Here is a 41862-nt window from a genome sequence, read left to right as displayed (position 1 = left end):
GCTTCCCGACAGCGTGCGCGAGACCGCGAGCGTCATCTACCGCCGCGCGCTCGACGAGGACCTTCTGCCTGGGCGCTCCATCGAGGGTGTCTCGACCAGTGCGCTGTATGCGGCGGCACGGCAGGCCGGTACCCCTCGCTCGCTTGACGAAATCGCTACCGTCTCTCGGGTCGAAAAGAGCGAGGTCGCCCGGACGTACCGGTACGTGGCACGCGAGCTCGGCCTGGAGATCCGGCCCGCCGACCCCGCGAGCTACGTCCCCCGCTTCGCCTCCGATCTCGACCTCTCCGAGGAGTCCGAGCGCCGCGCCCGACAGCTCCTCGACACTGCCAAAGAAGAGGGCGTCCACAGCGGGAAGAGCCCCGTCGGGCTGGCGGCTGCTGCGGTCTACGCCGCTGCGCTCCTCACCAACGAGAAAGTCACCCAGGGCGCTGTTTNGGGAAGAGCCCCGTCGGGCTGGCGGCTGCTGCGGTCTACGCCGCTGCGCTCCTCACCAACGAGAAAGTCACCCAGGGCGCTGTTTCGGAAGTCGCCGACATCTCCGAAGTCACCATCCGCAACCGATATCACGAACTCCTCGAAGCCGAAGAGCAGGTTCAGGCTCCGTAGATCGCGTTCTCCTCAGCCGCTCGTTCGCGTGTCGCAAAGCCGAAACCGGACCGTCGTGTTCGTCGATCATGGAAACGACCCGCCATCTCACGGCGACGGTGTACGTCGTCAACGACGGAGCGACGGCGCTCCACGAACATCCTCGACTCGGTATCACGATCCCACCGGGCGGCCACGTCGACCGTGACGAACTACCGTACGAGGCGGGACTCCGTGAGGTCCACGAGGAGACGGGGCTCGACGCCGATCTCGTCGCCAGCGTGCCGGACATCGACGCGCCTGCCGGACGGGCGCTCCCACAGCCGCGGTACCGGATGCTCTACGACGTCGACGTGCATCCCGATGGTCGAGTGAGCCACCAGCATATCGATCTCGTCTACTTCGCCCGTGTGGATCGTCGCGAGATCGAACCCGCGGGCGACGACGAGCCCGGATCGGACGCGTGGGCGTGGTACGCGTCCGACGATCTCCACACGAGTGACCTCGACGCCGACACGGTGCAGATCGGTTGTGAAGCCATCGCTACCGTCGGGAACGACATCTGATGGGATCGAGTGGGGCTGCTGTCGCGACCGGGGGCGGGGGCAGAAAATCGATCGTGAGCGCTCAGTTCGATGAACGATCAGTTCGACTGCTGGCGTTTTGCGTGCTGGTGGAAGGGCGCGGCGGCGATCTGTGTTCGGAGCCGTTCGATCGCGGCACGGTCGACGCCGTCCGAGAAGCGATCGACGATCGCGAGTACCTCCGCTCGCGAGATCTTCACACCCCCATCACGGACGACGTCCTCGGCACGCTCGTCGAGTTCGCGGAGGGTGCCGACCGCGAGCAGGTAAGGGACGGTCCACGCCGCGAGCGTGTTGCCGCGGGTCTCGGGCGTCGCTTCGAGGTAGGTTCGCGCGCCGTCGACGTAGCCCGACGCGTGGTCGGCGACCCGCCGGATCACGCTCGCGACCGCGGAGGTGTTCTCGGGGTCACAGACCCCGTCGGGCTCGACGCCGTGCTCGCGGAGCCACGTCGCGGGGAGATAGACGTTGTTCTCCTCGCGGTAGTCGTCGGTGACGTCCTTCGCGACATTCACGAGCTGGAGCAGGAGGGCGAACGAGCGGTCGTTCTCACGGAGTTGGCGCGTCCGCTCCGGGGAGGCGTCCCGTGCGAGGAGGTTCGTGATCAGCGTCCCGATCGTACCCGCGACGTACCAGCAGTACTCCTCCAGTTCGTCGACGGTTTCGATTCGAATGCCCTCGGTATCGGCGTAGCGTTCGACGAACATCGCCATCCCGGAGACGAGTTCGCGGATGGGATCGCGGGCTGCCTCGCGCGCGCTCGGATCGAGGTCCTCGAATGCCCGGACGACGCGCGGGGCACGAGCGACCACGGTCCAGTCGGCGTCGGGATCGGCGGGGAGCCACGGCTCGACTGCTTCGGCGAACGCCTCGATCCCGGTCGTGTCGTCGGGATCGAGCGCGCGGTCGTACGTCTCTAACAGATCGACCTGGACATCGGAGGGAATGTGGCCGGCGTCCTCGACGGTGTCGGCGACGCGACAGAGGAGATAGCTGACGCAGATCTGGGTGGCCATCGGCTCGTCGAGCACGTCGACGGTGATGGCGAACGTGCGCGAGGTCCCGTCGAGCGCATCGTGACACCACTGTCGACGCTCCGCGTCCGTCGACTCGCCGGAGCCAGCAGTCATCTCGCCCCGATGTTCGGGGTTGAGCTACAAAAGCCCTGAGAAACGAACGCCCGTTTTCGACCGATCGTCGCCCGGTCCACAACCGTGTCGACGATTGGTCGTCGCGGATCGTCCGAGCGACACCACACCGAACCCCTACCCGAAGACGCTCGCGAGTCGGTTCTTGATCCGGCGTTTGACGCCGCCGCTCGCCTGGCGGAAACTGATCCGCCACGGGGTCCGCTTGCCGACCACTCTGGTGCGGCCCGCACGGATCGCGTCGAGCACACCTTCGACCGACCGCTCGTCGGCGTCGATCTCCGTGACGGCTTGACCGACGAGCTCCGCGATGTGGGCGTCGCTGCCCGCCGTCATCGGGAGATCGTTCGTCTCCGCAAAGCGCTCGGCCCGGCGGTTCGAGCGCCCGGTGAGCAGCCGGGAGTTGTACGTCTCGATCGCGTCGGCGCTCGCGAGCGTGTCGCGGGTGATGTGGGGGGCGACGCCGCTGCGCGAGCGCTGGAACGGATGGGGAACGACCGCGATCCCGTCCTGCTCGCGGATGCGCGCGAGGGTCTCCTCGAACGGCAGCCCCGCGGGAACCCGTTCGTCAATTCCGAGCGCGAGCACGTGGCCGGCGGCGCTACTCACCTCGGAGCCGGGAATCCCGATGAGACCGTAGTCCGACGCCCGCTCGGCGGCCGCGAGGCTGGCGTCGATCTCGTCGTGGTCGGTGACGGCGAGCACATCGAGACCGACGGCCTCGGCCTGGGAGAGCAGAAGGTCGACCGGATCACGGCCGTCGAAGGAGAGTTCTGAGTGACAGTGGAGCTCGGCCGACAGCACGGGTGAGATCATCGGTCGGTAGAGCAAAAGCGTCCCGGTTCCCAACGTTCCCCCGTCACCAGCCGGACTGCATGGGTACACTTGTGTTCGCAATGCCGTCACTTTTAGGGGCGGTGGCGCGCGGGCGGCGCGAACGGAGCGAGCGCCGCCGAATGCGCGAACGAGGAGCGCAGCGACCCGTGAGCGCGGGAGCGGAGCGCGGCGCGACCGAAGGGAGGGCCGCGGACGCGAACGGGGAGGGCCGACCCGTGAGCACGCCGAAGACGCGCGACTCGTGCGAGGTCTGCGCGAGCGGTGCGAGGCGCGAACGGAGTGAGCGTGGTTCGAAAGACGCTTCGCGTCTTTCGTCATCACGAGAGAGCTTCGCTCTCTCGGACGACCTCGAATGCGAACGGCGAGTAGCGAGGGACCTTCGGTCCCTCGGACCATGCGAGCGGGCTTCGCCCGCGAGCAGACGAAGCGAGCCGTGAGCAGCGAGTGCAGGCTCGTCAGAGCGTCGCTCTGACGGTGGATGACTGAGCCGAGCGAACGGAGTGAGCGAGCGAAGGAATCGGTTGGGGAGGGCGTGGCCTGCGGCCTCTCATGTGAGTCATGATCGTCGTAGACGAGTCAGCCATCGTCGCCGAACTCGTGCTGTCGTTCGACCGGTCTTGCCCGACAGTAACTCAGCCCACTGCGACGGTCCCGTGCTCTCGGGCCATCACAAGCGCTTTACTCGATGTCGCGAATGCACGGATATGCCCCTTCCCGAGGCCGACCGCGAGCGGATCGTCGCGGAGCTCGGCCGCGAGCCGACGCCGGCGGAGGCCGCACTGTTCGAGAATCTCTGGAGTGAACACTGTGCGTACCGCTCCTCGCGCCCACTACTGTCGGCGTTCGACAGCGATAGTGAGGACGTGGTGATCGGCCCAGGCGACGACGCCGCCGTGGTGGCCGTGCCGACGCCCGATGGAACCGACGGTGCGGATGGGAACGACGACATCGACAACCTCTACGTCACGCTCGGGATCGAGAGCCACAACCATCCCTCGTACGTCGATCCGTACGACGGCGCGGCGACGGGCGTCGGCGGGATCGTCCGCGACACGCTCTCGATGGGGGCGTACCCGATCGCGCTGACCGACTCGCTCTACTTCGGTGCGTTCGACGCCGAACACTCCCGCTATCTGTTCGACGGCGTCGTGGAGGGGATCGCGGACTACGGCAACGCGATCGGCGTGCCGACCGTCGGCGGCAGCGTCGCGTTTCATCCCGACTACGAGGGCAACCCCCTCGTGAACGTGGCGTGTGCAGGCCTCCTCTCTGCGGATCGGCTCGTTACCGCCGAGGCACAGCGCGCGGGGAACAAGCTAGTGCTCGTCGGGAACGCCACGGGGCGCGACGGACTGGGCGGGGCGAGTTTCGCGAGTGAGGACCTCGCGGAGGACGCCGAAACCGAGGATCGACCGGCGGTTCAGGTCGGCGATCCCTATACTGAAAAACTCCTGATCGAGGCGAACGAGGCGCTGATCGACGAGGACCTCGTGCAGGCGGCGCGGGATCTTGGAGCCGCCGGACTCGGCGGAGCATCCTCCGAACTGATCGCCAAGGGGGGTTTCGGGGCCGAGATCGATCTGGAAGCAGTCCACCGGCGCGAGCCGGGGATGAACGCGACCGAAATCCTGCTCGCCGAGTCTCAGGAACGGATGTGTTACGAGGTCCGACCGGAGGACACCGATCGAGTGCAGGAGATCGCCGAGCGGTTCGATCTGGGATGTTCGGTCATCGGTGAGATTTCCGGGGGGAACTACACCTGTTCGTTCGACAGTGAGACCGTCGTCGACGTCCCCGCGACCTACCTCGCCGACGGCGCACCGATGAACGACCTTCCCGCCGAACCACCCACGCAACCCGAGCGCGATCTCCCCGGCAGCCCGGTCGATTCGGCGTTCGAGCGGGTTCTGAGCGATCCGAACACCGCGAGTAAGGAGTGGGTCTACCGCCAGTACGATCACGAAGTCGGGCTTCGGACCGCCGTCCGACCGGGCGACGACGCGGCGGTGATGGACCTCCACGAGGCCGGCGTCGGCCTCGCGATCTCGGCGGGCGCGGAGCCGCGCTGGACGAGCGCCGCCCCCTACGAGGGTGCGTGCGCGATCGCGCTCGAAAACGCCACGAATCTCGCCGCCACAGGGGCAAAGCCGCTCGCCGCCGTCGACTGTCTCAACGGCGGCAACCCCGAGAACCCCGACGTCTACGGCGGCTTTTCGGCGATCGTCGACGGCCTCGCCGAGATGTGCAGCGACCTCTCGGTGCCGGTCGTGGGCGGCAACGTCTCGCTCTACAACGACTCGGTGGCGGGCCCGATCCCGCCGACACCGACGCTCGCGATGGTCGGCACGCGAGCATGGGACGACGACGGCCAGGACGCAAGCACCGACGAAGGACCGACGAACGCCAACGAGGGACCGACGCACGCCGACGCCGGGCCGTCGACCGCGCTCGCTGGCAAGGGGGCGCTCCTCGTGGTCGGCGATCGCGTTCTCGACGGCGAACAGGCAGGACTCGGCGGATCGGCGTATCTCGCTCCGGAGGGCTCCGACCGATTCGCCTCGCTGCCGGCGAATCCGGCCGCGCTCGTCGAAGCGCTCGCGACGGTGGCGACTCACGAGGCGACGACCGCGGTCCACGACGCGAGCCACGGGGGGTTGGCGGTGACGCTCGCGGAGATGGTCACGCCGGCTGTGGGTGCGGCTGTCGAGATCGAGGGCCCAGCAAGTCCGGCCGAGCACCTCTTTCACGAACAGCCAGGCCGGGCAGTGATCGAGACCCGGGACCCGGAGGCGGTCCGCGAGGCGTTCACGGGCGTCGCGCCGGTCCACGAACTCGGGTCGACGACCGACACCGGCCGACTCGAAGCGAGCGTCGGCGACACCGAACTCTCGATGTCGGCCGAGACGGTCGCCGAACGTCGGGCAGTGCTCGATCGCGAGATGGACTGAGCGGACGGACCGCGAGAACGACGACGGCGTACCACAACTGTTTCGTCCGCCGCGTCGGGAGATCTGCGCGTGAACGGTTCGCTCGATCGGCGTCTCGTCGTGGTCTCGGGTGCGCTCGCTCCGGTCGTCGCGCTCGGATCGATCTTTCTCGGAACCGCCCTCTCACCGACGTTCTCGTGGGCAGGAAGTGCACTCTCGGACCTCGGCGTGACGCCCGCGAGCGCGCTCGCGTTCAACGGCGGTCTCGTCGCCGGCGGCGTGCTCGCGCTCCCGCTCGCGTGGGTGCTCGCAGCCGATGGTCGATCGACTCTGGGAGCGGTGTTCGGTCTCACGGCCGTCTCGATGGCGCTTGTTGGGGTTTTCCGGTCGGGACACCCGCTTCACTTCCCGGTCGCGCTCAGTTTCTATCTCGGGGCGACCCTGACGATGCTGGTCGACGGGATCGGGGCGCTTCGAGCGGGCGCGCGGACGTGGGGTCTCGCCGCCCTCGGGCTCGCGCTCGTCCACATCGGCTCGTGGGCCGCGTGGAGCACCGGTGTCCGTCCTGGATCGGGGCTCGCGATCCCCGAAGCGATCGGCGCAGTGCTGTTCGCGATCTGGGTGTGGGGAGTCGCGTTGCAGCTCCGCTCGTCCGAAATTCGGGCGTAGCCGACGGTCAGCGGCGCTGTGTGGCGGAAAAACGGGGACGAAAGGGGAGGGGGAGGGTATGATGCCAGGCAGCGGAGTCGTCCCCGTCGATGCGGAGCCAGTCGGGCTCCATCTGAACGTTTTTCGAGGTATTGTAATAAGCTTTGTGTGGCCGACGGTCGAAGAGAGGGTCACGGCGAGCCGTTTCCGGCGAACGTTGTGGCCCGATGGCGAGGGAGCGTCGTCCGCGGCAGTCGACGCCGGCGGTGTCAGTCGGGATCGTGGAGAACGAACTCGATCCGGTCGACATCCGCTCCCTTCGAGGTTCGTTCAACGATCTCGATTCGGCCGAGCTCGCCGAGGCTGTCGACGTGGGTGCCGCCGCACGGACAGACATCGACATCACCGATCGCGACCGCCCGGAGCGGGTCGACGTGCTCGGGGATGAGATCGAGATTGGTCCGGCCATCGGGAGTTTCGGCTTCGAGAGCGTCGCGCGAGCGACGGGATTTTTCGACCGGGAGATCGCGCTCGATCAGGTCGTTCGAGAGTCGCTCGATCGTCCGGAGGTCCTCTGCGTCGAACTGTGCGGGCTCGAAGTCGATCCGGGCGCGATCGGCGTGAATCTGATTGCCCGCCGTACTCGCGTCGAACTCGTCGAGGACGACCTTCGAGACGACGTGTTGGGCGGTGTGGTAGCGCATGTGGGCGTAGCGGCGCTCCCAGTCGAGTTCGCCGTGAGCCGTGGTTCCGGATTCGGGCAGATCACCCTCCAGGGTGTGGCGGATTTCGCCGTGATCCTGGCGGACGTCGACCACGCGCGCCGAGCCGTCATCCCACGAGAGACTCCCGTGATCGGCGGGCTGGCCGCCACCCTCCTTGTAGAAGTACGTGCCGTCGAGAACCACGGTGTGGTCCGCTTCGTCGATGCTCGTCACGCGAGCTTCGAACTCGCGGGTGTACTCGTCGTCGGGGAGATAGCGCTGGTCGCTCACACCACGGGTTCGGCGCGGAAGGGTATCGGGATTGTGCCTCATTCGGCCACGTCGACCGATCGCGCGCTCGCGAGCGCTTCGAGCCGGTCCGGTGCGACTGGGAACACCGCTTCGGGGGTGCCGGCGGCGGCCCAGACCGTCTCGAACCCGGTGAGGGTCTCATCGAGATACACCGGCACGTCCGACTCGTGGCAAAAGGGTGGGACGCCGCCGATCGACCAGCCGAGCGTCTCGCGTACGTCGTCGGCGTCGGCCATTTCGACCTCGCTCTCGGCAACGTCTCGAATCCGGGCGAGGCGCGCCTCGCTCACCCGGTTGGCTCCGCTCGTGACCACGACGACGAGGTCGGGCGCATGAAAGGCGAGCGAACTCGCGATCTGGGCGACGTCACACCCGATCGCGTCGGCGGCGTCGGCCGCCGTCTTGGTTCCTTCCGGGAACTCGTGAACGTCGACGTCGAGGTCGTGTTCTGCGGCGGCGCGGTCGGCGAACGCACGTGCTCGGGGATGCATACCGATCGCTCACACCGCTCGTGAGAAAAGACTGCGGGGTCAGCGCGCTTCGTCGACGTCGACAGCGCCGCTCGACTGGATCCACGCCGTTGGCTCGCGCTCGTCGTAGATGACGATCGCGCCGTCGTCGCGCTCGAAGGCGGCGATGCGCTCTATCGGAGCGGGCGCGTCACTGGACGACTCGGAGGGGGTCTCGTGCGGGGACGTGCTCATTGTCGTGGTATAGGGGGCCTGTTTGGTACTCGCTGTACGATTGAACGAACGGGCCAGATCGTGATAAAGGTTGCCACCCCCACCACCCGGAACGAACGCCGCGGTGGTGTTCGTCGATGATCCACTCGGCCATCGACGATCGCCTGCCGTGGCATAACAAAATCGACTGCGGCAAAGACAAACTCTGTTTTGGCTAACCGAAAGTATTTTTCTCGATAGCAATACCTAAGTGGGAGGAGGGTGTAGCTGGGAGTGTAATGAGCGCACAGAAATCCGATTCGCAACTCCAGCAGGAGTTCGGGACCGTCGAGGAATCGCCGGCACTCCGGATCGAAGGCGACCGGGCCGAGCAGATCGTCGACGCGCTGAACGCCGACCTCGCGTCGTCGTACGTGCTGTACCACCAGCTCAAGAAACACCACTGGAACGTCGAAGGCGCAGAGTTCCTCGAAGTCCATCGGTTCCTCGAAGAGGCCTACGAGGCCGTCGAGCACCACTCCGATGTGATCGCCGAGCGCGCCCAGGCGCTCGGAGGCGTCCCGATCGCCGGGCCCGAAGCCCACGCCGAACACAGCTACGTCGAGTTCGAGGGCGAGGACGTCTACGACGTCCGGACGTCGCTCCGCAGCGACATGGAGATGTTCGCCGACATCATCGAGCGGATGCGTGACCACATCGAACTCACGAACAACCTCGGCGACTACACCTCCGAGGAAGTGGTCCGCGGTGCGATCGCCGACTACGAGGAGTACGCCCACCATCTCGAACACTACCTCGAAGACGACACCCTCGTGCTCGACGAGGCGACCCACTGAGACACGGCGATATCGACGACCCGATTTTTCTTTGGTGACGTGCGTCGGCGCGCGCTCGTGTGTGTGAGCAACGAGGCGCGACCAGCGGGAGCGCCTCTAACGCGAACACCAAGCACGGATCGGCGTGCGAGGTCTGCGTGAGCGAAGCGAACGCAGGCCCGTCAGAGCGAAGCTCTGACGGTGGATGAACGGAGTGAGCGACGCGAGCGGAGTGAGTCGACTGGGGAGGCTCGTGGGCAGCTGCGGTGCTGGACGGTTCTCAGATGTACCGGCATCAGTGCGGTCACGAAAGCATCGACGATAGGCCGCAAGAAGGGCCGATAGATCGCAGAAGAAGAGTGATTCCGACGACGATAGTCGAAACGAGCCGAATCGACTCGCGTGTTTACTGCCACAACTCGACGGTCAGATCGGTCGCGATCCAGCCGTCGGTGTTGTCTTTTTCGACGAACACGGTGCGTTCGGGTCGTGTCGAGTGCATCGAAACGGCCGTTTCCGGTGCGGAGGAGTCGGGTTCGGCACGGCCGTCGGAAGTGGAATCGGCGTCGGCGTCCTGTTCGTGGGCGGGGACTGCCATACGAATGCTTAGGCGGGCCTAATTCTAAAAGGGTTTTGGTCGCCCTAGCTCCATCCACGAACGAGCAGCGACCGACCGCGAGCACCCGTGCTTTTCACCGCGCGCCGCCAACGAATCGGTATGAGTGACCGACCGGACGGCGATCGGCGATCCAGCGACGATCGACGGCGCGACCGCGACCGAGGGACTGACCAGGATCTCGGGCGGTTGGCCGGCGATCTCTCGACCACGCTGGACGATCTCCGCGACGAGCTGGAGGGCGAGCGCGGTCCGCCACGGGGGCCGCTCGGGCTGCCGCGGCCGCCGACAGCCGGCGAGCTCGTCCGGTTCACCGACGAGTACACCATCCCCACCGCGATCGCGGTGCTCGAAGCCAACATCCGGCTGCTCGAAGCACTCCAGGGCGTCATCCGGCTGGCTCGCACCGGAGAGGAAGCCAGAGAGCGCGGGCGCGAAATGCGATCGCGGACGGAACGGCTCGGCCGCGACGGTCTCGATCGGCTCGACGACGTGCTCGTGGACCTTCAGGACGCGCTCGACGGCCGTCCCGAAAACCCCGAGGCCAGAACCCTGCTCGACGACGCCCGCGAACTTCGGCGCGAGATCGACGATCGCCTCGACGAGGCCGGAAACGAGGACGGCTCCCGAGCGGACACGACGCGGCCGCGCGGCTCCGCTGACGGCGAGCCTGAGGACGCGGAGTCGGGCGCGACCGACGACCCTGCCGGCGAGAGCGTCACTATCGATGTCGATTCCGAACTCGACTCGATCCGCGACGAGGTCGACGGCGACGACGACGAGGAAGACTCGTAGCGACGGGCGGTCGTCCTGGCTCGAACACTCGCTCTGACAGCCGGCCCCGCAAATTAGACCGGTTCGAACCGATACCCGTCCCAGTCCTGACTCTCGGGCTCGCGGATTCCGGCTTCGGGGTTGCGGAGTTCCGCAGCGTACACCGGCGTGACGTCGTCGCCGATTGCGATCTCGTCGGTCGTGACCTGGCCGAGCGCTCGGACCGTCTCGCCATCGATGTCGAATGCGACGATCGCAAGATGGTTGGGTGCGTCCACGCCGGGCGGCGGCGCGGTGCTCGTCGTCCACGTCACCACCGTCGCGGTATGCTCGCTCAGATCCACGGTTTCGACCGGCTCCGCCCCGCCGGGCCCGATCGTGTGGCCGGGGTACGTGATCGAACCGTCGGCGTACCGAGTCGCTTCCATCGGGGGCGTCTCGCCCGCGTCGGCGTCGCGGTCGGGCGCGCCGTCGTTTTCGTGGCTCATGCGCTCGCCTCCATGATCGTGGTGATGACGCAGTTGCCGAACCCGCCGACGTTGCACGCGAGTCCGACATCGGCGTCGACCTGACGCGGGCCGGCCTCGCCGAGCAGCTGTTTGTAGATCTCGTAGCCCTGTGCGACGCCGCTCGCGCCGAGGGGATGGCCCTTCGACTTCAACCCTCCCGAAGTGTTGATCGGGAGGTCGCCGTCGCGCTCGGTCCGGCCATCCTCGGTCGCGCGCCACGCTTCGCCAGGCTCGGCGAAGCCGAGCCCCTCCATCTGGAGGAACTCGAGGATCGTGAACATGTCGTGGAGTTCGGCAACGTCGATGTCGTCGGGGTCGTACCCGCTCATTTCGTAGGCTTCGCGACCGGATTCGACCACGCCGCCCATGGTGGTAGGATCACTGCGCTCGTGGACCACGTGGGTATCGGTCGCGCCGCCGACGCCCGCGATCACGACGTACTCGTCGGTGTACTCCTTCGCCACGGACTCCGGACAGAACAGGAGCGCCGCGCTCCCGTCGGTGATGGGACAGAAATCGTACAGTCGGAGGGGATCGGCGACGATCGGGCTCTCCAGGACGGTGTCGAGATCGACCTCCTTTCGAAACTGGGCGTGGGGGTTGTCGACGCCGTTTTTGTGGTTCTTGACCGCGACCTTCCCGAGGCTCTCGCGCGGTGCGTCGTACTGATCGAGGTACAGGCGTGCCGTGAGGCCCGCAAAGCTCGGGAGCGTGACACCGTGTTTGTACTCCACAGGATGGGTGAGCGACGCGATGACGTCGGTGGCCTCGCTCGTCGAGCGGTGGGTCATCTTCTCGCCGCCCACCAGCAAGGTCATCTCGCTCGCGCCCGAGGCGATCGACTGCCACGCGGCGTACATCCCGGCCCCACCCGACGAAGAGGTCTGATCGACTCGCTGGGTGTACGCCGGCAGGCAGTCGAGATCGTGAGCGAGCGCGTTCGGGACGCCCGTCATCCCCTCGAACTCGCCGCTCGCCATGTTCGAGACGTAGAGATGTTCGACGGTTTCGGGGCCGACGCCCGCATCGTCGAGACACGCCGCGCCCGCCTCGGCGAGCAGCTCACGCACCCACGCGTCGCGCTGGCCGAACTGGGTCATCGACGCCCCGACGATCGCGACGTTCGTGTTCATTGTTCACGCTGTGACTCCACCGGCGTCGGTATGGGTGTTTCGACGCACGGTCAGAGCTGGATGTTACCGTGCTTTTTCGGGGAACTGTCGACGCGATTGCGGGCGAGCACGTCGAGATCACTCACGAGGCGCTCGCGGGTCTCACCGGGTTCGATCACGCCGTCGACGTACCCGCGTCCGGCCGCCGAGTAGGGGTTCGCGAACTTCTCGCGGTACTCGTCCATCAGCGCCTCGCGAGTCGCTTCGGGATCGTCGGCTGCCTCGATCTCGTCGCCGTAGAGGATGTCGACCGCGCCGCGCGGCCCGAGCACGGCGGTCTCCGCGCCTGGCCACGCGTAGTTCACGTCCGCCCCCAGCAACTTCGAGCTCATCACGATGTACGCGCCGCCGTAGGCCTTCCGGAGGATAACAGTAAGGAGGGGAACGGTCGCCTCGGCGTAGGCGTAGATCAGTTTCGCGCCGTGACGGATGATCCCGTTGTGCTCCTGGTCGGTGCCGGGCATGAACCCGGGCACGTCCACCAACGTCAGGACGGGAACGTTGAACGAATCACAGCACCGAACGAACCGCGCGCCCTTCTGACTCGTCTCGATGTCGAGCGTGCCGGCGTTGACCCGCGGTTGGTTCGCGACCACACCGACCGGCCGGCCGTCGAGGCGTGCGAACCCGGTCACGAGCGAGCGCGCGAACTCGCCGTGAACCTCGAAAAAGGAGTCTGCGTCGACGATCCTCGAAACGACATCCGTCACGTCGTAGGGTTTCCGCGGCTCGTCGGGGACGACCGCGCCGACCTCGCATCGGCGTTCGGGATCGTCCCACGAGTCGACGCGTGGTGGATCCCCGACATTGTTCGCTGGGAGATAGGCGAGCAGTCGTCGGACGTCGTCGAGCGCGTCCTTCTCCGACGCACAGGTCAGGTGTGCGACCCCGCTCTCGGTCGCGTGGGTGTTCGCCCCGCCGAGTTCCGCCATCGAGATCTCCTCGCCGGTGACGGTCTCGATCACGTCCGGCCCGGTGATCATCATGTGAGACGTGTCCTCGACCATCACCGTGAAATCCGTCAGCGCGGGCGAGTAGGTCGCGCCGCCCGCACACGGCCCCATGATCGCCGATATCTGTGGTACCCGTCCGCTCGCCTGGACGTTCCGTTGGAAGATCCGTGCGAAGCCAGCGAGCGAGTCGATTCCCTCCTGAATCCGCGCGCCCGCCGAATCGTTGAGGCCGACGATCGGCGCGCCCGTCTCGATCGCCTCGTCCATCACCGCACAGATCCTGTCGGCGACCGCCTCGCCGATCGATCCGCCGAGGACGGTGAAATCGTGGGCGAACACGAACACGGTGCGGCCGTCGACATCACCATACCCAGTGACGACGCCGTCGCCTGGCACCCCGCGCTCGTCCATGTCGAAGTTCGTCGAGCGGTGTTCGACGAACGTCCCGCGCTCGCGGAACGTCCCGTCGTCGAGGAGGTACTCGATCCGCTCGCGCGCGGTCAGCTTCCCCTTCGCGTGCTGGGCCGCGACCCGCTCCTCGCCACCGCCCGCCTCCGCCGCCGCGCGCCGGCGTCGGAGTTCCTCGATCGGTGTCTCGGTCTCGAAACCGTCCGTCCCGCCGGTAGCCGCGTCGGCGCTATCGGTCGTATCGGCTGGCTCTTCCGTCGCCACGCTACCACTCCATCTCGCTGTTGACTGCGAGGATCTGGCCGGTCATATCGGAGGACTCCTCGTCCACGACGCACCGGTGACCACACACGTTTGGCTTTCAGGTGACATGAACTCTACCGGGAGGCTACATCCCGGGATACCTAAGTGTACTGTCAGCGGGGAATGTTCGAACGATCCACCGAAGCGGAAGGAGAAACTGCGAACGAATGCGAGTCAGTCGTGGTACGCCATCGTTTTGCTCAGTCCGCACCGAGGTCGACCACACTCGTCGGCAGCGTTCGGTACAAGTGTGCGGACGCCCTCGATTCGACGCAACGTATGAACCGAACACGTCTCGGAATTGCCAGTGCAGCCGCCGTCGGTGGTGCGGTGGCACTGTGGAGTGGGTATAGCGTCCTCACGTCCCGATCGGCCGAGCGCGTCGAGTACACCGTCGAACGAACCCTCGACGACCGAACGGAGATCCGACGGTATCCCGAGCTCGTTCGGGTCGAAACGACGGGGTCCTCGAACCGCGAGGCGTTCGGACGGCTCTTCGAGTATCTCCAGGGGGCGAACGAGTCGCGTTCCGCGGTGGCGATGACGGCTCCCGTTCGCACCGATGGGGACGCCGACGGCGAATCGATCGAGATGACATCACCCGTCCGTACCGACGCCGCTCGAACGGACGAGGGTGAATCGGTTTCGATGACGTCACCGGTCCGTACCGAGGACGGGGACGACGGTGTACGGATGGGGTTTTACCTCCCTGCGAAGTACACACCGAACACGGCCCCACGGCCGACCGATGCGGCCATCTCGCTCGCTACAGAGGACCCACGTTCGATCGCAGCACGGCGGTTCTCGTGGTGGGCAACCGACTGGCGAACGGAACGCCAGCGATCCGAACTCCTCGAAACACTCGCCGAATCCGCTGTCACACCTGTCGGTGAGCCGTTCGATCTCGGCTACGATGCGCCAGGGACGCCACCGTTCCTCCGGACGAACGAGGTGGCGGTCGAAGTCACGTGGGAGCGCGAGTGAGGAATTCGCGTTTGACGGGAGTGGGCAACGTGATCTCGAACCGATCCCACCATTCGGTCGACGATTCGTTCTCACCCGCCACATCGGGCGCTCGACGACTGCACACGGACTAGGGGCGCGATTTCGTTCCGGGACAGAGCGCGGCTGCAAGCACAAGATATAGGTGGGGCACGGGTGGTTAGATATAAAATGCGTACTGGTCGGACGTTGAAATATCTAACAAGTATCGCTCTCGCTGTGGCCGTGGTCGGCGCGGTCGCCGTCGGGATGGGTGTACTCGCTGGCGGCGTTGCCGGCCAGGCGAGCGGCCCGTCACAGGCACCCGACCTCCAGTTGGTTGATAACTTTAGACAGAACGAGATAGGGAACGAACCGGCGGTTCTCGTTGACTTCACGTTCGACGAAGCCGTAGAGCGTATGAGTTCGGGCGGGAACTTCGAGCTCGTCCCGATCGATGGCAGTGAAGTCGTTGATGGACAGAACATCGCCAGCAACAACGAGGCGAACACGGTCACCGTCGCGTTCCCCACGTCGGTGAGTCAGGAGGATATCGCCCGTGGTATCGTTCAGCCGAGCACGGTGAAAGTGGCGGGCGAAGGCGGTGAAACCAGCAACCCGCTCCAGACGGCGGACGTTTCCAACGACGGCAACTCCGCTGACCCGGATCTGGTGAACGTCACCGTCAACGAGACCACCAACAGTCTCGTCTACGCGTTCGACGAGCCTGTTAGCGTCAACAGCGACGGCGGGTTCCAGGTTTACGCCGAGAACACCAGCCAGTACGACGGCAGCGTCGCGACCGACTCGCTGGCGACGCCGCGCCTCGTGAACGTGACGGTCGACGGTATCGACGTCTCCGCAGCAGTCGGTGCGTCAGTCACGCAGGGAACGGTCTCGAACCAGACGGATAGCGAGCGAACGAACTCGCCGGACGAGGTCGAAGTGAGCAACGAGTCGGCCCCCGAGTTCAGCCGATGTGGCAACGGTGGCACCACCGACATGGGTGACGGCGGCAGCGCGGACGGCCCGACACAGGCCCCAGATCTCGTCGGCATCGACAACTTCACCTACCGACAGAACCCCGAGGACACCAACTGTCAGACCCTCGTGGAGTTCGACTTCGACGAGCCGGTCAACGTTCAGGGCGGGGCAGGCAACTTCCAGATGGTTCCCAACGACAGCCGGAACTTCCAGAATCAAGTTTTCGACGGCAACAACGAGATCATCGGGCCCACGAACGACACGACGTCGCTGACGGTGCCGTTCGACGGGCGGATCGACCCCGCGACGGTCGTTCGTGGGTTCGTGGATCCGAACACGGTTCGGGTCGCGGGTGAGGGCGACGAGACGGCCAATCCCAAACAGGCAGTCGCCTTCAACAACGACGGCAACTCCGCGAACCCCGACCTCGTCTCGGTCGCCAGAGCCGGCGAGAACGAGCTTCGTTTCACCTTCGACGAGGAGATCAGCGAGATCGGGAGCACGGGGAGTTTCAAGTTCTACTACTCGAACGCGACCGTGCGAAACTCGATGGACGCCACGATAACGGACAACGCGAGCGTGGTGTCGGTGGAGTACGCACCCAAGTTCAACGCTGGCAGCGGTGCAGTCGGGGCCTCCGTGGCCAACGGTGCGGTCATCGGCACCGACACGGACCGTGAGGACGGCGACGTCAACCAGTTCGACGAAGAAACGCTCGAAAACGGAACCGGTCCCGGTCCTGTCGGCGACTTCGAGAACCCGCCGACCGACACCGACGGCGACGGACAGTACGAGGACGTCAACGGCGACGGCCAACTAACTCAGGCCGACGCCCAGGCGCTCTACGACAGCCTCGGCAGCTCGACGGTGCAGAACAACGTCGACGCGTTCGACTTCAACGGCGACGGCAGCGTGACCCAAGCCGACGCCCAGGCACTCTACAACGAGTGGTCGACCGCCAACTGATCGAGAGACTCTACCAAATCGCCACACACCCACATCACCACTCACTATACACCCAATGACGAACTTCCTCGACACACGACGGAAATCGATCCTCAGCCTCGTACTCGCCGTTCTCGTGCTCGGCTCGGCCGGTTCGGCCGTGACGTTCACCGCCAGCGCGGCCGGCAGCACCACCGTCTCGCTCTCACCCGCCGAACAGCAGATCGAACCCGGCGAGACGACGACCTACGAGGTCGTCGTCGAGAACACCGATGGCGGGATCGGCACGACCGACGCGGCCGTCACGCTCGACGACCCGTCCGTTGGAACGATCACCGACCTCTCGATCACCGGCGAGCCGGCGAACCAGAACGTCGCGATCGCCGACGATGGCTCCAGCGTCGACTTCGATGCCATCTACTTCGGCAACGCGTTGTCCGATGACGACAGCGTCGTGATCGCGACGGTCACGGTCGAAGGCACCGCAACGGGGTCGAGCGACCTCTCGCTCGACGTGGCCGAGATCAGCGACAGCGCTGGCGACGTGTACGAAGTGACCGGAACCGACGGTGCGTCGCTCGCCGTTGGCAGTCAAGAGACGACGACCGAAACGGAAACCCCGACCGCCACGCCGACGGCAACCGAGACGGAAACGGCCACNGAGACCAGCACAACCGAAACGACCACCGAAACCGAGACCAGCACAACCGAAACGACCACCGAGACTGAGACCACCGCAACCGAAACGACGACCGAGACTGAGACGGAAACGGACACGTCCGAACCAGGAACCACGACGGCCACAGAGACGACTACAGACACGACAACGCCGACTGAAACGCAGACGACAACGCCGACCGAAACGCAGACGACAACCACGCAGACGCCGACTGAAACCACCACGACGGACGAAGAGGAACGAACGCTCGACGCACGATCGATCGCCGACTCACTCTCCGAGAGTGGACTCTCGACCGAACGAATCGAGGGTGTCGGTTCGGCCCTCGATGCGAGCGGCCTCACCGACGAGGAGATCACCGCGATCACCGACGCGCTCGCCGGCGACGGACTGACCGACGCGCAGCGCGAGGCAGTCGCCGACGCCATCGCGAGTGGCGACCTCACTGACGATCAGTTGCGAGCGCTCGCCGACGCGCTGAGCGACGGCCGACTCACGGACGCGGAACGCGACGCGCTCGGCTTCCTCAGTGGTGGAGCGACGGAAGAGACGTACTACCAGATCGACTTCGTGGTCGGTGAGTCGATCGAGAACCTCCAGGGACCGAACGGCACCTATCAGAACGACGAACTCCTCCGGTTCGCCCACGGCAGCACCGCCGAACCGATCACGCGTCGCTCGGAGGGTGAGTTCATCACCGACGCGTCGATGGCCGATCGGATCGAGAGCCGGAACATCACCGTCGAAAACGGCACCGCGACGACCACGTTCACGGTCGACGACGGCGAATCAGTGACACTCACGCTCGCGAGCTACGAGAAGATCGGCCCCGGCTGGAGCCCCGAGACCGAATCCCAGCAGACGTTCGTCGACAGCGAGACACGAACGTTCGAGTCGGGAACGCACACCCTGACCGTCGACCTTCCCGACGAGAACGACGCCAGCGGGGAGGACGAGTCGAACTGACGCTCCAGCCGTAATCGGTGATCGGAAAGCACGCCAATCAGAACACGAGGATCACAGAGACGCCTACCGGTCGCGACTGGTATCGAAGAACCCGTTTTACAGCCGCTCAACGACGTGCGTGATCTACTTCGTCACAACCCGAACGACGATACGGTAGCCGGACCCCATCCAATCGCACAACGACAGTTTCTTTAGGCCGTCCTAAAAAACGAGCGTATCGCAATGACCGCCGACATCTGTGTCATCGTGCCGACGATCCGCGAGTACGAGTGCATGCGATCGTACGCCGAGAACGCAAGACAGCACGGGTTCGATACCGATCGCCTCCACGTGGTGCTCGTGACCGAGGATTTCTGTGAGACCGACGCGATGGCGTCGATGCTCGACGACCTCGACCTCGCGGGCGAGGTCTTCGACGGCACCGCCCGCGAGGAGTGGTACGCCGAACAGGGTGTCGCGGAGTTTTCGCATCTGGTGCCGGCGGCGAGCCACGCCGAGACCAGCTTCGGGCTGCTGTATCTCTGGGCCAACGAGTTCGAGTACGGGATCTTCATCGACGACGACACTCGACCGGACCCCGAAGACGACTTCTTCGGCGGCCACCTCGCGAACCTCGCGTACGAGGGCGAGATCGAGTCGGTCCGCTCGGACGAGCAGTGGGTGAACGTTCTCCACCGGAACGCCGACGACCACGGCCTCTATCCTCGCGGGTATCCCTACTCCGCGATGGACGAAACCGTCGAAACCGAGCGGACGCACGTCGATAGCGTGGTGGCCTCGCAGGGGCTCTGGACCCATGTCCCCGACCTCGACGCGGCCCGCATCCTCGCCGACGGCGATCTGCGCGGGCAGTCGGAAACCCGCCTGTCGCGCGAGGACTTCGGCGAGGACTTCGTCGCAAGCGAGGGCCAGTATCTGACTGTGTGCTCGATGAACCTCGCCTTCCGGCGCGAGGTCGTGCCCACGTTCTACCAGCTCCCGATGGACGACAATCCCTGGAATGTCGGCCGGTTCGACGATATCTGGAGCGGCGTGTTTCTGAAACGAGCCTGTGACGTGCTCGGTACAGAGATCATCACCGGCGGACCGTTGTGTGAACACCACAAGGCCCCGCGCTCGACGTTCGACGATCTCCGCTCGGAGCTCCCCGCGCTCGAATGCAACGAACACCTCTGGGCGATCGTCGACGACGCCGCCGCGGGTGCCGACAGCTACGCCGGAGCGTACGCCGCGATGGCCGACGCGCTCGTCGCGGGCGACTGGGAGGAGTTCGAGAACGGCGAGTTCCTGTCGTACGTCGGCGAACACATGCACGAGTGGCTCGACTGTCTCGAAGAACTCGATCCGGGCTCGGTCGCCACGCGCGCCGCCGCGACCGCCGACGACTGATCCGGAATCAGTTGATCGGCGAGAAAGAAGACGGCGAAACCGAGGTCCACTCCCGACTCGGTATGCACGAGACGATCGAAGTCACGAAACGGGGATAATCCGAAACGGGAACGACAGAGCTTTTAGGCTGTCCTAAATCATATAGGGCAATGACGCGACGAGGTGGCGACGATACCACGGCGAACGGGCGCGACCGAGGACGCGAACACGGCGACTCGTCCGGCGTCGGCCGTCGATGGTTCCTTCGCTCGTCGGGCGCGGCGGCCGGAGCGGCACTGCTCGCCGGCTGTTCGTCGTCCGGTAGTGGGGGCAATGGGAGCGACGGGAACGCGAGCGGTGCGAACGGCTCCGGAAACAGTAGTGCTGGAAACGGCAGCAGCGGAAACGGAACTGGTGGCAACGACAACGCCACCGGCGGGAACACCACCGGCAACGCGACCGCAAGCGGGCCGCTCGGCGTCGAGTCGTTCAGGGGCTCCGGACCGCTCGTCGAGAGTCGTCCACCGCTCGACGGAACGCGAATCGCCGAGCTTCCCGACCTCTCGGGGACGCTGAGTATCTATCTCGGCGGCGGCGAGGGCGGACTGTACACCGAGTTTCTGGATCTCCTCGGACGGATGTATCCGGATTTCAACGTCGAACTTCGCACGGCCTCGTCCGCCCAACTCGCGAACACACTCATCACGGAGGTCAACAGCGGCTCGGCCAACGCCGACGTGTTCTGGGCGGTCGACGTCGGCGCGCTCGGTGTCGTCGCCGACAACGACGCGACCGTGGAGCTTCCCTCCGAGGTCGTGAAGCCGGTGCCCGAGTCGTTCCGTCCCGGCAATCAATGGGTCGGCGTCGCCGGCCGAGCGCGCAGCGTCCCCTTCAACACGGACACGCTGTCGGCGGACCAGATCCCGAACAAGGTACAGAAGTTCACCGACGCCAACCCCCTAGAAGGATCGATGGGCTGGGCACCGACCTACGGCTCCTTCCAGTCGTTCATCACGGCGATGCGGCTGCTCCGCGGCGAACAGGGAACGAAGCAGTGGCTCCAGAGCATGACCCAACAGGGGATTTCGGAGTACCCCGACGAGTTCCTGGTTTCGAACGCCGTCGCGGACGGCGAGCTCGCGGCCGGGTTCGCGAACCACTACTACGCGCTGCGCGTCAAGGCCGCCCGGCCGGACGCGCCGATCGAACTCGCCTTCACGAAGGGCGATGCGGGCGCACTCGTCAATGCCGCCGGCGTCGAGGTCATCAAGGGGACCCAGCGACGTGAACTCGCCAACAACTTCGTTCGGCATCTCCTCACCGCCGAGGCCCAGGAGTTCTTCGCCACCCGGACGTTCGCCTACCCGATGATCCCGGGCGTCCCGCCGGTCGGCGGGCTGCCGACGATCGACGAGCTCAACCCGCCACAGCTGGATCTCGCCAAGCTCTCGAACCTCGAACCCACGCTCACGCTGATGCGCGAAGTCGGAGTCCTCTGAGATGAGTACCTTCGACGCCGGTGGTATCGATATCGACCGCGGGCGGGTGCTCCGAGGCGGGCTCCTGGCGCTCGCCGGGCTCGTCGCGCTCGCGGTCGTCTCGCCGATCGTGTGGCTCGTCGTTCAGGCGTTCGACATGGGCGCGGAAAGCGCGCTCGCGCTGCTCGCCTCGCCATCGACGATCCAGATCGGGATCAACAGCGCGCTGTTGGTCACTGCGGTCACCGTCGGTTCGGTGCTGCTCGGCGTGCCGCTCGCAGTGCTGACGGCCAGAACGGACCTCCCCTTCCGGCGGTTCTGGACGGTCGTGCTGGCGCTGCCGTTGGTCGTGCCGAGCTACATCGGCGCGTTCGCGTTCGTCTCGGCGTTCGGTCCGCGTGGCGTCCTCGCCGATCTGCTCGCGCCGCTCGGAATCGAGTCGATTCCGACCATCTACGGACTCCACGGCACCGTTCTCGTCCTGACGCTGTTCGTCTATCCCTACGTGTTTCTCACGACTCGCGCGGCGCTGCTGTCGTTCGACGCCTCGCAGGTCGAGGCCGCCCGAACGCTGAATCACTCCTACTTTGGTGCCTTTCGCCGCGTCGTCCTGCCACAGATCGCGCCGGGAATCGCCGCCGGCGCGCTGCTGGTCGGGCTGTACGCGCTCTCGGATTTCGGAACGCCCTCGATCATGCATTACGACGTGTTCACCCGCCGGATCTTCGTCGAATACAACGCCTTCGGCCGGGATCGTGCGGCGCTGTTCTCGGTGCTGTTGCTGGGACTCACCGTCGCCATCCTCGGAATCGAATCGCGCCTCTCGCCCGGTGATCAGAACGCCTACGCCGGCGGCCGCCGGGGAAACACCATCTCGCTCGGGGTCTGGACTGGCCCGGCGCTCGCTCTCTGTACACTGGTGGCAACGTTGGGGCTGCTCGTCCCGCTCGGCATCCTTGGGATGTGGCTGTTCCGCGGCGGCCCGGGTTACACCGCCGGCGGGTTCGCCTTCGAGTGGTCCTACGGGCTGAACTCCATCGTCGTCGCAGTGCTCGCGGCGGTCGTCGCGACGCTCGCCGCGCTACCGGTCGGCTATCTCTCCGCACGGACGAACGGGCGACTCGCGAACCTGTTCGATCGAGCGACGTATCTCGGCTACGCCGCACCGGGCATCGTGATCGGCTTTGCCCTCGTCTATTTCGGCGTTCGTTACCTCCCCGGCCTCTACCAGACGCTCCCGCTGTTGATCTTCGCGTACGTCGTGCGCTTTCTCCCGCAGGCGGTCGGCTCCACAAACTCCTCGGTGCTCCACGTCGACCGCTCGCTGCTCGAAGCCGCGCGGACGCTGGGTCATTCCCCGCTCTCGACCTTCCGGCGGGTGACACTCCCGCTGATCGCCCCCGGGGTCGTCGCCGGGGCGGCGCTGGTCTTTCTCACCACGATGAAGGAGCTGCCCGCAACGCTGCTCCTCCATCCCTCGGAGTTCAAGACGCTGGTCACCTACATCTGGCAGGTTCAAGGCGCAGGATATTACGGGGCGGCCGCCGTACCGGCGCTCGTGCTCGTCGCCGTCTCCGGACTCTCGATGCTCGTGATCCTCACACAGGAGGGCGACAATGTCCAGTAAATCCCCAACAGTCGAACCACGATCCGACGAAGCGAACGAGCAGTCCGAGGAGAGCGCAGCCGAGACCGAGGCGACCGTAGCGGCTGATGCGGAAACGACCGAAACGGCCGACGTGGTGCTCGAACTCGCCGACGCGAGCAAGGAGTTCGGGAGAGAAACCGCCGTCACCGATCTCTCGCTTGCGGTCCGTGACGGCGAGCTCCTGACGCTGCTCGGCCCGTCTGGCTGTGGGAAAACGACGACCCTCCGGATGATCGCGGGGCTCGAAACGCCGAGTGCCGGCACGATCACCCTCGACGGCGAGCGTGTCGCCGACGACAGCCACGCCGTCGATCCCGAGGACCGCGACGTCGGCATCGTCTTTCAGGACTTCGCGCTGTTTCCCCACATGACGGTCGCCGAGAACATCGCGTTCGGCCTCACCGACGCCACTGCGGACGAACGCGAGCGCCGCGTCACGGAGCTCCTCGAACTCGTCGGTCTCGAATCGTTCGGCGACCGAACGCCGGATCAGCTCTCGGGAGGACAGAAACAGCGCGTCGCGCTCGCGCGGGCGCTCGCACCGGAACCCGACCTCCTCCTCCTCGACGAGCCGTTTTCGAACCTCGACGTACGGCTCCGCGTCCGGATGCGCGAGGAGGTCCGTCGGATTCTGGACGAAGCGGGTGTCACCGCCGTCTCGGTCACCCACGATCAGGAGGAGGCGATGTCGATCTCCGATCGAGTCGCCGTCCTCAACGACGGCCGTCTCGAACAGGTCGGCCGGCCGGAGAACGTGTTCGAACAGCCCGAGTCGCGGTTCGTTGCGGAGTTCCTCGGCCGTGCGGGATTTCTGTCGGGACGCGTCGAAGAGACGGGCGTTCACACCGGAATCGGGACGTTCGACACCGCGACGCTCCAAGGGCTGACCGAGGAGTACACCGGCACCGACATCGACGTGCTGGTTCGCCCGGACGACCTCGAAGCGGTCCCGGTTGAGGAAAGAGAAGGAAGCGGAGACGGGGACGGGGACGCGGGCGACGGCCGCATCGTTCACCGCCAGTACACCGGGTCCTCGTTCGTCTATCGCGTCGAACTCGACACGGGTGACGTGATCCACTGCGAGCACAACCACACGACCGACATCCGTCTCGATCGGCGCGTGGAGATCGCGTTCGACGCCGACCACACGCTCGCGTGGTATCCCGCCGAGTGATGGACGGCGGACACGTCCGTGAGCGGCTCGACAGACATCGGTTCGGGCTCGCGGCGGCCGGTCTCGCGCTGGTCGGTGCGGTCGTCATCTGGATCGTTTCGACGAGCGTCTTTCCATACCTCTCGCTGAACCACGACGAGGGAGTGTATCTCCAGCAGGCCAGCATGCTGCTCGACGGGCAGCTGTTCCTCGATCCACCAGTACGGGAGGCGTTTCGACCGTGGTTTTTCGTCGATAGCGAACAGGGGCTCTACCCGAAGTACGCCCCCGTGGCGGCGGCGATGTTCGCCGTCGGACAACTGCTCGGTGATTTCCGCCTCGCGCTCGTCGCCATCGCGGCGGCGAACGTCTGGCTGACGGCAGTCGTCGTCAGCGAGGCGTTCCGTCACGAAGGCCGGAAATTCGCCCATGTCGTCGGGCTGCTCGCCGGCGGATTGCTCCTGTTCTCGCCACTCTTCCTCGTCACGTCGTCGGTGTTCCTGGCGTACGCGCCGACGACGGCGTGGAACCTGCTGTTCGCGGCGGCGTATCTCCGGGCCGACCGCACCGGGAGTCGACCGCTGGCGGCGATAGCGGGACTCGCCATCGGCGTCGCCTTCTTTTCGCGGCCCTACACCGCCGTGTTGTTCGCGATACCGTTCGTCGTCCACGCGCTCTGGACGCTTCAGGAGAGTCGTCGCACCGTTTTCAGGAACGTCCTCACCGCTGCCGGCGGCTGTCTCGGAGTGCTCGTCGCGCTCGGATACAACGTCGTCGTCACCGGCGATCCGTTCACCTTCCCCTACGCGGCGTTCGCCCCCCTCGACGGTATCGGGTTCGGAAAGCGGGCGATCCTCGGCCACAGCGAACAGTACACGCCGCAACTCGGGCTGCGAGCCAACGCCCGGGTGCTCGCGGCGTTTTTCGGTCGGTGGGCCGTCGCCGGGGTGCTCGGGACGGTGCTCGCGGCGCTGGGGACGGCGCTGGCGCTTGGCGTTCCGCGAGAGCAACGGAACGCTCGAACGGCGGTGCTCGCCGGCCTGTTCGTGTCGATTCCGGTCGGCAACGTCTTCTTCTGGGGGAACCTGAACGTGCTCGGCGCGCTCGAATCGCCGGGTGACGGGCTGCTCGCGTTTCTGGGACCGTACTACCACTTCGACCTGCTCGTTCCGGTGGCGGCGTTTGCGGCGTACACCGGTGTTCGGGGGACGCTCGGTCTCCGGCGAGCGGCGCGAGACCACCTCGACGCCCGACAGGCCCGGGCGGTCGTCGCGGTCTGCCTGCTCGTTGTGAGCGCGGGGCTCGCGGGCGCAACGGCGACCGCGATCGACGAACCGCTCGACCGCAACCGCAACGTCACCGCCGAGTACGAACGGGCCTACCAGCCGTTCGAAAACCGCTCCGTCGAGAACGCGGTCGTCTTCCTCCCGACGCCGTACGGCGACTGGCTCAGCCATCCGTTCCAGACGCTTCGCAACGACCCCGACTTCGCGGGGGACACCGTCTACGCGGTGGCCGAACGCCAGTTCGCGGTCGTCGACGCCTACCCGAACCGGACGTACTACCGATACGTCTACGAGGGGCTGTGGTCACCGACGAGCGGCGACGCCGCCGACGCCCGCCTCCGTCCCATCGAGGTCCACGAGGGCGACCGCGTCGCACTCGATGGCCGCTTCGGGATTCCAGACTCGCCCGAGAGCGTCTCGGTTCGACTCGCCAACGGGAACGAACAGGCGTACTACGCCGGCTCGCCCGCGAACGGGAGTCTCGATCTCGGCCTCGTTGCCGACGAGCGCGCGCGGCTGACGGGGAACGTCACCGCCGTGAACGGCAGCGCGGTATCCCTCGAGGGCCAGGACTCGCTCACGCTGTCGGTGTTCGTCAACGAAGGTCCTGCTGGCGGGTTCGGCTACCGACTCGTCATGCCGCTCGACGGCGGGAGGAACGGCCTCCGTGTCCTCCCGCCCACGACCGAGGTCTGTCCGGACTTTCGCTGTGGCGGCGGACGCGGCACCGTCGGTGCGACGCCTCCCGGGGTGTTCGTCGAAACAGGGCTGACGACGCGGACGGCGAACGGTTCGGCGACCTCGGAAGGATGACGCTCGCGCCGTCGGATCGGGGCGCTACCGGCGGCGCTCTTCGAGACAGACGTCGACGATCGAGCGCGCGATCGCTGCCCCGCCAGCGAGCGGGTCGAGCGTGGTCTCGCCACGACGCTCGCCGTACTCGATCGGGGTTTCGCGGACGTCGTAGCCGCGTGCGAGCGGTCGGATGAGCAGCTCCGCCGAGAGGCCGGTGTTTTCGGTCCACTCGATCGCATCGATGACCTCGCGTCGGTACGCACGCATCCCGGTGGTGGTGTCGTGGACGCGCTCGCCGAGCAGGACGCTCGCGAGGAGGGCGAACGCGTGGTTGCCGAGGCGGTTGAACGGCGGCATCGTGTCGGCTCCGTGGTACAGTCGATCGCCGCTCACCACGTCGTGGCCCGCGTTGATCGCGTCGAGGAAGTCGGGCAGTCGCTCCATCGGATAAGTGCCGTCGCAGTCGGTCGTCACCACCACGGGACGATCGGCCGCCGCGAGCGCCGCGCTCACCGCGACGCCGTAGCCCTGTGGCTCCTGTTCGACGACGCGCGCGCCGTGTTCGCGCGCGATTTCGGGCGTTCGATCGGTCGAACTATCCACGCAGACGACTTCGGCCGCGCCGTCCGTGGTGTCGTCGATGGCCGCGAGCACGCCACCGACGGCGGCCTCCTCGTTGTACGTTCCCATCACGACGCTCACGTCATCGAAAGTGTACTCCTCGTCTCCCTGGCTGTCCGTATCGGCGATCTGCTGCATCGAACGCCGCTCGGGACCGGCCGTACTTGAACTTTTAGGCTTGCCGAAAAACTGTCGTGCAGTCGGTAGGCGATCGGCGAGTCAGTCCCGTCGGCGTGCGAGTCCGGCCGCCGCGATGAGGGCGATCGCCGCCACGAGCGCCGTCACGATGCCGAATCCGGGACCGAACGCGCCGCTGTTCCCGTCGCCGCCGGTCGTTGTGGCGCTGTCGTTCGCCGCTGTCGTGTCGTCGGCTGCGGAGGAGGTGGCTGTCGCCATCTCGGTCGCGGTCGGGGTGGCCGTCTGGGTCGGGGTTGAGGTTTCAGTGGCGGTCGGCGTTGGGGTTGTGGTCGGTGTCTGTGTCGGGGTCGCCGTCGCCGTGGCGGTCTGGGTCGTGGTCGCCCCCGTCGTTTCAGTCGCCGTCGTTTCAGTGCCCGTCGTTCCGACGTCGGTAGTCTCGTTTGCGGTGCCGTTCGCTTCGGACGTCGGTGTCGGCGTGTACGTCTCGACACCACCACTACAGGTGCCGGGGCTGATCTCCACAGGTTGACTCATGTCGAGTTCGGTGGTGTCGCCCGAACCGGAGCGGAGGATCCAGCGTTCGATCTGGTTGTCCTCGGGGCTGCCGTCCCACTCCTCGAAGGGGTAGGTGTCCGCTTCCTCGTTGAACTGCACGTCGGCGGTGATCGTCCGATACTCCGCACTCCCGAGCCCGCGGAACGCGGCTCCGTCGGTCCGGTTGCCGTTCGAGAACCACTCGATGTGGCTCGACCCGTTCTGGTGCTCGAAGATGTCGTCACGGTTGTTGTAGGTGTCGTCCTCGACGGCCCACTCGCCGTTCGCCGGGAGCCCCGAAACGTCGCCAGTGGCGACGAACCCGCCGCTCTCGTCGCCGAACTGGTCGTGGAGGAAGACGAGACTCAGCCCCTCGCTCCCGCGATAGACGAACATTTGACTGACCTGGCTCTGCTGGATGTCGGTCGTGCCGTAGGAGCTGTAGAGACCTTCCTGATCCGTGACCGGCGAGCGGTAGTCGTAGAACTCCTCGACCGACTGCGAGCCGTCGCCGAGGGCGGTGATCTCGGTACATCTGTCGCCCTGCTGGACGATGAACGTGTCCGAACCGTTTTGCTCCGCACTGTCCTGTGCCGCCGCGGGCACGACGGCGACCACGGAGCCGACGACGACGAGCGCGAGCGCGATGCTCGCGATCCGTAACCGAACGCTAGCACCGCTTCGATCGCGCGTTCCTGCATCTCCACTCATTGCGATGGGCTGCTCGACGCGGACTGATATAAATGCCGTTTGTCCGCCGCCGGGACAGCAGCGAAGCGGCCAGGGCGACGAAGTCAGTCGGATCGGTGGTGACTGCAACGCAGCCGATCAGATCATGCCTTCGGACTGGAGGCGGTCCCAGACGCGCTCGCCCTTGTCGGTGATCCCATACACCCGACCTTTCTTCTGGTCCTCGGAGACCAGCAGCTCGACCATGTCGCGGTCGTCCTCGCGGAGTCCACCGAGCGCGCGCGAGACGTGCGCGATGGCGATGTCCTTGTCCGCGGCGATCCGCGATGGCGTCGCCGGGCCCTCCGCCAGTCGTTCGAGCACGTCCACCCGGTACTGCGACCGGATCACGTAGCTTACCGTATCCCAATCCTCTGCCATTGCAGTCACCCCGTTGATAGCGACTACTCGCTGGAGGAATATAACGAGTGCGTATCGTTTACTTCCATATACATAGCTTTTGCAGTAGTAACGGTATCGTACCAACCAGTGTCGGGGCGTGAACGGAGCGGCTCGACCCCGCAGTCGCCGAACGACGCCGAGAAACCACGGATAGCCAAATTTTTAGGAGTCTGTTCGGTAGTAGTCCCAACGGTGTCCCGCGACCCGCTCACCGGCAACGATACGACGATCGAACGCTACGACAGCGACGCGTCGGGACTCCGCGGACTGCCGGGCGATCTCCTCGTCCTCGTCCTGTACACCGTGGTCGCGGGCGGACTGATCGCGATCGTCGGCGGCCTTCCGACGGTTGTTCGCGCCGTTCTCGGTCTTCCGCTACTGTTGATCGTCCCGGGCTACGCGCTGGTGGCGGCGCTGTTTCCCGGACGGCCGTCACGGACGGCCGATCGGAGTAATTCGCTCTCGCGGCTCTCCCAACGCTACGACAGCGCGCGCTCGATCCAAGAACGCGGCGTTCGCTGGGGCGAGCGACTCGCGCTATCCTTTGGTCTCAGCCTGTTCATCGCGCCGCTGCTCGCGCTCGCTATCGATCTGGGTGCCACGCTGCTCGGCACCGGCTCGCCGTACCGAACCGGACCGATCGTCGGGATCGTGGTGGTGTTCTCTCTGGTGTTCGCGATCGCCGGGATCGTCCGCCGGCTCCGCCTCCCGCGCTCGGAACGGTTCGCGGTGCCGGTCGGCTACTGGATCGACGATTTCGCCGACGGGCTCTCGGGCTCGCCGGCCGACGTGCTGCTCAACGCCGTGTTGATCCTCAGTATCCTCGTCGCCGCCGTGAGCATGAGCTACGCGCTCACAGTGCCGAAAGACGGCGAGACCACCACCAACGTGGCACTCCTGAGCGAGGGTGACGATAGCGGACTCGAAACCGTCCACGAAAACGTCACGCTCACCGCTGGTGAGGCGAGCCAACCGTACACACTCGAAGTACAGAATCACGAAGGGAAAGCGACGAACTACACGGTGGTGGCCCAACTCCAGCGGCTCAACGACGCCGGCGAGGTCGTCGGCCGGAGCGAGCTCACGCGGTTCAGATCGCCGACCGTCCCCGAAAACCGGACGTGGCAGCGCCAGCACCGAATCACCCCGGACGTGGCCGGCGAGCGCCTCCAGCTCACCTATCTCCTCTACGAGGGCGATCCGCCACAGAACCCCACCACTCGCAACGCCGACGTGACCACGCATCTGTCGGTCGACATCGTCGGCAGCGGCGGAGCCGGCAGTGCCGGTGGCGGAGGCGGTTCCGGGGGCGGCGGTGGTAGCGGTGCCGGGGGTGGCGGCGGAGGCGGTACTGGCGGTAACGGCAGCGGTGGTGGCGGCGGAGGCGGTAACGGCAGCGGCAGCGGCGGTGGCGGCTGAACGCCATGTTCCCGTGGGAACATCTCGCGGTCGGCTACCTGTGTTACTCGCTGTTCGCCCACCTCCGGGGCCGCACACCGAACGGCCCCGCAACGCTGGCGGTCGTCGTCGGGACGCAGTTCCCCGATCTCGTCGACAAGCCGCTGTCGTGGGCGCTCGACGTGCTGCCCGCCGGCGTGTTCGCCCACTCGCTGTTCGTCGCCATCCCCCTGGCCGCGCTCGTGCTCGTCGTCGGATGGCGCATCGGTCGAACCGAGCCCGCGATCGCGTTCACGGTGGGCTATCTCACACACCTCCCCGGAGATGTTCTCCCATCGATCGTTCTCGGCGGCGATGCGTCCTACTGGTTCCTGTTCTGGCCCGCAGTCGCCCGACCCGGCGTGGACGTATCGAACCCGATCGTCGGACCCGGCGCGGGAGCGGGCATACTGACGAACGCGTGGTACTACTTCCAGGATTACCTCGGCCAGCTGGCCAGTCCGAAGGGATTGCTGTTCGTCGCGGTCGAACTCCTCGTGCTCGGAAGCGTCCTCCTGCTCTGGTTCCGTGATGGCCGGCCGGGAACCGGGCTGTTCGCCCGCCTCGTCGGCCGCCGTTCGTCGCGTCACTGATCGTCGAAAAACGATCGAGAACAGTCAGCAGCGACGCCACGACCGCGACACAACGCGGCCGCAGCCGCGCAGATCCAACAGAAGGCGGAGGGACGCTTAGCGAAGGCGGAGATACGCTTCGCGTGCGACCTGGAGCGCCGGCCCCGCGCGTTCGGCCTGGTGGTAGGTGCGGAGTTCGGGATTGAACTTCGCCTTGTACCCGTTGAGTCGCCGCGAGTTCGCCCCGACGAGATCGTAGCCGTCGATGTCCCTGTCTATGGCGTCCCGCATGATGTGCCAGTCGACCAGATCGTTCGCGGCCACGTCAGCGTCGTGTTTCGCGCCGCCCTGCCACCGGTAGATGATGTCGTCGTCCTCCAGCGTGATCATCCCGCCGACGAACCGGCCGTCGACCCGACAGACGTACGCCCGGACACAGCCGTCGGGCAGGCGCTCGCGGAGGTCGATCACGAACGCCGGCGTGACGGCGTAGTACTCGTCCTGAGCGTCGTAGCGCCGGGAAACCTGGGTCACGATCCGGCGGATCGCGTCCTCGCCGCCCTCCTCGATCGTACAGTGTTCAGGAGCACCGTTCTTGACGTTGCTCCGGGCGTCGCTGCTGAAGCGTTTCAGGAGATCGTCCGCACCCGGCGTGAGATCGACCCGATAGGAGTAGTTCGGTGAGGCTTCCAGCCCGTTCCATCCCAGGGGTCGGAAGTCGTCGTATCGAGGATCGGTGTTGAGATGGACGTAGCGCGGATCACATGCCCGATCGAGCCACTCGAAACACCCATCGATGAACTTCTCGTGGCGGCGCTCGCGCTTGCGCTGTTTCAGCTTCTCGACGTTGCACAGCGCCGGGCCGAGATAGGGAACCAGGAGATCTGGCGGCGGTGAGAACACCGTCGAAACCCCCATGCGCTCGATCTCGAAGATCGGGAAGATCCCCACAGGTTCCTGGCCCTTGAATCCGATCAAGGGGTGGAGATCGGCGTTCGCGTGGTCGGCCATCGTTTCGAGACTTCCCAGCCGATGGAAGGGGTTGGCGTGGGGCGATCGCTCCACGTAGCGGTTCCAGTCGTCCAGTTCGTCGTCGGTCGCTTTCGTGATCTCGATGCTCATATCAAAGGTATCCCAGGTCCGAGAGTCGTTGCTCGACGGCGCGTTCGTCGGTTGCCTCGCGGTCGCGCTCGTCGAGTTCCGGGTACGCGCGCTCACCCATCGACTCGACGAGCGCCAGCACGTCGCCGTCCATGTGCTCACCGCGGGCCAGCCCGAGGGTCGCGAGCACCGTCGGCGCGACGTCGAACAGGTGCGCGCCCGCGAGCGACGCCCCATCATCGATCCCCTCGCCTGTGGCGGCGATCAGCCCGTCGCGCTTGTGGTTGTAGGGTTCGGTCGGCGGGCCGAACGCCGTCTCGCGCAGTTGCGTTGAGAGGAACTGATCGAACGCTCGTGGGACGACCACGACGTCGACCGCGCGCTCGGCCTCCCCTCCCTCGAAGTACGCCTCGCGGCGCGCGACATCGTCGAACGCCGGTTTCCCATCGGGTGTTTCGAGATCCGAGAGGAGATCGATGATCGCCTCACGCACCGCGTCGTACTCCTCGCGAGGGACGACGCCATCGGGCTCGCGGCCCGCGACGTTGAGTCGGATTCCGCACTCGATGTGCGAGCGGGCGTACGCCTGCGAGGCGGGGAAGTCGACCTGTTCGGTTCCGGCACGGATCATCCCTTTTGGAACGTGGCGCACGACGACCTCCGCGAGTCCCAGACGTTCGAGCACCCGTCCGACGCGCTGGCTCGTGACGCCGGCACGCGCGGCCGTCTCCATCGCGCGTTCGAGAAGGTTTGTCTCACTGTCGTTCGGTCCGCCGGCACTGCTGTCACTGTCGCGCTCGTCGCCTTCGTCCCCCGAGCCGTCGTCGAGAAACTGCTCATCCCGAATGACGTCCCACGACGGCATCCCACGCCCGCCGCGGGCGGTTTCGGTGAACCCCGCGTCTCGGAGGAGCGTGTTGAGCCGCACGTCGTAGCCGGTGTACTCGCCGATCCCGTGATCGCTGGCAACGACGACGGTACCGGGATCGCACGCGTCGAGGATCGCACCGATCTGCTCGTCGACCGCCTCGTAGACAGCCCGAACGGCGTCGAAGTCGCCGGGACACTCGTGAAAGACGGTGTCGGTCGCCTGAAACTCCACGAACCCGAAGTCGGGCGCGAATCGGTCTTCGAGGTACCGGAACGCGTCGCCACGCATCTCGATCGTGTCGCGGTACTCGGCGACTTTCTCGGTAGTCGTGGTCTCGCTCCCGCCGGTATGACGGGGGTAGACCCGATATTCACCGATCGCCTCGCGAACCTCGCGGAGGAGGCCCGCGGGATGACAGGCTGGGTCGTCGGGAGCGACGTAGCCCGGAACGAGCGCGCCGTCGAACTCCCTGGGCGGGTGGGTCACGGGAACGTTGACGACGACGCTCGACAACCCCTGTGAATCGAGGAGTTCCCAGAGCGCGCGCTCGCGGACATCGGTGGCGTTCACCACGTCCCAGTCGTAGCCATCGAAATCGAGAAAGCCGAACACGCCGTGTTTTCCGGGGTTCGTCCCGGTGTACAGCGACGGCCACGCGCTCGCAGTCCACGGCGGGACCTGGGACTCCAAGGGGCCGCTTGCGCCGTCGTCGAGGATCGCTCGTAGATGCGGAAGGTCGGCTCCCGCATCGAACAGCCGGTCGAGCACCGGCTCACAGGCCGCGTCGAGTCCGACGAGGAGCGTGTCCGGTCCCGATCCACGGCTCGGCATATACTACTTCTCCCAGCCCATCCGTCCTTATGTCCTCTGATTACCGCCGGCACGCCGCCGTGTTCGATGACCCCACGAGAGCCAACGAGAACGAAACGCTATTTTGACGCCGCGGAGATCCATCGAATGATGATCCTCGTCGCACAGCCCGCCGAAAATGCCCGTCGACACTGGTCTCGATGACGCGATTAACGGGAGTAGACGATGGCCGGTGAGGGCTCGGCTGCCGCGGACGACGCGAACCTCTCGTCGCTGGTGTCGAGCGCCAGCCTCGTGCTCGTCGGCAGCCTGTTCGGGTCGTTCTCGAAGCTGTTCGAGAAGACCCTTCTGGCCAACGTTCTTTCGACACCAGCTTACGACGCGTTTAGCCTCGGTTTCTCGATGCTGACGTTCAGTTCGACGGTCGCACTCGTCGGCTTTTCTCAGGGAATTCCCCGGTTCATGTCCCGGTTCCAGGACGATCGAGACGTCCGTGGGGTGTGGGTGACCGGCCTCGTGATCGCCGGGATCGCCGCAGTTTCGATCGCCGCGGGCCTCGTTCTCGCCAGAGAGTGGATCCGTGACGTGGTCTTCGACCCCAACGTTTCGGTGTTGGTTCCCGTGCTGTTCGCCGTGGCGATCCCGCTCGTCGTCGGAATGCGGATCGCCGTCGGCGCGATCCGTGGCCACGAGAACACCATCTACCGGACCTACGCGTACGATCTGCTCTACAACGGACTCCGAGTAGGACTGCTCCTTCTCCTCCTGTTCGGGTTCGGTCTCGGCGTGTTCGCCGCAGGATACGCCTACATCGTCGCGGCGGGTGTCGCATTCGTGGTCGCACACGTCCTCCTGAATCGACTCCTCCCGCTCCGTGGCCCGTTCCGGACGCATGCAGGGGCGCTGTTGCGGTTTTCCGCCCCGCTGGTGATCGCCTCGGCCGTCTCGTCGATGCTCTCACAGATCGACACCATCATGCTCGGTGCGCTCGCCGAAGCCCCGAACGCCGCCGGTGTGTACCAGTACGGTTACCCACTCGCCGCCGGCCTCCCCGTGATCCTCTCGGTGTTCGGATTTCTCTACATGCCGCTCGCCTCGCGACTCGACGACGACAGCAACCGCGAGGAAGTCGACCGAGTGTATAAGGTGACGACGAAGTGGATCTACATCGCCGCCTTCCCGCTCTTTCTCACGTTCGTCGCGTTCCCCGGTGACGTGGTGAGCATCATCATGGGCACTTCTGATCCACGATCCGCGACCGTCCTCGCGATCCTCTCGATCGGCTTCTTCATGAGCGCGGCCAACGGCCGGTGTCAGGACACCCTCTCGGCCTTTGGCTACACCGGCTACATCCTCGCCGTGAACACCGTCACCGCAGTGTTGAACGTTGCATTGAACGTCGTGCTGATCTCTACCTACGGCGTCGTCGGCGCGGCGGTCGCCTCCGCGGTTTCGTTTTTCGTGCTCAACGCGACCGCCATGCTGGTGCTCTGGCGGACCACCGGGATCGCGCCGTTCTCGAAGTGGACAGTCCGGGCGTTTCTCGTGCTCCCGCTCGGGCTGTTCCCGCCGGCACTCGTTCTTTCGGATGTCATCACGCTGTCGGTGGTCACGCTCCCGGTGTTCGGGGTTCTCGCCAGCCTCGCTGCGGTGGCGTTGGTCGCCGTCACCGGCTGTCTCCAAGCCGAGGACGAGGTCCCGATCGATCTCGTCGAGCAACGTCTCGGTGTCCGCATCCCGCTGATCCGGCGATACATTCCGTCGGGCACGCAGCGTATCGATCGGGATCGGTGAATCGGGTCCGAGTCGTCCGGTCCATCTGTAAACTCCTGCGACAGACGAAAGGGAGCGTTCCCAGTCGGTCGGGGAGAACCACTATGCCGAGAGCCACCGGATGGAAACATTGACAGTGGCCGATAGGAAAACACTATATACGATAAACGAGTCTCTTATAGAAATAACGGGACAGCAAGACTGCGGGGAGCGAGAACCCGGCCCCGTCATCACATTCGTCCACCGAATGAGCCACCACAGCCCTCACCGGACGCGACGCCGACGGTGCGCGACACCGCCCACGTCCCGCGGTCCGTCGCCACGCCTCCGGTGCCCTCCACGTCTCCCGACTGTACCGCTACGGTGTGTAACAAAGAGGTCTCGTCGATGACTGACGACACACACGCAACGACCGGCACCGACTGTCGCCTCGACGCGGGCGCGATGGTCGGCTACGAGCACGCGCCTGACGCCCAGCCCGCGCGCATCGGCGACCGTGCGACGATCCGCGCCAGCACCATCGTCTACGCCGACGTCGAGATCGGCGATGACTTCACAACGGGCCACAACGCGCTCGTCCGCGAGAACACCGCGATCGGCGACGATGTCCTCGTCGGCACCGACGTCACGATCGACGGCACCACCACCATCGGGTCGCACGTCAGTCTTCAGACTGGCGTGTACGTCCCCACCCACACCGCAATCGGGAGTCAGGTGTTCGTCGGCCCGCGTGCAGTGCTCACGAACGATCCCTACCCGGTTCGCCGCGAGCACGACCTCGTCGGCCCGACCATCGAGGATCACGTCTCGATCGGCGCGAACGCCACCCTGCTCCCCGGAGTCACGGTCGGCCGCGGATCGTTCGTCGCTGCCGGCGCGGTCGTCACCGAGGACGTCCCGCCGGAGACGCTCGCGGTCGGTGTTCCCGCACGTCACGAATCACTACCCGACGAACTCACGGGGGAGAACGCGATATGATCCCGATCGCCGATCCGGAGCTCGGTGAGCACGAGAAGGCTCGCGTCGCCGAGGTCATCGAGGGTGGACAGCTCGCCGACGGCCCGGAAGTCAGAGCGTTCGAGGAGGAGTTCGCGGAGTTCTGTGGTGCTTCGCATGGGATAGCGACCACGAACGGCACCACGGCGCTTCATACGGCGCTCGAAGCGCTCGACATCGGCCCCGGCGACACGGTGGTGACGACGCCGTTTTCGATGATCGCCAGCGCGAACACCATCCGTCTCGCCGGCGCACAGGTCGTCTTCGCCGACATCGACCCCGAGACGTTCAACATGGACCCCCACTCGGTCGAGGCGATCGTCCGCGAACGGGACGTGGACGCGCTACTTCCCGTCCACCTCTACGGGCTCCCCGCCGCGATGGATCGGTTGGGAGAGATCGCCGACGAGCACGACCTCCTCCTGATCGAGGACGCTGCCCAGGCCCACGGTGCGGAGATCGACGGCGAGCGCGTCGGGACGTTCGGTGACGCCGCCTGTTTCTCCTTTTACCCGACCAAGAACATGACCACCGGCGAGGGTGGGATCGTGCTCACCGACGACGAGGACGTAGCGGCGCGCGCGGCGCGGTTCGTCAACCACGGCCGACCGGCAGCACGGTTCGGCGACGGCGATGCTGGGGCCTACGAACACGTCTCGGTCGGTCAGAACTACCGGATGACGAGCGTGCTCGCGGCCGTCGGCCGCGTCCAGCTCGACCACCGCCTCCGGGAGAGCAACGAGCAGCGCCGCGAGAACGCCGCATGGTTGACCGAAGGGCTCGCCGCTGTCGAGGGGATCGAGACGCCGGTCGAACCGGCCGGCCGGCGGCACGTCTACCACCAGTACACCATCCGGACCGACGACCGCGACGCACTGCGGGCCCATCTCGACGATAAAGGAGTCGGGACGGGAGTTTACTACCCGACGCCGATCCACGAACAGCCCGCCTACGACGGGGTGGCATGTGATGTACCGGTCGCCGAACGCGCCGCCGAGGAGGTGCTCTCGCTACCGGTACATCCAAACCTTTCGGCGTCGGACACAGAAACCATCATGACCGCTGTCCGTCGCTTCGAGACGGGAGGGCACCCATCGTGACGCCGGCCGTGATCGTCCGGCCGTCACCCGACGGTCCGCTCACGGCCGCTATCCGGAACCGTCCGCCGATGACAGCGACACCGAGAGCAATGGAGGCGGCGGATGGATAGTACGAACTCGCTTCGAGTCGGCGTGATCGGCGTCGGCAGCATGGGCGCGTCTCACGCGCGGGTCTACAGCGAACTCCCGGGCGTCTCCCTCGTCGGAGTCGCCGACGCCGACGCCGATCGGGCGCGTGAGATCGCGACCCGCCACGGCACGCGCGCGATGGATCAGTCCGAGCTGGTCGAGGCCGCCGAAGCGGTCTCGATCGCCGTCCCGACCGCCCACCACTACCCGATCGCGCGCGAGTGTATCGTGGCGGGCGTCCACGTGCTGGTCGAGAAGCCGTTCGTGGCCGAACCGAGCGAGGGCCGCGAACTCATCTCGCTCGCCGAGGAACACGGCGTCACGATCCAGGTGGGCCACGTCGAGCGGTTCAACCCCGCGATCAGGGCCGTGACCGAGATCCTCGCGAACCACGAGATCCTCGCGATCGACGCCCAACGACTCGGCTCGCCGCGCGAGCGTCGGATCGAGGACAACGCGGTGTTGGACCTGATGATCCACGACATCGACGTGTTGCTGTCGGTGATAGACAGCGAGATCGACACCGTGAACGCGCTGGGCGCGGAGGACAACCGCTACATCGACGCCCAGCTCGGCTTCGAGAACGGTATCGTCGCCAGCCTCACCGCGAGCCGCGTGACCCAGCGAAAGGTGCGCGAGCTCTCGATCACCGCCCGCGAGTGCTGGATCACCGTCGACTACATCGATCGATCGGTCGAGATCCACCGCCACTCGCTGCCGGAGTACGTCGAGGGCGGCAGCGGGGTCCACTACCGCCACGAGGGCGTGGTCGAGCGCCCGATGGTCGACAGCGGCGAACCGCTGAAAAAGGAGCTCGCGGCGTTCGTCGAGTGTGCCGAGACCGGCACGGAGCCGGTCGTGACCGCCGCCGACGGGTTGCGCGCACTCGAAGTCGCCCGGACGATCGACCGGCTCGCCACCGACGAAGCCGTGGAGGTCGACGTGTGAGCCGAGTCGCCGAAACCACGTCGCTCTACGGAAGCGACGCGACGGCCGAGCGCCAGCGTGAGGCCTTCCGTGACGGCAAGGTGCCGGTCGCGGTCTACGGGCTCGGAAAGATGGGGCTGCCGCTCGCGGCGGCGTACGCCGAGGTCTGCGGAAACGTCGTCGGGGCCGACGCCGACAGCGAGGTGGTCGCGGCGGTCGACGCGGGCGAGTGCCACGTTGCGCGGGAGCCCGGCCTCGACGACCTCGTGGCGGATCTCGTCGCGCAGGACGCCCTTTCGGCGACGGACAACCGCACCGCGGCCGCGGCGGCGTCGGTCCACGTCCTCATCGTCCCAACGCGAATCGATGCCGAGAACGCGCCCGACCTCTCGATCCTCGAATCCGTCGTCGGGGACGTCGCGGCGGGGCTCGAACCGGGCGATCTCGTCGTGGTGGAGTGTACGGTTCCGCCGAAGACCTGCGAAGAGGTCGTGATTCCCCAACTGGAACGCGAAAGCGGACTCGATTTCGGGGAGTTCGGCGTCGCGTTCTGTCCCGAGCGCACGTCGAGCGGACGCGCACTCGAAGACATCCGTGGTGCGTACCCGAAAGTCGTCGGCGGGGTCGACGACGAGAGCACCCGGACCGCGACGATACTGTACGAGGCGATCAACGAGAAGGGCGTACTCGCGGTCTCGGATGCCACGACGGCCGAAGCAGTCAAACTATTCGAGGGTGTCTATCGTGACGTGAACATCGCGCTCGCCAACGAACTCGGGCGTTTCACCGACGATCTCGGGATCGACGTGACGGAGGCGATCGCGACCGCGAACACCCAGCCCTTCTGTGACATCCACGACCCCGGCCCCGGTGTCGGCGGCCACTGCATCCCCTACTATCCGTACTTCCTGCTCGACGGCCGTGAGGCCGACGGCCCGCTGCTCGAAACCGCACGTGCGGTCAACGACGGGATGCCCGATTTCGTCGTCGAGAAGCTCCGCGAGGAGTTCGCGGCGGAAGGATCGGCGCTCGCGGACGCACGGGTACTCGTGCTCGGCCTGACCTACCGCCCCGGTGTCGAAGAAACTGCCGCGACGCCCGCGGGGTCGATCATCGACGGGCTGAACGAGGCGGGAGCGGACGTGCTGTGTGCCGATCCACTGCTCGACGACGCAGGCTTCGCCGAGTTCGACGCGACGCCGGTCGCCGTCGGAAACGTCACCGACCGGCCGCTCGACGGCGTGGTGGTGGTGACGCCACACACGGAGTTCGACGGGATCGACTGGACGGCGTTCGAACGCCGTGGCGAGCACGACGGACTGGTGGTCATCGACGGACGCGACAGCCTCGATCTCGCCGGAACCACACACCGGACGTACACGATCGGGCGTGGTCGCGATGTATAGGGGAAAGACCGTCGGCGTGGTGGTGCCGGCCCACAACGAGGAGACGTTCGTGGGTCGCGTGATCGAGACGCTGCCGGGGTTCGTCGATCGGGTGTACGTCGTCGACGACTGCTCGACCGACGGGACGTGGGACGAGATCCAGCGCCACGCCGAGCGCGCGAACGACGAACGCACCGAGGCCGCGACGCTCGCCGACGGGGGAGTGTACTTCGATCAGGTGGTCGAGCCGATCCACCACGAGGACAACCAGGGCCGGGGTGGCGCGGTCAAGACCGGCTACCGGCGCGCGCTCGCCGAGCGGATGGACGTCACGGCGGTGATGGACGCCGACGGCCAGATGAACCCCGACATGCTGAGTCGGATCATCGACCCGATCGTGGACGGCGAGGCGGACTACACGAAGGGGACGCGACTGCTCCACCGAGATCGCCGTGAGATGTCGGGGTGGCGGTTTTTCGGCAACTCGCTGCTCACCTACCTCACGAAGGTATCGAGCGGCTACTGGAAGATGAGCGACCCGCAGAACGGCTACACCGCTATCTCGCGGGAAGCGCTCCAGCGGATCGAGATCGATGGGCTTTACGACGACTACGGCTTTCTGAACGACGTGCTCTCGACGCTCAACGTCCACCGGTTGCGCGTCGCCGACGTCGCCCATCCGGCGGTGTACGGCGACGAGCAGAGCGGGATCCGGTACTCGTCGTTCGTGCCTAAACTCTCCGTGCTGCTCGCGCGCAACTTCCTCCACCGACTCGTGATGCGGTACGTGGTGCGTGACTTCCATCCGCTCGTCATCCTGTATTTCCTCGGGTTCGTCGGGACACTCGCCGGCGTCGCCAGCGGACTGTTCGCCCCGCTCGCGTTCGTCGGCGCGGGATCTGCCTTCCTCCGGGGATCGATCGCGCTGCTGTTGGTGATGGTCGGCGGGATCTCGTTCGCGGTGGCGATGGTCTACGACCTCCAGACCAACGAGGGGCTCAGCGTGCGACGCCACGAGGCTGGCGAACCGGAGGAACCGGCGCGGCAGCCGGAGGCCGAACAGTGAAGGTCGTCTCTGTCGTCGGCGCACGCCCGCAGTTCGTGAAGGCGTTCCCGGTCTCGCGCGCGCTCCGCGAGCGCCACGAGGAGGTGCTGGTCCACACCGGTCAGCACTACAGCGAGACCATGTCCGACGTCTTCTTCGAGGAGCTCGACATCCCGGCTCCCGAGTACAACCTCGGGGTGGGTTCGGCCACCCAGGGTCGACAGACCGGAGCGATGGTGAGCCGGTTCGGCGAACTCGCCGAGCGCGAATCGCCCGACGTCATCCTGGTCTACGGCGACACCAACTCGACGCTCGCGAGCGCGATCGTGGCCGCGAAAACCGACGCCCAGCTCGCCCACGTCGAGGCTGGGCTCCGGAGCTACAACCGCTCGATGCCCGAGGAGATCAACCGCGTGCTCACCGATCACGTCTCGGATCTCCTCTTTGCACCGACCCAGCGCGGCGTCGAGAACCTCCGGAAAGAGGGGATCGGTGACGGGATGGTCCACCAGACCGGGGACGTGATGTACGACGCCATCCGGTGGGCGCGGTGTCGTGCCGCCGATCGGTCGACGGTGCTCGACGAGCACGATCTCGCCGAGGGTGAGTACGTGCTCGCGACCGTCCACCGCGCGGGCAACACCGACGATCTCCAGCGGTTGGAGGCTATCATGGCCGCGCTGTGCGACACCGATCGCAAGGTCGTGTTCCCGATCCACCCGCGGACGAGCGAACGGCTCGACGAGTGTGACCTCCGGGAAACGATCGCGGAGCAGCTCACGCTGATCGATCCCGTCGGTTACGTGGATTTCGTCCGGCTGCTCGACGGGGCCGAGCGCGTCGCCACCGACTCCGGCGGCGTCCAGAAAGAAGCGTTCTTCCTCGATACGCCGTGTGTCACGCTTCGAGACGAGACCGAGTGGGTCGAAACCGTCGACGCGGGCTGGAACGTCCTCGTCGGCGCGGACGAGGCCGCCATCGCGCGCGAGAGGAAATAAAACGCGGAGCGAACGCCGAGATCGTCTTCA

The 41862-nt window shown here is 66.1% G+C and carries 35 protein-coding genes and 1 pseudogene; 22 read left to right on the top strand and 14 right to left on the bottom strand.

Translation table 11 applies throughout. The annotated features are described in order from the left end of the window. Together C450_RS20950 and C450_RS14720 are read left to right on the top strand one after the other, a co-directional pair. A pseudogene (locus C450_RS20950) lies at nucleotides 1–609 on the top strand (transcription initiation factor IIB); the annotation flags it as partial. A 68-nt stretch (nucleotides 610–677) separates the two neighbouring features. Next, on the top strand, nucleotides 678–1154 hold the full coding sequence (locus C450_RS14720) for an NUDIX hydrolase (RefSeq protein ID WP_005044703.1): 477 nt from the start codon (nucleotides 678–680) through the stop codon (nucleotides 1152–1154). Between the two features lie 77 nt (nucleotides 1155–1231). Here the strand turns inward: C450_RS14720 and C450_RS14715 are convergent, their stop codons facing one another. Then, entirely contained in the window at nucleotides 1232–2302 is a 1071-nt protein-coding gene (locus C450_RS14715; RefSeq protein WP_005044701.1) for a phytoene/squalene synthase family protein, read from the bottom strand. Nucleotides 2303–2437: 135 nt separating this feature from the next. Then, nucleotides 2438–3124, bottom strand: coding sequence for a PHP domain-containing protein (locus C450_RS14710; protein WP_005044698.1), 687 nt, complete (start codon nucleotides 3122–3124; stop codon nucleotides 2438–2440). Between the two features lie 737 nt (nucleotides 3125–3861). Between C450_RS14710 and purL the strand changes: the two genes are divergently transcribed. Further along, complete coding sequence (gene purL / locus C450_RS14705; RefSeq protein ID WP_005044696.1) at nucleotides 3862–6105, top strand: phosphoribosylformylglycinamidine synthase subunit PurL; 2244 nt, start codon at nucleotides 3862–3864, stop codon at nucleotides 6103–6105. 69 nt (nucleotides 6106–6174) lie between these two features. Continuing rightward, nucleotides 6175–6753, top strand: coding sequence for a DUF998 domain-containing protein (locus C450_RS14700; protein WP_005044694.1), 579 nt, complete (start codon nucleotides 6175–6177; stop codon nucleotides 6751–6753). A gap of 248 nt (nucleotides 6754–7001) precedes the next feature. Here the strand turns inward: C450_RS14700 and C450_RS14695 are convergent, their stop codons facing one another. The 3 genes from C450_RS14695 to C450_RS22465 are packed head-to-tail and all read right to left on the bottom strand — an operon-like array spanning nucleotide 7002 to nucleotide 8452. Continuing rightward, nucleotides 7002–7727, bottom strand: a complete 726-nt coding sequence (locus C450_RS14695) for an alanyl-tRNA editing protein (RefSeq protein ID WP_049910276.1) — start codon at nucleotides 7725–7727, stop codon at nucleotides 7002–7004. A gap of 38 nt (nucleotides 7728–7765) precedes the next feature. Next, entirely contained in the window at nucleotides 7766–8239 is a 474-nt protein-coding gene (locus C450_RS14690) for a YbaK/EbsC family protein (protein ID WP_005044689.1), read from the bottom strand. A gap of 39 nt (nucleotides 8240–8278) precedes the next feature. Beyond that, nucleotides 8279–8452: a DUF7331 family protein gene (locus C450_RS22465; protein ID WP_169317825.1), complete on the bottom strand. Its 174-nt coding sequence runs from the start codon at nucleotides 8450–8452 to the stop codon at nucleotides 8279–8281. A gap of 257 nt (nucleotides 8453–8709) precedes the next feature. Here C450_RS22465 and dpsA point away from each other — a divergent pair, with 257 nt between their 5' ends. Further along, nucleotides 8710–9267, top strand: coding sequence for a DNA starvation/stationary phase protection protein DpsA (gene dpsA, locus C450_RS14685; protein WP_005044687.1), 558 nt, complete (start codon nucleotides 8710–8712; stop codon nucleotides 9265–9267). A 385-nt stretch (nucleotides 9268–9652) separates the two neighbouring features. On the opposite strand, the gene C450_RS14680 is transcribed toward dpsA, so the two are convergent. After that, nucleotides 9653–9844 (bottom strand): hypothetical protein, encoded by a 192-nt coding sequence (locus tag C450_RS14680; protein ID WP_005044685.1) that lies wholly within the window; start codon nucleotides 9842–9844, stop codon nucleotides 9653–9655. A gap of 120 nt (nucleotides 9845–9964) precedes the next feature. Here C450_RS14680 and C450_RS14675 point away from each other — a divergent pair, with 120 nt between their 5' ends. After that, nucleotides 9965–10657: a DUF7547 family protein gene (locus tag C450_RS14675; RefSeq protein WP_005044683.1), complete on the top strand. Its 693-nt coding sequence runs from the start codon at nucleotides 9965–9967 to the stop codon at nucleotides 10655–10657. A 53-nt stretch (nucleotides 10658–10710) separates the two neighbouring features. Here the strand turns inward: C450_RS14675 and C450_RS14670 are convergent, their stop codons facing one another. The 3 genes from C450_RS14670 to C450_RS14660 are packed head-to-tail and all read right to left on the bottom strand — an operon-like array spanning nucleotide 10711 to nucleotide 13942. Further along, on the bottom strand, nucleotides 10711–11124 hold the full coding sequence (locus C450_RS14670; protein ID WP_005044682.1) for an OB-fold domain-containing protein: 414 nt from the start codon (nucleotides 11122–11124) through the stop codon (nucleotides 10711–10713). Beyond that, nucleotides 11121–12278, bottom strand: a complete 1158-nt coding sequence (locus tag C450_RS14665) for a thiolase family protein (RefSeq protein WP_005044680.1) — start codon at nucleotides 12276–12278, stop codon at nucleotides 11121–11123. Before C450_RS14665 ends, C450_RS14670 begins: the two co-directional genes overlap by 4 nt. Nucleotides 12279–12328: 50 nt before the next feature. Then, entirely contained in the window at nucleotides 12329–13942 is a 1614-nt protein-coding gene (locus tag C450_RS14660) for an acyl-CoA carboxylase subunit beta (protein WP_005044678.1), read from the bottom strand. A 318-nt stretch (nucleotides 13943–14260) separates the two neighbouring features. On the opposite strand from C450_RS14660, the gene C450_RS14655 reads away from it, so the two are divergent. From C450_RS14655 to C450_RS14620, 7 genes are all read left to right on the top strand, one after another. Then, nucleotides 14261–14965 (top strand): SOUL family heme-binding protein, encoded by a 705-nt coding sequence (locus tag C450_RS14655; protein WP_049910279.1) that lies wholly within the window; start codon nucleotides 14261–14263, stop codon nucleotides 14963–14965. Between the two features lie 237 nt (nucleotides 14966–15202). Beyond that, entirely contained in the window at nucleotides 15203–16912 is a 1710-nt protein-coding gene (locus C450_RS14650; protein ID WP_005044675.1) for a dockerin type I domain-containing protein, read from the top strand. A 1846-nt stretch (nucleotides 16913–18758) separates the two neighbouring features. Next, a complete protein-coding gene (locus C450_RS14640; protein ID WP_005044671.1) occupies nucleotides 18759–19925 on the top strand; it encodes an alpha-1,4-glucan-protein synthase in 1167 nt (388 codons plus the stop codon). A gap of 149 nt (nucleotides 19926–20074) precedes the next feature. Further along, nucleotides 20075–21403, top strand: coding sequence for an extracellular solute-binding protein (locus C450_RS14635; RefSeq protein ID WP_005044669.1), 1329 nt, complete (start codon nucleotides 20075–20077; stop codon nucleotides 21401–21403). Nucleotide 21404: 1 nt separating this feature from the next. After that, nucleotides 21405–23009, top strand: a complete 1605-nt coding sequence (locus tag C450_RS14630) for an ABC transporter permease (RefSeq protein ID WP_005044668.1) — start codon at nucleotides 21405–21407, stop codon at nucleotides 23007–23009. Further along, nucleotides 22999–24204 (top strand): ABC transporter ATP-binding protein, encoded by a 1206-nt coding sequence (locus tag C450_RS14625; protein ID WP_005044666.1) that lies wholly within the window; start codon nucleotides 22999–23001, stop codon nucleotides 24202–24204. Before C450_RS14630 ends, C450_RS14625 begins: the two co-directional genes overlap by 11 nt. Then, entirely contained in the window at nucleotides 24204–26282 is a 2079-nt protein-coding gene (locus C450_RS14620) for an ArnT family glycosyltransferase (protein ID WP_005044664.1), read from the top strand. Before C450_RS14625 ends, C450_RS14620 begins: the two co-directional genes overlap by 1 nt. A 24-nt stretch (nucleotides 26283–26306) precedes the next feature. Here C450_RS14620 and C450_RS14615 read toward each other — a convergent pair whose 3' ends face one another. The 3 genes from C450_RS14615 to C450_RS14605 form a co-directional block, all read right to left on the bottom strand. Continuing rightward, nucleotides 26307–27023, bottom strand: a complete 717-nt coding sequence (locus C450_RS14615; RefSeq protein ID WP_005044662.1) for a dolichyl-phosphate hexose transferase — start codon at nucleotides 27021–27023, stop codon at nucleotides 26307–26309. 81 nt (nucleotides 27024–27104) lie between these two features. Continuing rightward, a complete protein-coding gene (locus tag C450_RS14610; protein ID WP_005044661.1) occupies nucleotides 27105–28268 on the bottom strand; it encodes a hypothetical protein in 1164 nt (387 codons plus the stop codon). Between the two features lie 117 nt (nucleotides 28269–28385). Further along, nucleotides 28386–28667: a winged helix-turn-helix domain-containing protein gene (locus C450_RS14605; RefSeq protein ID WP_005044659.1), complete on the bottom strand. Its 282-nt coding sequence runs from the start codon at nucleotides 28665–28667 to the stop codon at nucleotides 28386–28388. Between the two features lie 213 nt (nucleotides 28668–28880). Between C450_RS14605 and C450_RS14600 the strand changes: the two genes are divergently transcribed. Further along, entirely contained in the window at nucleotides 28881–30107 is a 1227-nt protein-coding gene (locus C450_RS14600) for a DUF1616 domain-containing protein (RefSeq protein WP_005044657.1), read from the top strand. 5 nt (nucleotides 30108–30112) lie between these two features. Further along, entirely contained in the window at nucleotides 30113–30718 is a 606-nt protein-coding gene (locus C450_RS14595) for a metal-dependent hydrolase (protein WP_005044656.1), read from the top strand. A gap of 96 nt (nucleotides 30719–30814) precedes the next feature. Here C450_RS14595 and C450_RS14590 read toward each other — a convergent pair whose 3' ends face one another. Continuing rightward, entirely contained in the window at nucleotides 30815–31819 is a 1005-nt protein-coding gene (locus C450_RS14590) for a GNAT family N-acetyltransferase (protein WP_005044655.1), read from the bottom strand. 1 nt (nucleotide 31820) lies between these two features. Further along, nucleotides 31821–33500, bottom strand: coding sequence for an alkaline phosphatase family protein (locus C450_RS14585; protein ID WP_005044653.1), 1680 nt, complete (start codon nucleotides 33498–33500; stop codon nucleotides 31821–31823). A 204-nt stretch (nucleotides 33501–33704) separates the two neighbouring features. On the opposite strand from C450_RS14585, the gene C450_RS14580 reads away from it, so the two are divergent. From C450_RS14580 to wecB, 7 genes are all read left to right on the top strand, one after another. Continuing rightward, entirely contained in the window at nucleotides 33705–35273 is a 1569-nt protein-coding gene (locus C450_RS14580) for an oligosaccharide flippase family protein (RefSeq protein ID WP_005044652.1), read from the top strand. Nucleotides 35274–35639: 366 nt separating this feature from the next. After that, nucleotides 35640–36230 (top strand): acyltransferase, encoded by a 591-nt coding sequence (locus C450_RS14575; RefSeq protein WP_005044650.1) that lies wholly within the window; start codon nucleotides 35640–35642, stop codon nucleotides 36228–36230. After that, nucleotides 36227–37348, top strand: a complete 1122-nt coding sequence (locus C450_RS14570; protein ID WP_005044649.1) for a DegT/DnrJ/EryC1/StrS family aminotransferase — start codon at nucleotides 36227–36229, stop codon at nucleotides 37346–37348. Before C450_RS14575 ends, C450_RS14570 begins: the two co-directional genes overlap by 4 nt. A 102-nt stretch (nucleotides 37349–37450) precedes the next feature. Next, entirely contained in the window at nucleotides 37451–38425 is a 975-nt protein-coding gene (locus tag C450_RS14565) for a Gfo/Idh/MocA family protein (protein WP_005044648.1), read from the top strand. Then, nucleotides 38422–39810, top strand: coding sequence for a nucleotide sugar dehydrogenase (locus tag C450_RS14560; RefSeq protein WP_005044647.1), 1389 nt, complete (start codon nucleotides 38422–38424; stop codon nucleotides 39808–39810). Before C450_RS14565 ends, C450_RS14560 begins: the two co-directional genes overlap by 4 nt. Then, nucleotides 39803–40855, top strand: a complete 1053-nt coding sequence (locus C450_RS14555; RefSeq protein WP_049910278.1) for a glycosyltransferase family 2 protein — start codon at nucleotides 39803–39805, stop codon at nucleotides 40853–40855. Before C450_RS14560 ends, C450_RS14555 begins: the two co-directional genes overlap by 8 nt. Continuing rightward, nucleotides 40852–41832, top strand: a complete 981-nt coding sequence (wecB, locus tag C450_RS14550) for a non-hydrolyzing UDP-N-acetylglucosamine 2-epimerase (protein WP_005044645.1) — start codon at nucleotides 40852–40854, stop codon at nucleotides 41830–41832. Before C450_RS14555 ends, wecB begins: the two co-directional genes overlap by 4 nt. The last annotated feature ends 30 nt before the right edge of the window (nucleotides 41833–41862 follow it).

It is taken from the genome of Halococcus salifodinae DSM 8989 (assembly GCF_000336935.1).
Taxonomy (GTDB): Archaea; Halobacteriota; Halobacteria; order Halobacteriales; family Halococcaceae; genus Halococcus; species Halococcus salifodinae.
This window is presented reverse-complemented; position numbering and strand designations above follow the sequence as displayed.

What these genes read in the sequence shown, in the direction of transcription:
- C450_RS14720 (WP_005044703.1), top strand. Translation starts at nt 678, where the DNA reads ATGGAAACGACCCGCCATCTCACGGCGACGGTGTACGTCGTCAACGAC.
- C450_RS14715 (WP_005044701.1), bottom strand. Translation starts at nt 2,302, where the DNA reads ATGACTGCTGGCTCCGGCGAGTCGACGGACGCGGAGCGTCGACAGTGG.
- purL (WP_005044696.1), top strand. Translation starts at nt 3,862, where the DNA reads ATGCCCCTTCCCGAGGCCGACCGCGAGCGGATCGTCGCGGAGCTCGGC.
- C450_RS14690 (WP_005044689.1), bottom strand. Translation starts at nt 8,239, where the DNA reads ATGCATCCCCGAGCACGTGCGTTCGCCGACCGCGCCGCCGCAGAACAC.
- C450_RS22465 (WP_169317825.1), bottom strand. Translation starts at nt 8,452, where the DNA reads ATGAGCACGTCCCCGCACGAGACCCCCTCCGAGTCGTCCAGTGACGCG.
- dpsA (WP_005044687.1), top strand. Translation starts at nt 8,710, where the DNA reads ATGAGCGCACAGAAATCCGATTCGCAACTCCAGCAGGAGTTCGGGACC.
- C450_RS14680 (WP_005044685.1), bottom strand. Translation starts at nt 9,844, where the DNA reads ATGGCAGTCCCCGCCCACGAACAGGACGCCGACGCCGATTCCACTTCC.
- C450_RS14675 (WP_005044683.1), top strand. Translation starts at nt 9,965, where the DNA reads ATGAGTGACCGACCGGACGGCGATCGGCGATCCAGCGACGATCGACGG.
- C450_RS14670 (WP_005044682.1), bottom strand. Translation starts at nt 11,124, where the DNA reads ATGAGCCACGAAAACGACGGCGCGCCCGACCGCGACGCCGACGCGGGC.
- C450_RS14665 (WP_005044680.1), bottom strand. Translation starts at nt 12,278, where the DNA reads ATGAACACGAACGTCGCGATCGTCGGGGCGTCGATGACCCAGTTCGGC.
- C450_RS14655 (WP_049910279.1), top strand. Translation starts at nt 14,261, where the DNA reads ATGAACCGAACACGTCTCGGAATTGCCAGTGCAGCCGCCGTCGGTGGT.
- C450_RS14640 (WP_005044671.1), top strand. Translation starts at nt 18,759, where the DNA reads ATGACCGCCGACATCTGTGTCATCGTGCCGACGATCCGCGAGTACGAG.
- C450_RS14635 (WP_005044669.1), top strand. Translation starts at nt 20,075, where the DNA reads ATGACGCGACGAGGTGGCGACGATACCACGGCGAACGGGCGCGACCGA.
- C450_RS14630 (WP_005044668.1), top strand. Translation starts at nt 21,405, where the DNA reads ATGAGTACCTTCGACGCCGGTGGTATCGATATCGACCGCGGGCGGGTG.
- C450_RS14625 (WP_005044666.1), top strand. Translation starts at nt 22,999, where the DNA reads ATGTCCAGTAAATCCCCAACAGTCGAACCACGATCCGACGAAGCGAAC.
- C450_RS14620 (WP_005044664.1), top strand. Translation starts at nt 24,204, where the DNA reads ATGGACGGCGGACACGTCCGTGAGCGGCTCGACAGACATCGGTTCGGG.
- C450_RS14615 (WP_005044662.1), bottom strand. Translation starts at nt 27,023, where the DNA reads ATGCAGCAGATCGCCGATACGGACAGCCAGGGAGACGAGGAGTACACT.
- C450_RS14610 (WP_005044661.1), bottom strand. Translation starts at nt 28,268, where the DNA reads ATGAGTGGAGATGCAGGAACGCGCGATCGAAGCGGTGCTAGCGTTCGG.
- C450_RS14605 (WP_005044659.1), bottom strand. Translation starts at nt 28,667, where the DNA reads ATGGCAGAGGATTGGGATACGGTAAGCTACGTGATCCGGTCGCAGTAC.
- C450_RS14595 (WP_005044656.1), top strand. Translation starts at nt 30,113, where the DNA reads ATGTTCCCGTGGGAACATCTCGCGGTCGGCTACCTGTGTTACTCGCTG.
- C450_RS14590 (WP_005044655.1), bottom strand. Translation starts at nt 31,819, where the DNA reads ATGAGCATCGAGATCACGAAAGCGACCGACGACGAACTGGACGACTGG.
- C450_RS14585 (WP_005044653.1), bottom strand. Translation starts at nt 33,500, where the DNA reads ATGCCGAGCCGTGGATCGGGACCGGACACGCTCCTCGTCGGACTCGAC.
- C450_RS14580 (WP_005044652.1), top strand. Translation starts at nt 33,705, where the DNA reads ATGGCCGGTGAGGGCTCGGCTGCCGCGGACGACGCGAACCTCTCGTCG.
- C450_RS14575 (WP_005044650.1), top strand. Translation starts at nt 35,640, where the DNA reads ATGACTGACGACACACACGCAACGACCGGCACCGACTGTCGCCTCGAC.
- C450_RS14570 (WP_005044649.1), top strand. Translation starts at nt 36,227, where the DNA reads ATGATCCCGATCGCCGATCCGGAGCTCGGTGAGCACGAGAAGGCTCGC.
- C450_RS14565 (WP_005044648.1), top strand. Translation starts at nt 37,451, where the DNA reads ATGGATAGTACGAACTCGCTTCGAGTCGGCGTGATCGGCGTCGGCAGC.
- C450_RS14555 (WP_049910278.1), top strand. Translation starts at nt 39,803, where the DNA reads ATGTATAGGGGAAAGACCGTCGGCGTGGTGGTGCCGGCCCACAACGAG.